The sequence below is a fragment of the Caballeronia sp. A2-2 genome (assembly GCF_057612605.2).
This window is the reverse complement of the sequence record NZ_CM172587.1, coordinates 2,105,358-2,162,150: the sequence shown is the minus strand read 5'-3', so window position 1 is coordinate 2,162,150 and position 56,793 is coordinate 2,105,358. Positions and strand designations below refer to the sequence as shown.

Annotated in this window: 54 protein-coding genes, 1 tRNA gene and 1 pseudogene (2 of these 56 running past the window's edge); 15 read left to right on the top strand and 41 right to left on the bottom strand. The window is 60.1% G+C overall.

The window, feature by feature from the left end:
* The 5 genes from ACZCWR_RS10255 to ACZCWR_RS10235 all read right to left on the bottom strand — a co-directional run.
* On the bottom strand, nt 1-121 hold the start of the coding sequence (locus ACZCWR_RS10255; RefSeq protein WP_487300659.1) for an enoyl-CoA hydratase/isomerase family protein. It extends 980 nt beyond the left edge of the window; the window shows 121 of its 1,101 coding nt (coding positions 1-121); its start codon is at nt 119-121; its stop codon lies beyond the left edge, outside the window.
* 244 nt (nt 122-365) lie between these two features.
* Nucleotides 366-548, bottom strand: a complete 183-nt coding sequence (locus ACZCWR_RS10250; RefSeq protein ID WP_487300658.1) for a hypothetical protein — start codon at nt 546-548, stop codon at nt 366-368.
* A 216-nt stretch (nt 549-764) separates the two neighbouring features.
* Nucleotides 765-1,049: a DUF1488 family protein gene (locus ACZCWR_RS10245; protein WP_487300657.1), complete on the bottom strand. Its 285-nt coding sequence runs from the start codon at nt 1,047-1,049 to the stop codon at nt 765-767.
* A gap of 80 nt (nt 1,050-1,129) precedes the next feature.
* Entirely contained in the window at nt 1,130-1,486 is a 357-nt protein-coding gene (locus tag ACZCWR_RS10240; protein ID WP_487300656.1) for a hypothetical protein, read from the bottom strand.
* A complete protein-coding gene (locus tag ACZCWR_RS10235) occupies nt 1,483-1,752 on the bottom strand; it encodes a hypothetical protein (RefSeq protein WP_487300655.1) in 270 nt (89 codons plus the stop codon). Before ACZCWR_RS10235 ends, ACZCWR_RS10240 begins: the two co-directional genes overlap by 4 nt.
* Nucleotides 1,753-1,958: 206 nt before the next feature.
* Here ACZCWR_RS10235 and ACZCWR_RS10230 point away from each other — a divergent pair, with 206 nt between their 5' ends.
* Nucleotides 1,959-2,309, top strand: a complete 351-nt coding sequence (locus ACZCWR_RS10230; protein WP_487300654.1) for a hypothetical protein — start codon at nt 1,959-1,961, stop codon at nt 2,307-2,309.
* A gap of 24 nt (nt 2,310-2,333) precedes the next feature.
* Here ACZCWR_RS10230 and ACZCWR_RS10225 read toward each other — a convergent pair whose 3' ends face one another.
* From ACZCWR_RS10225 to ACZCWR_RS10190, 8 genes are all read right to left on the bottom strand, one after another.
* The gene (locus tag ACZCWR_RS10225) at nt 2,334-2,672 is read right to left on the bottom strand and encodes a DMT family transporter (RefSeq protein WP_487300653.1); all 339 of its coding nucleotides are present in this window, start codon (nt 2,670-2,672) and stop codon (nt 2,334-2,336) included.
* An 8-nt stretch (nt 2,673-2,680) separates the two neighbouring features.
* Nucleotides 2,681-3,178, bottom strand: coding sequence for a heme-degrading domain-containing protein (locus ACZCWR_RS10220; RefSeq protein ID WP_487300652.1), 498 nt, complete (start codon nt 3,176-3,178; stop codon nt 2,681-2,683).
* Between the two features lie 380 nt (nt 3,179-3,558).
* Nucleotides 3,559-5,256, bottom strand: a complete 1,698-nt coding sequence (locus tag ACZCWR_RS10215) for a phospholipase effector Tle1 domain-containing protein (protein WP_487300651.1) — start codon at nt 5,254-5,256, stop codon at nt 3,559-3,561.
* A gap of 17 nt (nt 5,257-5,273) precedes the next feature.
* Nucleotides 5,274-5,714, bottom strand: a complete 441-nt coding sequence (locus tag ACZCWR_RS10210; protein ID WP_487300650.1) for a DUF3304 domain-containing protein — start codon at nt 5,712-5,714, stop codon at nt 5,274-5,276.
* Nucleotides 5,715-6,364: 650 nt separating this feature from the next.
* Nucleotides 6,365-7,276, bottom strand: coding sequence for a DUF4123 domain-containing protein (locus ACZCWR_RS10205; protein ID WP_487300649.1), 912 nt, complete (start codon nt 7,274-7,276; stop codon nt 6,365-6,367).
* On the bottom strand, nt 7,273-9,819 hold the full coding sequence (locus ACZCWR_RS10200) for a type VI secretion system Vgr family protein (protein WP_487300648.1): 2,547 nt from the start codon (nt 9,817-9,819) through the stop codon (nt 7,273-7,275). The genes ACZCWR_RS10205 and ACZCWR_RS10200 overlap by 4 nt, the downstream gene beginning before the upstream one ends.
* Before the next feature lie 82 nt (nt 9,820-9,901).
* Nucleotides 9,902-11,803 (bottom strand): type VI secretion system baseplate subunit TssF, encoded by a 1,902-nt coding sequence (gene tssF, locus ACZCWR_RS10195; RefSeq protein WP_487300647.1) that lies wholly within the window; start codon nt 11,801-11,803, stop codon nt 9,902-9,904.
* 1,013 nt (nt 11,804-12,816) lie between these two features.
* A tRNA-Met gene (locus tag ACZCWR_RS10190) sits at nt 12,817-12,893 on the bottom strand.
* Nucleotides 12,894-13,060: 167 nt separating this feature from the next.
* Between ACZCWR_RS10190 and ACZCWR_RS10185 the strand changes: the two genes are divergently transcribed.
* The 3 genes from ACZCWR_RS10185 to ACZCWR_RS10175 all read left to right on the top strand — a co-directional run bounded on the left by ACZCWR_RS10185 (nt 13,061) and on the right by ACZCWR_RS10175 (nt 14,308).
* Nucleotides 13,061-13,420: a DUF2946 family protein gene (locus ACZCWR_RS10185; RefSeq protein WP_487300646.1), complete on the top strand. Its 360-nt coding sequence runs from the start codon at nt 13,061-13,063 to the stop codon at nt 13,418-13,420.
* Nucleotides 13,421-13,489: 69 nt separating this feature from the next.
* Complete coding sequence (locus ACZCWR_RS10180) at nt 13,490-13,852, top strand: copper resistance CopC family protein (RefSeq protein ID WP_487300645.1); 363 nt, start codon at nt 13,490-13,492, stop codon at nt 13,850-13,852.
* A 6-nt stretch (nt 13,853-13,858) separates the two neighbouring features.
* Nucleotides 13,859-14,308 (top strand): copper chaperone PCu(A)C, encoded by a 450-nt coding sequence (locus ACZCWR_RS10175; protein WP_487300644.1) that lies wholly within the window; start codon nt 13,859-13,861, stop codon nt 14,306-14,308.
* A gap of 78 nt (nt 14,309-14,386) precedes the next feature.
* On the opposite strand, the gene ACZCWR_RS10170 is transcribed toward ACZCWR_RS10175, so the two are convergent.
* On the bottom strand, nt 14,387-16,921 hold the full coding sequence (locus ACZCWR_RS10170) for a penicillin-binding protein 1A (protein WP_487300643.1): 2,535 nt from the start codon (nt 16,919-16,921) through the stop codon (nt 14,387-14,389).
* 537 nt (nt 16,922-17,458) lie between these two features.
* Here ACZCWR_RS10170 and ACZCWR_RS10165 point away from each other — a divergent pair.
* The 3 genes and pseudogenes from ACZCWR_RS10165 to ACZCWR_RS10155 form a co-directional block, all read left to right on the top strand.
* A pseudogene (locus ACZCWR_RS10165) lies at nt 17,459-17,686 on the top strand (plasmid mobilization protein); the annotation flags it as partial.
* A gap of 370 nt (nt 17,687-18,056) precedes the next feature.
* Nucleotides 18,057-18,737 (top strand): PspA/IM30 family protein, encoded by a 681-nt coding sequence (locus ACZCWR_RS10160; RefSeq protein WP_487300642.1) that lies wholly within the window; start codon nt 18,057-18,059, stop codon nt 18,735-18,737.
* 94 nt (nt 18,738-18,831) lie between these two features.
* Nucleotides 18,832-20,034 carry a tetratricopeptide repeat protein gene (locus ACZCWR_RS10155; protein WP_487300641.1) on the top strand — a complete coding sequence of 401 codons (1,203 nt, stop codon included), beginning with the start codon at nt 18,832-18,834 and terminating at the stop codon, nt 20,032-20,034.
* A 52-nt stretch (nt 20,035-20,086) separates the two neighbouring features.
* Here the strand turns inward: ACZCWR_RS10155 and ACZCWR_RS10150 are convergent, their stop codons facing one another.
* Nucleotides 20,087-20,209, bottom strand: a complete 123-nt coding sequence (locus ACZCWR_RS10150) for a hypothetical protein (protein WP_487300640.1) — start codon at nt 20,207-20,209, stop codon at nt 20,087-20,089.
* A 141-nt stretch (nt 20,210-20,350) separates the two neighbouring features.
* Entirely contained in the window at nt 20,351-22,564 is a 2,214-nt protein-coding gene (glgX, locus tag ACZCWR_RS10145; protein WP_487300639.1) for a glycogen debranching protein GlgX, read from the bottom strand.
* 239 nt (nt 22,565-22,803) lie between these two features.
* Between glgX and ACZCWR_RS10140 the strand changes: the two genes are divergently transcribed.
* From ACZCWR_RS10140 to ACZCWR_RS10125, 4 genes are all read left to right on the top strand, one after another.
* Nucleotides 22,804-24,186, top strand: a complete 1,383-nt coding sequence (locus tag ACZCWR_RS10140) for a DUF2252 domain-containing protein (protein WP_487300638.1) — start codon at nt 22,804-22,806, stop codon at nt 24,184-24,186.
* Nucleotides 24,187-24,369: 183 nt separating this feature from the next.
* Nucleotides 24,370-24,813, top strand: a complete 444-nt coding sequence (gene mscL / locus ACZCWR_RS10135) for a large conductance mechanosensitive channel protein MscL (protein WP_487300637.1) — start codon at nt 24,370-24,372, stop codon at nt 24,811-24,813.
* A gap of 372 nt (nt 24,814-25,185) precedes the next feature.
* Nucleotides 25,186-25,677 carry a hypothetical protein gene (locus ACZCWR_RS10130; RefSeq protein WP_487300636.1) on the top strand — a complete coding sequence of 164 codons (492 nt, stop codon included), beginning with the start codon at nt 25,186-25,188 and terminating at the stop codon, nt 25,675-25,677.
* A gap of 209 nt (nt 25,678-25,886) precedes the next feature.
* Entirely contained in the window at nt 25,887-26,096 is a 210-nt protein-coding gene (locus ACZCWR_RS10125; RefSeq protein ID WP_487300635.1) for a dodecin, read from the top strand.
* Between the two features lie 68 nt (nt 26,097-26,164).
* Here the strand turns inward: ACZCWR_RS10125 and ACZCWR_RS10120 are convergent, their stop codons facing one another.
* The 4 genes from ACZCWR_RS10120 to ACZCWR_RS10105 form a co-directional block, all read right to left on the bottom strand.
* A complete protein-coding gene (locus ACZCWR_RS10120; RefSeq protein WP_487300634.1) occupies nt 26,165-27,259 on the bottom strand; it encodes a BMP family ABC transporter substrate-binding protein in 1,095 nt (364 codons plus the stop codon).
* A gap of 115 nt (nt 27,260-27,374) precedes the next feature.
* Complete coding sequence (locus ACZCWR_RS10115; RefSeq protein ID WP_487300633.1) at nt 27,375-28,304, bottom strand: ABC transporter permease; 930 nt, start codon at nt 28,302-28,304, stop codon at nt 27,375-27,377.
* An 18-nt stretch (nt 28,305-28,322) separates the two neighbouring features.
* Nucleotides 28,323-29,429 (bottom strand): ABC transporter permease, encoded by a 1,107-nt coding sequence (locus ACZCWR_RS10110; protein ID WP_487300632.1) that lies wholly within the window; start codon nt 29,427-29,429, stop codon nt 28,323-28,325.
* A gap of 14 nt (nt 29,430-29,443) precedes the next feature.
* Nucleotides 29,444-31,015, bottom strand: a complete 1,572-nt coding sequence (locus ACZCWR_RS10105) for an ABC transporter ATP-binding protein (RefSeq protein ID WP_487300631.1) — start codon at nt 31,013-31,015, stop codon at nt 29,444-29,446.
* Between the two features lie 272 nt (nt 31,016-31,287).
* Here ACZCWR_RS10105 and ACZCWR_RS10100 point away from each other — a divergent pair, with 272 nt between their 5' ends.
* The gene (locus ACZCWR_RS10100) at nt 31,288-32,220 is read left to right on the top strand and encodes a LysR substrate-binding domain-containing protein (RefSeq protein ID WP_487300630.1); all 933 of its coding nucleotides are present in this window, start codon (nt 31,288-31,290) and stop codon (nt 32,218-32,220) included.
* An 843-nt stretch (nt 32,221-33,063) separates the two neighbouring features.
* Here ACZCWR_RS10100 and ACZCWR_RS10095 read toward each other — a convergent pair.
* Entirely contained in the window at nt 33,064-34,419 is a 1,356-nt protein-coding gene (locus ACZCWR_RS10095) for an 8-oxoguanine deaminase (protein ID WP_487300629.1), read from the bottom strand.
* A 489-nt stretch (nt 34,420-34,908) separates the two neighbouring features.
* Between ACZCWR_RS10095 and uraH the strand changes: the two genes are divergently transcribed.
* Nucleotides 34,909-35,262, top strand: coding sequence for a hydroxyisourate hydrolase (uraH, locus tag ACZCWR_RS10090; protein ID WP_487300628.1), 354 nt, complete (start codon nt 34,909-34,911; stop codon nt 35,260-35,262).
* 76 nt (nt 35,263-35,338) lie between these two features.
* A complete protein-coding gene (locus ACZCWR_RS10085; protein ID WP_487300627.1) occupies nt 35,339-36,532 on the top strand; it encodes a urate hydroxylase PuuD in 1,194 nt (397 codons plus the stop codon).
* 150 nt (nt 36,533-36,682) lie between these two features.
* Here the strand turns inward: ACZCWR_RS10085 and ACZCWR_RS10080 are convergent, their stop codons facing one another.
* The gene (locus ACZCWR_RS10080) at nt 36,683-37,813 is read right to left on the bottom strand and encodes an IS481 family transposase (protein ID WP_487300626.1); all 1,131 of its coding nucleotides are present in this window, start codon (nt 37,811-37,813) and stop codon (nt 36,683-36,685) included.
* A 278-nt stretch (nt 37,814-38,091) separates the two neighbouring features.
* Here ACZCWR_RS10080 and ACZCWR_RS10075 point away from each other — a divergent pair, with 278 nt between their 5' ends.
* Complete coding sequence (locus tag ACZCWR_RS10075) at nt 38,092-39,054, top strand: IS5 family transposase (protein WP_487300625.1); 963 nt, start codon at nt 38,092-38,094, stop codon at nt 39,052-39,054.
* A 796-nt stretch (nt 39,055-39,850) separates the two neighbouring features.
* Here ACZCWR_RS10075 and ltaE read toward each other — a convergent pair.
* The 19 genes from ltaE to ACZCWR_RS09980 form a co-directional block, all read right to left on the bottom strand.
* Entirely contained in the window at nt 39,851-40,858 is a 1,008-nt protein-coding gene (ltaE, locus tag ACZCWR_RS10070) for a low-specificity L-threonine aldolase (protein ID WP_487303300.1), read from the bottom strand.
* Between the two features lie 117 nt (nt 40,859-40,975).
* Nucleotides 40,976-41,476, bottom strand: coding sequence for an ureidoglycolate lyase (locus tag ACZCWR_RS10065; RefSeq protein ID WP_487303299.1), 501 nt, complete (start codon nt 41,474-41,476; stop codon nt 40,976-40,978).
* Nucleotides 41,476-42,489, bottom strand: a complete 1,014-nt coding sequence (alc, locus tag ACZCWR_RS10060; RefSeq protein WP_487300624.1) for an allantoicase — start codon at nt 42,487-42,489, stop codon at nt 41,476-41,478. The genes ACZCWR_RS10065 and alc overlap by 1 nt, the downstream gene beginning before the upstream one ends.
* A 56-nt stretch (nt 42,490-42,545) precedes the next feature.
* Nucleotides 42,546-43,067: a 2-oxo-4-hydroxy-4-carboxy-5-ureidoimidazoline decarboxylase gene (gene uraD / locus ACZCWR_RS10055; protein ID WP_487300623.1), complete on the bottom strand. Its 522-nt coding sequence runs from the start codon at nt 43,065-43,067 to the stop codon at nt 42,546-42,548.
* Complete coding sequence (gene puuE, locus ACZCWR_RS10050; RefSeq protein ID WP_487300622.1) at nt 43,064-44,029, bottom strand: allantoinase PuuE; 966 nt, start codon at nt 44,027-44,029, stop codon at nt 43,064-43,066. The genes uraD and puuE overlap by 4 nt, the downstream gene beginning before the upstream one ends.
* Nucleotides 44,030-44,153: 124 nt before the next feature.
* Nucleotides 44,154-44,888, bottom strand: coding sequence for an aspartate/glutamate racemase family protein (locus tag ACZCWR_RS10045; RefSeq protein WP_487300621.1), 735 nt, complete (start codon nt 44,886-44,888; stop codon nt 44,154-44,156).
* Between the two features lie 94 nt (nt 44,889-44,982).
* Entirely contained in the window at nt 44,983-46,485 is a 1,503-nt protein-coding gene (locus ACZCWR_RS10040) for an NCS1 family nucleobase:cation symporter-1 (RefSeq protein ID WP_487300620.1), read from the bottom strand.
* 328 nt (nt 46,486-46,813) lie between these two features.
* Nucleotides 46,814-47,554: a GntR family transcriptional regulator gene (locus ACZCWR_RS10035; protein ID WP_487300619.1), complete on the bottom strand. Its 741-nt coding sequence runs from the start codon at nt 47,552-47,554 to the stop codon at nt 46,814-46,816.
* A gap of 298 nt (nt 47,555-47,852) precedes the next feature.
* A complete protein-coding gene (gene ldcA / locus ACZCWR_RS10030) occupies nt 47,853-48,773 on the bottom strand; it encodes a muramoyltetrapeptide carboxypeptidase (protein ID WP_487300618.1) in 921 nt (306 codons plus the stop codon).
* Nucleotides 48,770-49,318: a tRNA adenosine(34) deaminase TadA gene (tadA, locus tag ACZCWR_RS10025; protein WP_487300617.1), complete on the bottom strand. Its 549-nt coding sequence runs from the start codon at nt 49,316-49,318 to the stop codon at nt 48,770-48,772. Before tadA ends, ldcA begins: the two co-directional genes overlap by 4 nt.
* On the bottom strand, nt 49,315-49,713 hold the full coding sequence (locus ACZCWR_RS10020; RefSeq protein WP_487300616.1) for a DnaJ family domain-containing protein: 399 nt from the start codon (nt 49,711-49,713) through the stop codon (nt 49,315-49,317). The genes tadA and ACZCWR_RS10020 overlap by 4 nt, the downstream gene beginning before the upstream one ends.
* A 238-nt stretch (nt 49,714-49,951) precedes the next feature.
* Complete coding sequence (locus ACZCWR_RS10015; protein ID WP_487300615.1) at nt 49,952-50,683, bottom strand: ABC transporter ATP-binding protein; 732 nt, start codon at nt 50,681-50,683, stop codon at nt 49,952-49,954.
* Nucleotides 50,680-51,537 (bottom strand): ABC transporter ATP-binding protein, encoded by an 858-nt coding sequence (locus ACZCWR_RS10010; protein ID WP_487303298.1) that lies wholly within the window; start codon nt 51,535-51,537, stop codon nt 50,680-50,682. Before ACZCWR_RS10010 ends, ACZCWR_RS10015 begins: the two co-directional genes overlap by 4 nt.
* A 1-nt stretch (nt 51,538) precedes the next feature.
* Nucleotides 51,539-52,450, bottom strand: coding sequence for a nickel transporter permease (nikC, locus tag ACZCWR_RS10005; protein WP_487300614.1), 912 nt, complete (start codon nt 52,448-52,450; stop codon nt 51,539-51,541).
* Nucleotides 52,451-52,483: 33 nt separating this feature from the next.
* Nucleotides 52,484-53,524, bottom strand: coding sequence for an ABC transporter permease (locus ACZCWR_RS10000; protein ID WP_487303297.1), 1,041 nt, complete (start codon nt 53,522-53,524; stop codon nt 52,484-52,486).
* A gap of 23 nt (nt 53,525-53,547) precedes the next feature.
* The gene (locus tag ACZCWR_RS09995; protein ID WP_487303296.1) at nt 53,548-55,116 is read right to left on the bottom strand and encodes an ABC transporter substrate-binding protein; all 1,569 of its coding nucleotides are present in this window, start codon (nt 55,114-55,116) and stop codon (nt 53,548-53,550) included.
* Nucleotides 55,117-55,175: 59 nt separating this feature from the next.
* Nucleotides 55,176-55,739 carry a D-alanyl-D-alanine dipeptidase gene (gene ddpX, locus ACZCWR_RS09990; RefSeq protein ID WP_487300613.1) on the bottom strand — a complete coding sequence of 188 codons (564 nt, stop codon included), beginning with the start codon at nt 55,737-55,739 and terminating at the stop codon, nt 55,176-55,178.
* A 93-nt stretch (nt 55,740-55,832) separates the two neighbouring features.
* The gene (thpR, locus tag ACZCWR_RS09985) at nt 55,833-56,387 is read right to left on the bottom strand and encodes an RNA 2',3'-cyclic phosphodiesterase (protein ID WP_487300612.1); all 555 of its coding nucleotides are present in this window, start codon (nt 56,385-56,387) and stop codon (nt 55,833-55,835) included.
* Nucleotides 56,388-56,435: 48 nt separating this feature from the next.
* On the bottom strand, nt 56,436-56,793 hold the end of the coding sequence (locus ACZCWR_RS09980; RefSeq protein ID WP_487300611.1) for a DUF5655 domain-containing protein. The gene runs 632 nt beyond the window's last position; only the last 358 of its 990 coding nucleotides appear in the window; its start codon lies off the right edge, out of view; the stop codon is at nt 56,436-56,438.

Here is a 56,793-nt window from a genome sequence, read left to right as displayed (position 1 = left end):
GCAAGGCCTCGCTGATGGCGCGCAGCATCGGAGCCGTCAGCGCGTTGAGCGCCTTCGGACGATCCAGCGCGATGAAGCCGATGCCGTTGGCGGAGTCGATACGGATGTCTTCAGTGGTCATCGTGTTGGAGTTCGGGTCGGTTCGCTATTCGGTGACAGAGTTCGGCAATGCGCTCGTGAGCTTTTGGTTCCGGCGCGGTATGTGACGGACGCATGGCAAACGTTCCCCGGCAATCCGGGTTCGCGTGCATGCGCATTCATGCTCAACGATACGCGCGCGGGCTCGTTCGTGCACGCGTCCGGTGCGCGTTCACGTGCTTTTCACCGCACTCGCCGATACGCCTGTGCCGCCGTCGCCGCGCCGCTCAGACAATCATCTTGCTCTCGTCGTCCGGACGCTGCGGCGCAGCGTAAAACGGCTCGTCCGATTCGCGCATCATGACCGATGCGATCACCATGTAAAGCGCAAGCACCAGCACGCCAAGCGCGGCTGACATGAGCCACAACGCGTTCGATTCGACAAGTGCGTGCAAGAAGGAATGAAGCATGACGACCCCGCGCGACTTTTATAGTGGTTTGCTCGCAACTAGCCAGAGGCAAGCAGATGCAATCGAGCAAAACACGTGCCGAACGGAGCGCGCCGCTGCGTCGTTTCGGGCGATGCTACTCCGATGGGCGCGCAAGCGTAAGGATATGTAACCCGGCACAGCGGAGCACGCGCGAAGCTCTTACACGATTGCGTGTAAGAGCCGCTTTCGCCCGATTCAGGCGATCACACGGCCCGGCGGAAAATGGCCGCTCTTGAGGAGCACGGGCATGCCGTTGGTCACACGCAGGTGCTCACGCGCGACCGCTTCGATGCGCGTTCGCGCTGCGTCGAACGCGCCGATCCAGCCGTCGCTGTCGTAGCTTTTGACGCCGAAGTGATCTTCGAGCGCTTCGACCGAGATCGCGCACGGCACGCGCCGTCCATCCACGAGCGCGGCGAATTCGATGGTGAGATTGGCGTCGCGATAACCGGGCGCATCCGGCAGAAAATGAATGTCCATGGTGATCTCGGGAGCTTGAGCGCGGAGCGATTCGGCGAATATGGTACTCGCGTGTCCGGCACGCGGTCCAGCATGACGAATCACGCGGTCAGAACCGCATGGCCGACATCCACGACCAGTAGCGAACTGGCGAGCGGGTCGGCGTAGTTGAAATCGAGTTGACGGCTCATTTCGCGCACGCGCTCGCAGACACGCTGACGTTCTTCTTCCGGCAGATGCGGATAGTCGCGCAGCAACAGCGCGTCGAACCGGTAATGCACGCCCCACGCGATATTGCCCGGATGATTCGCCACCCCGCCGGTGCGCCAGCTCACGAACAACGCGGGCGCGGCTTCGACGCCGACTTCGGCGACATCCGCGCCGCTCGGAAACAAATCCATGAGGCAGTTCGCGACGTCATAAAGCACGGCGTTGCGAAGGTGGACGGGGCGCATCATGTCGCACGCAGCAGGCGGTCGATGTATTCGCGCGCCGCTTCCTCGACATATTTGAGCGCCTCGTCCTCGGTTTCGAAACGCTGCTCCGAGCCGAGATCGACGAGCGCCTCGAAGCGATGCACATCGTCCGGACCGCCTTGCGCCAAACTCACCGAACCGACATAGATGGGCGCCTCGCGCGCCTCTTCCGGATCGCCCGATTGCACGAGCCGCGCCGCTGCGCTGATGTAATAACCGCGATACGGTCCTGTCACGCGTTCCGCCATCTTGCTTCTCCCTTTTGATTTTTTCGCCGGCAATTAAAACCGAACGATCGTTGGTAAGGCGTGCTTCGCGGGAAAAAGTTCTTTTAAGCCTTCATTGATGTAGCTCCGCAAGCGCCGCGCCCGCCGTTAAAGGCCTACAGGCGCTTTATCGTCACGTAAGGCGGGTATGGGACAATGCGCATCTCAAAATCAAGGTGAAGCTGAAGATGAATCGATCCGATCGGCGCGCACGCCGACCTTTCCTGCCTGCATGGCGTCGCGTGGCCCTCGGTGCCGCCGCGCTGGTCGTCGCGAGTCTTGGCGCGTGTGCGTCGTCCAGCGATGCATCGCTTATCAATCTGCCCGATGGCCAGACGGGCTATGCCGTCAACTGCAGCGGCGCCGATGCCGGAACGAGTTGGGCAAGCTGCTATGTGCTCGCGGGCAAGGCCTGCGGCGCGACGGGTTACGACATCGTTTCCAAGGACAACGAGGAAGGCGGTCCGACGGGCGGCGGCGTCACCAACGTCATTTCGGCGAACGTCAAAAATCGCTCGATGATCGTCCGCTGCAAATAACCGCGTTCAGCCCGTCTCGCGTGGTCAGTGCGCGCTCATCTTAGAGAACGCATTGAGCACGACGACGCCCGCGACGATCAGGCCCATGCCAAGCATCGCGGGCAAATCGGGCGTCTGCTTGAACAGCAGCGTCGCGACCAGCGTGATGAGCACGATTCCCGCGCCCGACCACACCGCATAGACGATGCCGACCGGCAACGTGCGCAGCGTCAGCGACAACAAATAGAACGACACCCCGTATCCGATCACGACGATGCACGCAGGAATCGCGCGCGTGAAGCCATCGGATGCACGCAGCGCGGAAGTCGCGATCACTTCCGCGACAATGGCGATGGCGAGGAGCACATAGGCGGTGGAGCGCATCTTTTTTATCAGGCGCGTGACAGCGAGAGCGTGCTGAATTCAATCCCGAGCACCGCGCACAGCGCCTCGACTGCGAGTTCGTGATCGTCGCGCTGTGACAGGCCCGACACCGTCACCGCGCCGATCACACCCACGCCCGTCACGCGCAACGGAAAGCCGCCGCCGTGCGACGCGTATTCGGACAGGTTCAGGCCGTGCTTGTCGGTAAGCGTCGTGCCCGCCTGTTGCAGGCTCAGACCGATCGCATACGAACTACGATGAAAGTGCTCGACGGTCCTCGCCTTGCGCTCGGCCCAACGCGAGTTACTGGGCGACGTGTTATCCAGCGCGACGTGAAAGAGCGTGCGCCCGAGCACGCGTATATCGATGACGATGGCGGCATCGCGCGCGAGCGCCATCTCGCGCAGTTGCGTGCCGAGTTGCCACGCCTGTTCGGCATGGAACTGCGCGAACGCGAGCGTACGCTCCTGATGCGCGATGATTTGCAGATCGTGTGTGATGTCCATGGCGATGAGTCTCCGGATACGAGGCGTCGAGGAATTGTGTCATGCGCGTGTGGCGCGAGAACGTTTAGCGCGGCCATGAAGGCGAGGTAATGCGACATGACCGTAACGTGAGCAAACGCGAAAGCACAAAAGTATCCGCGGATCACTTGACTGATCCCAATCAGTTAAGAACCGTTAGAAGCGACGACGAGTGCGGGCTTCTTCCGAGAGGAAGATGCCCAGCGACTTCGCCGCGCTTCTTTGCAGGTCCGCGCAAACTCTGACAAGCGTTCAAGTTGTCCGATGAGGACGTTGCCTAGCAGTGAGGTGAGAGCCAGCGATCAAGGTATCGAATTAGCAGATCGCCATCAAACACTGGTTTCACGCTCACGCACAGGTGTTCAATCCGTAAACTTGTCGCTTTCGTCGATTGGACGAACTGTGAGATAGCCCCAATACGCCGGTCCCGTAGTTAATTTGCTCTCCATTTGGTCGAGGCGGTCGCCGGCCTCTTCGGCAAAAGCATCGTGGATGAATTGCTCAAAGACTGCAGAATTAGCTACATCCGCCGTCGAAAGCGGCTGACGATATTGGCCGTTAAAAGTCTCGAAGTCGCGCTGCCACGAGTTCAGCAAGCTCAGCTCGGCACTAAGTTCCTTCCGTAGCGACGCATTGACGACGTCCGCCGGATATAGGGAGGTTCTCGCAATAGGATCGTTGAAAGCGTTCTGAATTCCATGAATTTGCGTATCTAACCGGTCGAAGATTTTAGCGTACTTTTCCCGTTTCTCCGGCACACCGAATACACTTGCCAACCAGTGCAGGCGCTGTCGAGCGCCGGCTGCCAACCCTTCCTCGAGCGAGCCGGCATTTAGCGGCGGTTCAAATAACGACCGAATGCGCGCCGCGGTATCTGCTTGAACTCCGTTTTCGGTGAGTTTGTCGCTTAAAGCAAACGACAAAGCCAACGGCCGATCAGCGCTGCTTATTTGATCAAGTGAACGAAGGGGCACGCCCGCATGCAGAGCCTCTGAATACATGCGACGCAACGGAATTCGCGAGAGTTGATTACTCCGTTTCTGCTCGCCGGGAAGGTGTCCTCCGACGACGTCTTTCTGCTCGCCGGCAAACAACTCCTCTTTGACAGTCGGTGCCGAGCACTTACGAACGCTATCAATACGCTTATAGAGCCTATTCTCATGCGCAGCAACGGCATGATAAACACGTCGAAACTGTTGTCGGATTCCCATTGGTCCATCCAAGCCTTGCGAATAAAATCCAAGGCTTGCCTTGTCCAACGCCATAGAATTAACCAAACTCTTGCTTCGTGCAGATACGCAATCGAAAAGTCCCATCAGGACAAATTCAATTTCGGCATTTTTATAAAATATTTTGTCTCCTTTGATGGTCATGCTTCCGTTGATCAACTTGTTCGCGAATAGCCGAGCGATTGCAGCCCCAAAATCGGCACCAAATATTGCTATTCGAATCCGGACTATTTCCTCTGTATGCGCGTCTACAGCATTTTTGAAACTCTGAATGGCGTTATTGACTCGTGTAATTACGCCAGACCCGGTAAAGCTGCTGAAAAGCCGATTATCGCGTACGGATCCAATTGTTTCCGCCCCTGTGGAAATCACAATTTTTGCAAATACATTAGCCCAAGTTTTGGGGTTAAGGAGTGATTTCATTGAACCAAGCTCAATTTTATGCGATTTCGCCGTATCCTTAAGCGCATCCTTGCCTGCATCTTTTACTTTATCTTCGAACTCTTTGCTCAGCTTTTGGTTGCCTATTTCTTCCTGAGTGCCCGTCTTTGCAATATCTGGAGTATTTAGAGATTTTTGTAGCCCATTGTAATAAATTCGATAAACGCCACGCGCAGGATCAGTTTCAATATGCGCAGAAAATAACTTCCCCACATTCGTCATCTTATCTGGGTGACCGAGATCTTCGACAACGTCGCAACGAGGTGCGTCGAAAAAAAAGGACAGCCACAGCATCTTTTCGCAAACATAACAGGGACTTTGTGAGGCACTGTCTGCCTTATTAAACGCGCGATTCGCTTTGTCTGCAACATTCATACTTGTTTTTGCCATGCTGTTTTAATATCGTTTTAATTGTCAAATTTTGAAGCGTCGGTTCCCGCAGGCCATCGTGCACTGCCGGGGAATGAGACGAGACGTAGTTCGACGCGGCTCTTTGAATAAAAGTGCACCTCGAGATATTGGGGTTTTTTAGGGCCTTCTGGTTTGGGCACGACTACCGTCAAGTCGTGATCTTCATATCGAAGCCCCGCATCATATTGCTTACCAGTCGCACTAAACGTCCAGGTTATATGGGCAGGCTGGCCAACCGTGACTTCAGCACAGCAGGCCCATCCACTTCCGCCATTCCGTTGATTGGCGAACATATTTCCGCCGCCCGCACCATCAACTGCGTATCCTGCGATGGGCCTGTCTGTGTAATTGAATCCTGCCAGGGTAACAGTATATTTTTCTGATCGTGTGCACGACGCCAGAAAAATCGAACATATAAGTACCAAGAGTTTTTTCATCTTTTCTTCCAACATCACTATTTATTTGCGGTTTTTAAATTACGCTTGGTCCGTGAATGAGTGCCGACTTGCGCTCTTCCGTTACTAAGCCCGAACATAGGACAAAGTCTCATGCGTCGCATCCACTGCATTCCTCAGCTGTTTCATGTCGATCACGAACGGCTTCGATGCAGGCCATTCGGATAGCGGGTTCAACAGATACTCCCGCCTTTGTTCGCTGTGTTGATTTTTAAATCTTGATGTATCAGCCTCAGTTGACCAACTCAAAATACCAAGGAGCAAGCCAAGCCACACTCAATATGCGTCGGGGTATAGAAGTGCAGTTCAAGATACCTTTGTCGGCTTGGAGTCATCTGATTTGGCACGACCACCATTAACTCGCGACCGTTATCTCACATCTCTGCATTATATTGCGCACCTGTCGCGCTGGCCGTCCAAGTTATTTGAACCGGCTAGCCAAGCGTGACTTCAGCACAGCAGGTCCATTCGTTCCCGCCTTTCCCTTTATTAAGCAAACATTTTTCCGCCGCCTGCGCCATCGCCTGCGCACCCAGCGATTTGATTTGCGGTGTTTCACTTACGCTTTCGCGCAGGGCGCTGGCTTTTGGCTTGATTCGCCTCGTTTGCCATCGGCACAAGCGTGGAACCGGCTATACCCTCTCCCAATATTCAAGCGGGATAGAGCGCAAAGTGTCAGCAAGCTTTATCCTCGTATCTCTACCCTGTTTTAGCGCCTGTTGAATGTGTGGTGCTTTGTCGAAGTTTGTTCCAAACGCTTCCGCCAAGCTTGAAAACATGACGAAGTCTCGTCCGTCGCTTCCGCCCCAATCCTTGGCTCTTGCATGTTCGTCACGAATAGCTTCCAGACGCGTCATCCGCGTACCGAAGTTTGGAAGTTCTTCTGACGTCGGATGCAATGCGAAATAAATTTGTATCGGCCACATTGCGTCGATGAGTTTCGCGACGTGCTGCTCCTTCAAAACCATCGGTGTAGCGGGTTTATCGCTTGACCGTCGTGCCGGGGCGGATGAATACCATTGACCATCCATATCGGCCATCCACCAGACGTCAAGCGATGAGCACAACATCTGACCAACGCAACCCTCAAGGTCATTGGTCAGTGCGGACCACGTGTGTGGATCAGCAAGTCGCAAAAGCCCCGATCTTTTCGGCTGATGCTGGATCAGAATGAACTGCCGCAAATGCGCTGCAAGCGTTGGGGTGTCCGACTGACTCCAGAGCCATATGCCCGCAGGTTGAATCTTCGGATCAGCCCAATACTCGAGAACCTCTTCAGCCTGTCCCGCATCGATGGCCACCAGGTAAAAGCCCACGTCACGCGAGTCACCCTCGGGTAAATGCTCTAGGAGATTGACAATCGAGGCACTGGTTCGACGGACGTACTGCTCGACGGCGTCTAGCCCGGCTGGATGGTTTGCCGCGTCAAAGAGCAAATTCAAGCGGGATCTTTCATTCAACTGAGGGGTCGCGGCAATAGACTTCTTTATGCCGTCGGCGCTCGTTGGCTGGGCGGGTAGAAAACCTTTAACGGGCAGATTCATTGGCGCTCCACAATTGAAGCACGCGCACGGGCGGCTGACTTCATGCAATCTGGCGTGATTTGCTCCGGAAAACTTCGTAATTGGGCGACGCGCTCCTGAGGCGCAGCAAACTGATGGCCCGCTGCATGCATGGTAAAGCGACCATTGGAAAATCCCGAAATACCGGCCTCGCTGATCTCGATTTCTGTTCCGCCGCCGTTCAAGCGGATTCCCCGCTTAGCTTTCAGGCTAATCCAGTCCGTCGTGCTCATCAGTTCGATTGCTTTTTTGGCGACTATTTCGATCTGATCGCTTTGCGCTTCAAGCCGGACTTTGCCGGAGGCTGCAACAAGCGTTATGCCGACCCTATGAACGAACATCGATAGCCCGTTCGCGACGCTGGCGAAAAACGAACGGCCAGCTGCAATCCCCACGTCACCTCCCGTGGTGAGTCCCAGATGTTGTGCGCTCGCAATGTGCGTGCTTCGTGCTGTCGTGGTCTGTATTCCAGAAGGGCTTGCCAACGTCAGCTGAGGCGTTTCCAATTCAGGGAAATCGCGACCATCTCCCGATGCGTGGCCACGAATGCCTTCGTTTTGTTCGTCGATCGAGCGAACAAGCTCGCCCTGATCCGCACCTGTTGATTGAGCCTTGTGTTTTTGTGCAAGCTTCGCCAACGTTTCATGGAGATCGTGCGCAGTCGTGAGCCGCTGCACCGTCTCGCTCATGTCCTTGGCAGGGTTGCCGGCACCGCTGCGTGTCTCGGTCGTGATGAGCATGCCTTGATTGGCACGCAGCACGCCCCAGGCATCAGTGGCCAATTCCCAGCCAAGCCCGCGCGCCTGTTCCCGGCCCGCCTTATATTTAATTCGTGTGTTATACCCCAGCACCAGCCGCGAATTCGCCTGATCGCTCGCCACCTGCACTTGCTGTTGACCCGGCGTGTCATCGGTGACGACGTAGTTATGCCCCCTACCTTGAAGCGCATGACTCACCAGTCCCGTGAGCGCCATGTTCCTGGGCAATTCAAAAGGAGGCTGATTGAACTGATTCACCTTGCTAGCCATGATGAACGGTTTATCCGGATCGTCCTCGTGATATCCGATGGTCAGTTCATCGCCGACGCGCGGCACCGAGATAAAGCTATGCGGTCCGCCATGCCACGGAAGTGACATACGAATCCAGCAGCTCGAGTTCTCATCATTCTGACCGACCCTATTCCATTTGAACTGACAGCGCACTCGCGCGTATCCGTCCACCCAGATGGGCTGATTCTCCGGTCCCGTCACCACTGCTGTCTCGGGATGCGCTCGCGGCTTCGCCTGCGGCGGCCTCTTGAAGAATGTATTGGCCGGTTGCAGCACGAAATTCGTCACACAGTGATACTGTGCGTCGGTCCCGGGAGTAACGGTCAGCTCATCGGCATTGCGTACATCGAGCGAGGTCGAGACCACCAGATACCGCTGGTTCACGTCCTGTACCGGATGTCCCTTGAGGGTGAAGAGCTTGCCCGTCGTAAGCCCACGCAAATTACCCGTGCCGTGAAGACGCAAGCGCTCGCAGCGCAGTGCTTCCACGCGCACGCGAGCGAGATAGTCGCCCTCATTGTCGTAATCGTTGGGCGTCCCCGAGAGGCCCATCGCGCCTGCCAGCGGCTGCGTGTAATCGCCCCAGTGATACTGCTCAATGTTGTCGAACGACGCCTTGCTATGGCGCGACTGATTCACATCGAACTTGCCGTTCGAGCGCGTGTAGTCATAGTCGTTAAGCGTGACATCGCCTGCAGTGATGCGACGTGATACCTGCAGCCGATGAATATGCTCCTCGTCGATGCGCTTTCTCTCCGACGGGTGATACAGCACAGTGTCATAGACGTTATGATGCCTCTTATGTGAGCCGGGCGAATCGCAAAGCACGAGCGTCATTCCATCGAAAAGATAGTAGATGCCCCATTCGCTCCAGAGTTGGCTCAGAAATTCAAAGTCACTCTGCCAAAACTGCCGGATGAAGTCGCGCTTCGGGAAGACGTTGTTGTTCAGCGCAACCGCCGCCAGACGCGCCGTCCATGGGAAGATATATTTTCCGCTTTTGAATACCTCGTCCGTTACTTCCAAAACGCTCATGTTCTGGAACACTCTGCTGTCACGATTTTGACTCGCAAGCCAGAGCCACGGTCGAACCGTGAACTGATAGTAGGCGCGCCGGTCGTCGCTGCCGGTATGCTGCACCTCGGTGATGAGGCCGTCGATCGTGCGCACACCCGCGCCAATGTTGCCCGCGCCTGAATTGCCTGGCATTCCAGGAATGAAAGTGCCCTTGCCCTCAAATTCGATGGAAACAGCAATTGGCTTGCCGATCAGCTCGTCGGGCTTAATCAGTTCGCGCGCTCTATACACCGGCAAGGTCGGAAGGTCCGATGTTGCCAACTCCACGCGATATTCGAAGAGCTCGCCAAGCGCCTCGACGCCACTCACGCGTTGCACAAAGAGCACGTCGACCCCGGCCCAAGTGGGCAGGGAATCGCACGCAACTTTCAACGTGCGCGTTTGTAGGGGGTTGAACATGAATACTCTCTGATTATTTTGGTAAAGGTCACGGCGATACCGTGTGGTAAATCGCGGCAGCGATCAATTGTCTGGCTCTGTGTCAGCCCGCGGTTCGTGTTCCCGCGCGTGGTGGCCATTGCGCAAGGTGCCCGCGCTGCTTCGAACGCAACGCCGTTGTAGTAAAGGAGCCGCTAGATGCGTGACGGGCAAGGTAGTGCTCAAGAACCGTCCCGAACGCATAAGGGCTCACGCCGTCGAAGCCGTTTTCATCGAGGCTCACCGTGCACTCAAGTGCACGGACCATTGGTGGAACTTTGCCTGGCATGACGCAATACAACGGCCTGAGCGTCGCCGAGATGATGCTCTCGACCTGAAGTTGCTGAGCTTGCATGTAGTCGGACAGATACAAACGCAGCAGGCGACGCAGACCCTCACCTTGATGCGTTTCGTCGAAGCCGTCATCGAACGCCGATAAACCAATGCTCAATTGCGCGACGAGTTTCCATGCATTCTTGCCTGTGGCCAGCGACGGTCTCGACCGGCTGGGTGCGCGCACGAAGCCAATGCTCGCGATTGCTGCCGAAGCGCGCATGTTCAGATCGCGCACGCCGTTACAGCGCAGCAGTCCCGGCAGATCGCGATTGGTCAGCCATGCATCGACCGACAGATAATTGATGGGGTCATCGTCGCTGCGGTCGTAAGTTTCGCCATTGCGCCCGACGAGCGACAGGAACGTTTCGGTGCTGATGTAGGGCGTACGCGTACCATAGGCGCGGCGTTTGGCTTTCGACACATGCTTCTCGCGCAACACCGTGAAGTACGCTCCTCGGTCTTGCTCGTCGTGCAGCACTGCCTGATGCAAAGGACGAAACAGCAATTCGTCCGAGTCCTCGCTGACCTGACCGATCGCGCGTTCCACCGAATGAACCTCATAGTCAAGCGGGCTTTGCTCGAAAGGCACAAGATGAACGCGTCGCCCGCCATCGTGAATCGATGCGGTCGCGGTCCGCGCGCGAAACAGGTTCACGACCGGGGAACAAAAGAGCGCGAACATGGTTGCGTCCACTCGACCAGCCAAATCGCTCGTCGAATGGTCCAGCAGCACGATAACCTCAGCTTCACAACCCTGAATGCATGCGAAGCCCGCGCGGAGTCCTGTCAATGTGAAAAAGAAAAACCGCGCGGGGCAGGCAAAATACTCTTGCAACAGGTTGTGTCCATGAAACTGCGGCGAAACAAGTGGCAACACGGCTTCGTTGATGGCGAGCCCGTTTTGAATAACAGCGTTCGAGCGCACCACATGCGGCGAGTAGCCCGGTTCACCAAAGCGTCCCGGCTCACCCACGATCGAAACCAGCGCGGCGGTATGGATCAGCTCGTGCAAGTGCGAGGCGGTCTTCTCATCGCCCGCCAGATATACCGGAAGCAGATCCAAGTTCTGCAAGGAAGCGAACGGGGCGTGATCCATGGTGCGCAGGCGCAGACGCAGGGCGCCGCGGACGCGCCGCTCAGGCGGGACATAACGGTCCAGCCTCTGGAGATCGGGAGGAACGTCGGTGAGTCGCACATCTTCCACAGCGAGCGGGTAAAGCGTCACATCCTGCGTCGTGCGGAACACGCAAGGCGTTGTTTCCGCATCGGGAAGATGAGATGTGAGATCAGTGCCTTTTTTGACTGTGTGCCCCGCCAAGAACCCTGCTGACTCGCCACCCGGATAGAAGCGTGCGACCGCAATCGACGGCGTTGGAGCAAGATAGTTCGGATAGACGCTCGAAAGTAACGCCTGAGTCAGCAGCGGAAACTCGTCGGCGAAGCCCTGCTGCAAACGTGCGTTTACGAAAGCGGATGTTTCAAGCAGGCGACGCGCATAAGGATCACCGGCCTCCTCTCCCACCATACCAAGTCGACGGGCGATTTTCGGGTGCTCTGCTGCAAACTCGCCGCTCATTGCCTGCATGTAGCGAAGCTCGTCGAGGTACAGGTCCAATAAACGCGGATCCATGCTTGACAGTTTCAACTCTCTCGAGGGAGCGGCTGCACGCCGACAGTTGCCGCAACACACAAGCACAGCTGATTGGGAAGAGGACTACTTAATTTAAATGTGCATGAAGCCGCGAAACCTCGCATTGGAATTCCCTTGAACTGTTTATCTCTCGATTTTAGGCTCCAACCCTAAATTTCGATGCGGGAATCGTCCTAAAGTTAATTGCTATCAGCATCGCGGCGTTTTCGGGTTATTCCCGCCTCACACTTGGATCGACAACCGGCCGCTTGAATCCTTAGGTCGCGTTATACATGAACGACCTTGAATGACATCGGATCATCTTTGCCTCGCCCAATGGCATGGGCCGAATAGCGAACGTGCGAATGGAGCGAACGTCGAAGCGGATTGCGTTCGTTGAATAGGCCTGTAAAAGCTGCGTGCAAGAAGCCTAATTCCGCCCTGAATCAGTTCACGCTGTACGCGCAATGAATGACTTGGCTTCTGCGATCAAGTACACACAAAAGCTAGTCGTAACATCACCGGTTGCCGAGGCAAGGCAACCACACATTCATCGCTTAGGCCATCAACTGAGCGACAAGCATCGGCATTCGGCCTCTGATGTCGCGTGATTCGCGCTGTAGGCGTTGCCTGTCGAATAAGCGTCAAGGCGAGTCCGAACCAATGTATCGATGACATCGACGCCCCGCATTGCAGGCCACTTGCAGGCCACTCGCAGAGACTAGTCCGGAAGCTCAACGGATTGTTTGCGCGAATCAAGACGCGAAGTCATCACAATTATGCAATCGAGTAGATTGGCAGCAACGACAGTGCAGCGATAGCCATCGCGCGCGTGCGAGAATCGCAGAACCATGTTTGCGGCTGCTGGAAATGTAGTTGGGGCTAAACGCGATCGCCGCACTCTCTCGAGCGACAGCCATTAAAGAACTTGAACTGGCTTTACTTACTAGCCAACTTTGACGACGTTTCCGAACGACTTGCTGCGACAGCAATCAGAAACGTGTTTATGAGAATGGTTGCGGGGGTAGGATTTGAACCTACGACCTTCGGGTTATGAGCCCGACGAGCTGCCAGACTGCTCCACCCCGCGTCCGTCGAAGAAAAGAATTATAAGGGACCATCATCGATGATGCAACACCTCACGCACTTTTTCCTTTGCATGAAGGCCTGCGACATACTCGTCATCACGATCAGAACGCCATGACCTGCATGGCATAATCTTCGATCAACGAAACGAGTCGAGTTACGAAGTCAGTCATGCATCAATTGCGTCGAGGCATGGTCAGGATGATCGGCGGGTTCGCGGCTTTGTGCGCGATCCTGCTGCTGTCGTTCGCGCCGCTCGTCTCTCAGGCAATCGAGCACGCGCGCGACGATTTGACGTTCGCGAGCCTCTGCGCTTCGAAGCCTCGGGCAGATCACGCACCGCTGCATCACATGCAGGCTTGCGGTTATTGCGATCTGGTCACGCATGCGTCTGCGCCGCCTGCGTTCACGCGTGGCGATCACGGCATCGCGTCATGGAGCGAGACCTTCGAGCAAACGCATGACATCAACACGACGCGCAGTGCCCAACGCACGCACATACAGCCTCGCGCGCCACCCGCCCTCGCCTGATCTCTTCCGCCTTCAAGAAAGACTGCTTGCCGCAACTTCATGCGAGGCAAGCGCCAAGGACACACGAACATGACGACATCATCGACACGGCGTATCGCGCTCGGCGTTGCGCTGCTCGCATCCGCGCAGCTTGCGTTCGCGCACGCCATCCCCAAGATTCAGCAACCCGGTCCGGGCGCGACGGTCAATGCGCCGCGGGAAGTCTCCATCGAGTTCGGTGAAGACCTGGAACCGGCCTTCAGTTCGCTGCTCGTCACGACGGTGAGCGGCACGCAGGTGAACCACGAAAAATCCATCGTCGATGCCAACGACAGGAAGCACATGCACGTCGCGCTCGGCACGCTCGAACCCGGCGTCTACACGGTGCTATGGAAAGCGTTCGCGGCTGATGGGCATCGCACGCAAGGTCACTACAACTTCACGGTCAAGTAGAACATCATGAAAAAAATCGCTTTTCTATCCAGCGCGATCGCGCTTGTATCGCTCGCAAGTTTCTCGTCGTTCTCACAAGCGGCCACGCTCGAAGCGAGCGATTGCTGGGTCCGCGCGATGCCATCGACCCTGCCCTCGTCCGGCTACTTCAACGTGACGAACAACGGCGATCAGAACGCCACGCTCACCGGCGCGGACATGCCCGCCTTCGGCATGACGATGATGCATAAGTCCGAAACCACGAGCGGCACGGCGACGATGGCACCCGTCGATCATGCCGAGGTGCCCGCGCACGGCACGCTCAAGTTCGCGCCGAAGGGCTATCACCTGATGCTCGAACAACCCGCCAAACCGCTGCAGGTCGGCTCGACCATTCCCCTCACCCTCACTTTCGCGGACAAGAGCACGCTCAAGGTGGATTGCGCGGTGAAGTCGGCGTCGACGGTCGGCAAGTAAAGCGTCGCGCACAAAAGCAAAGCGCGCCGGGTTCGATGAGAACCCGGCGCGCTTTTTTTCATGGCAATGACCCGAAGATCAGTGCTTGCTGAACAAGTCCATGATCTGCTGACGTTCGTCCGTCGTGACTTGCGGCGGTGGCGGCGCCTGCATGCCGGCAGGACCGACGCCGCCCATCGTCGTGGCATCGCCCGCCATCGGGTTGGTGTTGTCCAGCCCGATGCTCGCGACGAAGCCCGCGCCCGGCGTGCGGTCGGCGAAGAACAGTTCGCCATCGACCGTGGTCACGCCATCGGGCTTTTGCATCTGCTCCTGCGGAACGCCGCGCAGCGCGCGGCCCATGTACTCGACCCAGATCGGCAACGCAAGCTGCGCGCCGAACTCGCGGCTGCCGAGCGTCTTCGGTTGGTCATAACCCATCCACGCCACCGCGACGAGCTGTTTCTGATAGCCCGCGAACCAGCCGTCCTTCGCATCGTTGGTCGTGCCGGTCTTGCCCTGCAAATCGTTGCGCTTGAGGATGTTCGTGCCCGAGCCGGTGCCTTGCGTGGCGACCGTGTGCAGCAGACTGTTCATCACATACGCATTGCGCGGTTCGAGCGTCTGCGGCGCATTCTTGCCCGCAGTCAGCGGATCGGCCTGCGACACAACGGCACCGCGCGCGTCCTGAATCTGCGCGATCAGATACGGGTTGATGCGATACCCGCCGTTCGCGAACACCGAATACGCGCCGCTCAGTTGCAGCGGCGTGACGAGCCCCGCACCGAGCGCGAGCGGCAGATACGGCGGCGTCTTGTCCTTGTCGAAGCCGAAGTTCTTCGTGACGAAGTCCTGCGCGTACTGCGTGCCGATAAACGACAGGATGCGGATCGACACCAGGTTCTTCGACTTCTGCAGGCCGGTGCGCATGGACATCGGGCCGTCGGGCTGATCGTCGTCCTTCGGTTCCCACGCATCGCCGCCATTCGCGGACGGGAAGGACAGCGGCGCATCGTTGATGATGGTCGCCGGTCCCAGACCCTTGTCGAGCGCCGCCGAGTAGATGAACGGCTTGAAGCTCGAACCCGGCTGACGCCAGGCCTGCGTGATGTGGTTGAACTTGTTCTTGTTGAAATCGAAGCCGCCGATGAGCGCGCGGATCGCGCCGTCCTGCGGCACCATCGACACGAGCGCGCCTTCGACCTGCGGCAACTGTGTGATTTGCCAAGTGCCCTTGTCGTCCCGCATCAGGCGGATGATCGAGCCGGGCCTGATGGCCAACGCCTTCGATGCATTGCCGCGCAGCGCCGCCGCGACGAAGCGCAGGCCTTCGGCGGAAACAGTCGCCGTATCCCCGCCGACGAACTGCGCCGTCACCTGTTTCGCGCTGGCAGCCGTCACCACGCCCGCGACCAGATCGCCGTTGTCCGGATGATCGACGAGCGCATCTTCGATGGCTTCCGCGCGATCGTCAGCGCTTGCCGGCAGCGTGATGTTGCCTTCCGGCCCGCGATAGCCGTGGCGACGCTCATAATCCATCACGCCCTTGCGCACGGCCTTGTAGGCGGCGTCCTGATCGGCGGAATCGATCGTCGTGGTCACGGTGAGACCGCGCGTGTAGGTCTCTTCCTTGTATTGCGCGTACATCATCTGCCGCACCATTTCCGCGACGTATTCCGCATGCACGCCGTACTCGGTGCCCGCGGACTTCGTGCGGAGTTCTTCCGCGACCGCCTGATCGTACTGTTCGCGCGTGATGTAGTTCAGATCCAGCATGCGCTTCAGGATGTACTGCTGACGCACCTTCGCGCGCTTCGGGTTCACCACCGGGTTATACGCGGACGGCGCTTTCGGCAAGCCCGCGAGCATCGCGGCTTCACCGAGCGTGATGTCCTTCAGATCCTTGCCGAAGTACACGCGCGCAGCGGCCGAAAAGCCGTACGCGCGCTCACCCAGATAAATCTGGTTCATGTACAGCTCGAGAATCTGATCCTTGGTCAACGCGCGCTCGATCTTGTACGCGAGCAGCATTTCGTAGACCTTGCGGGTATAGGTTTTCTCGCTCGACAGGAAGAAGTTGCGCGCCACCTGCATGGTGATCGTGCTCGCGCCCTGCGATGCCCCGCCGCGCGTCAGATCGGTCACGCCCGCACGCAGAATTCCGACGAAATCCACGCCGCCGTGATCGTAGAAGCGGTAATCCTCGATGGCGAGCACCGCTTTCTTCATCTGATCGGGAATATCCTGAAAGCGCACGAGACTGCGGCGCTCCTCGCCGAATTCGCCGATCAACACGTGATCCGCCGTATAGACGCGCAGCGGCACCTTCGGCCGGTAATCGATCAGCGCATTGAGCGAAGGCAGATTCGGCTCCATCACGACGAGCGCATACCCGACGATCAGCGCGCCCACCACCACGCCGAGTCCGGCCAGTCCCGCCAGCCACAGCATGATGCGCACGGCAAGCGGACGGCGGCGATTCCTCCCGCCCCGGTTCTTGCCGTTATCGCGGTTGTTACCGCCGTCGCGGCCGCCTCCGTTGCCGCCGCCGGAGCCGTTGCGTGAGTCGTTCCAGCGGGGTTCGCGATCGTGGCGCGACGAATTCGAGGGATCGGGTCGTTTGATGATGGGCATGACTTCTAGGGTTCGCCGCGCCTGCTCGCGGAAATCGTGGCTCGCGCAAAACGGCGCGGCCAAGGCGAGACAACTGCGCGGAATCTGCAACCGAGGACGATCGGGTAAACACGAACGCCATCGACCGCAAGGTAACTGCGCATTTTAAAGAATTCGAACGAGCCTCCACAAAACCCGCTCCGTTTTTTTGTAAGAGAGTGCCACCGTGCCTCGAAAAGCTCGCGCTTCCACTCGTTTGTGCCGTTCTCAGGGTTACCCACAGAAATTGTTGAGAGCCTTGTGGACAACCGTATGAGAAAATACGCAAGTCATTGATCGTGCGCCCGATTGTTGCGGCGCTCATGCCGTGACATGCGGACCGTCCCGCATGCATCCCGGCGTGAAACCGATATGATGGATGCATCGATTGCAGGTTCCCGGCCATATATCTAAAACGTGCCTGGAGCTTGCCGCCGGACTGTCGTGCCGTTTGAGGAACCCGTATCGAGATTGTCGACCTTCCAAGTTTGCAATCGCCTTACTGTTTGCGAGCCGCTCATGACAACCAAACCCAGCGAACGCATCGTCGTTTTCGTGACTCCCGCGCAGAAGCTCGCCATCAGCAAGACGGCGGACGATCTCGGCATCAGCGTGAGTGAGCTCATGCGGCGCGCCGTGCTCAACTTCAACGCGACGAGCGAGCAGATCAAGGCCGTGGGCATCGTTGACCGGCTGCGTGCGCCCAAGGCGCCCGATGCGCTCAACGCCGCGCTCAAGAGCGTCGCCGACAAGGCGGCTGCGCGCGAGGCGCGGGAAGCGGCTGCGAACATCGCTCGCAATGCGAACAAGAGCGCATCGCGCGCGCCTTCTTCATCGCATGAAAACCGTGACGATGACGACACCGAAGGCAGCGGCGAAGACGCATCCCTCAGCGGCGGCGGACGCTCCTGAATTTTGCTTCCCGTCATTCATCTGTAGGGCTTGCATCGTTACACTCCTTAACGTTCGTTAAGCCCCGATTAAGCGGCGCCATGCTCTAATAAGCGGGTATACCCGGCGTCGTTCTCATGGTCACTTGACGCTTGCAATCCTGCTTGCCGCGCCTCACATTCGACGAGCGCGCATGCTTGCCGCGGTTCATCCAAAGGAGAGTTACATGTCGCTTTTCGATTCCATCACGCGCACGGTCAAAGGTCTGCTGAACGACGCAGCCGACACCATGCAAGACCCCTCGCGCGATTCGCGCCAGATCGTGCGGGAGCTCGACGAGAGCATTGCAAAGGCGGAAAACGCGCTCATCGAGATCGAGGCGCAGGTCGCCACGCAGCAAAGCAAGCGCGACGCTTCGGCCGACAAGGCGAAGAAGTACGAAGACGGCGCGAAACGTGCTCTGCAAGGTGGCGATGAAGGCCTGGCGCGCGAAGCCATCGCCGCGCAGGCGAACGCCGAAACGGAACGCGATGCCTTGGCGGCGGAACTGCAAACGCTCGTGCCTTCGGTCGATCATCTCAAGCAGCAGATCGCCGACATGCGCCAGCGCCGCAACGATCTGAACGCGCGCTCGAACATCCTTCAGGCGAAGCAGCAGATCGCGCAGGCGAAGGACACGGCAGCGACGGCGCTGGGCGGCATCGGCGGGAAAAATCTGTCGGAAGACTTTCAGAAGCTCGAAGACAAGGTGGCGCTTTCCAACGCGCGTTCGGATGCCCGGCTGAATTCGGCGGATCAGAAGTCCGGCAAGGCGCTCGACGACAAGCTCGCCGCGCTCAATCGCGGACCGTCGGTGGAAGATCGGCTCGAAGCGCTGAAGAAGCAGATCAACACGCCGGCGCAGTAAGGCGTTGACCGGCGCGCGCCACAGGCCGCGCCAATATGCACTACCCTAAGTTGGAATCGACAGGAGACGGGCGTTTGCGCGCCCGGCCCGCATCATGAAAAAGACACTGACGGCTCTTGCGCTCACGTTGTCGCTGGCTTCGCCGCTCGCGTTCGCCGTTCCCACCGCGAGTCAGGTGGAACAGTCGATGACGCAGAACAACTGGCAGCAGGCCGACGCCCAGTTGCGGGAAGTGCTGCAAGCGCATCCCGACAATGCGCACGCTCACTATCTCTACGCGCAGGTCCTCGACCGCGAAGGCCGCGCGAACGATGCGCTCGCTCAGTTGCAGCAGGCGAAATCGGCGGACCCGTCGCTCAGTTTCACGGACCCGTCACGGTTCGCGCAGACGCAGGCGCGCATTCAGTCGCATGCGCAGGGCGGGTTCCGTTCGGGTAACGAAAACGGTGCGCGCTCGTCGAACTCATCGGGCACGACGAATCCGTTCGGGCAGGAGTTGTCTGCGCCGCAAAAACATGGTCCGGGGATGGGCATGTGGATCGGGCTCGCGGTGTTGATCGGCGCGATTGCACTGGTGTTGCGCTGGGGTCTGCGCCGGGCGCGCGCGCGTGATGACGGTCAGGCCGACGACAATCGCCGCGCACAAGTCAAGCGCGCCACCGAACTGCTCAACGAAGTTCGCACGCTCAAGCTCGATGTACGGCTATCGACCGCGCCCGGACATGAAGCGCTGTTGAAAGACGTCGAAGGCGCGGAAACGCAGTTGCGCGAAATGGTGGAAGCGTTGTCGAGTGCGAAGAATCCGGCGCCGCCGTATGCCATCGAAGATTTGGAGAATCGCGTCGCGAGTCTGAAGGCGCGTGCGGATGGGCGGCCTGATCCGAACGCCGCGCCCGCTGGCTCGCCGAACGATTCGGCGTATGCACAGGAAGCCGAACGGTTCGGACGCGGTCAGCCGCAGCCTTATCCGCAGCAAGGACCGTATCCGCCGCAACAAGGGCAGCAAGGTCCGGTCATCATTCAGCAAGGCGGTGGTGGGTTCGGTGGCGGCATGGGCGGCTTGCTCACCGGCGTGTTGCTCGGCGAAGCCATGTCGGGCGGGCGCGACCGCGTGATCGAACGCGAAGTGCCGGTCGAACGTCGCGACGACAACAACGGCGGCATCGACTTCGGCAACAACAATAACAACGGCGGCGGTCTGGACTTCGGCAACGGCTCGAACGACTGGAGCGACGGCGGCGGTGGCGGCGGTCTCGACCTCGGCAGCAACGACGACGATTCCTGGCGCGATTCCTAAGCAGACACAAATAGCCCCGCTCTTACGCGGGGCTTTTTTTTATAAGGACGTCTCACCCCGCCCCGCCCAAGAACTTCAGCAGCGCCCAAAGGAACTTGAAGAACCCGACGATGAATTCCCAGACACGTTCGAGCTGATCCCAACTGGCCACATGCATGATGGTGCGCAGGATCATGCGGGCATTCGAGCGCGAAGGCTCATCGAAACAGAAGGCATGAAATAGAAAGGCCGGCGGCTTGCACCGTCCGGCCGTCATCGCAAAAAACGCATGATACCCGCTCACGGCGCGCGAACGCCGTTGAGCGGAGTGCGCCGCTTACTTATCCTCTTTCTTCTCGTCGTCGCTTTCCGGCGGCACATCATCCGTCAATGCTTCTTCGAGCTGCCTGAAGATGCGTCGCGTCGCACCGCGCGGCTGCAAGGCGAACAGCAGCAGCGAGCGGCCCGTCACCTGATACTTATCGCCCGAATCGAACACTTCCAGTTCTTCGCGAATCGGCGCGTTCGTATCGATCAGGCACTTCCACTCGTCCGGTCCGGGAATATCCGGCAGCGTGAAATCCACGACATCGTGATAGGCGTTCACGATCAACAAAAGCGTCGCGTCCGATGCCGGTTTGCGAATGCCCGTCGCCTGCGCGCGCCCGTCGATGACGAGACCGAAGCACAGCATGTTCGGATCGTCCCACTGTTCCTGCGTGAGCACTTCAGCGCCGGGACTGAGCCACTTCACATCCGCGACTTCGAGATCCTCGCGATACTCGCCCGTGAGGAAACGCTGACGCCTGAGCACCGGCAGCGTGTGCCGCAACGTCGTCAGCTTGCGGACGAACTCGGTCAACGCGCGGCCTTCGTCGTTGATGTCCCAGTTGACCCAGCTAATGTCGTCGTCCTGACAATACGCGTTGTTGTTGCCTTCCTGCGTGCGGCCGAATTCGTCGCCAGCGAGAAGCATCGGCGTGCCTTGCGAGAACAAGAGCGTCGCGAGCATGTTGCGCTTCTGGCGCTCGCGCAGTGTGCGGATTTCGGCGTCGTCGGTCGGACCTTCCGCGCCGCAGTTCCACGACTTGTTGTCGGAGTGGCCGTCCTTGTTGTCCTCGCCGTTCGCGTCGTTGTGCTTGTCGTTGTAGGAGACGAGATCGTTCAACGTGAAGCCATCGTGTGCGGTGATGAAGTTCACGCTCGACCATGGTCTGCGCCCGCGCTTGTTGAATTTGTCGCCCGATGCCGTCATGCGCGTGGCCAGTTCCGGCGATGTGCCTTCCTCGCCCTTCCAGAACGCGCGCACCGTATCGCGATAGCGATCGTTCCACTCCGCCCAGCCCGGCGGGAAGCCGCCGACCTGATAGCCGCCCGGACCGCAATCCCACGGCTCGGCAATCAGCTTCACGCTGGAGAGAATCGGGTCCTGACGGCAACTGTCGAGGAAGCCGCCGCCTTCGTCGAAGCCGTACGTTTCGCGTCCGAGAATCGTGGCGAGATCGAAGCGGAAGCCATCGACGTTCATCTCCGTCACCCAGTAACGCAGGCTGTCGGTGACCATCTGCAACACGCGCGGATGCGAAAGATTGAGCGTGTTGCCCGTGCCGGTATCGTTGATGTAGTAACGCGCCTCATCCGGCATCAGCCGGTAGTACGAAGCATTGTCGATTCCCCGGAAGGACAGCGTCGGCCCGCGCTCGTTGCCTTCCGCCGTGTGGTTGTAGACCACATCGAGAATGACTTCGAGCCCGGCTTCGTGCAGCCGGTCGACCATCTCCTTGAACTCGGCGATCGCGCCCGGCCCGCGCGCAAAGAAACGCGGATCGGCGGCGAAGAAGCCGATCGTGTTATAGCCCCAGTAGTTCGTGAGGCCCTTGTCAAGCAGATAACTGTCGTTGACGAACGCCTGAATCGGCATCAGTTCGACGGAGGTCACGCCGAGGCTTTTGATGTAGTCGACCACTTCCTGCTGGCCTAGCCCTTCGAACGTGCCGCGCATGTGTTCGGGAATGGCGGGATGGCGCTTGGTATAGCCGCGCACATGCGTTTCGTAGAAGATCGTGTGTTCCCAGGGCACGCGCACGCGCGTTGCATGCGTCCACGAAAAGCTCTGATCGACGACCTGACACTTCTGCATGAACGGCGCGCTGTCGCGTTCGTCGAAGGTGAGATCGTCGCCTTCCGCGTTGAGCGTGTAGCCGAACACAGCCGGGTCCCACTTCAGTTCGCCGACGTGCGCCTTCGCATACGGGTCGAGCAGCAGCTTGTTCGGATTGAAGCGATGGCCGTTTTCCGGTTCATACGGCCCGTGTACCCGGTAGCCATAGACCGCGCCCGGCTGAAGGCCGTGCAGATAGACGTGCCAGACTTCGTCGGTATATTCGGGCAGCTCGATGCGCTGCGTTTCCTTCTCGCCCTTCTCATCGAAAAGGCAGAGTTCGACCTTGGTCGCGTTCGCGGAAAACAGCGCGAAGTTGACGCCATTTCCGTCCCAGGTTGCGCCGAGCGGAAAGGGAGAACCTTCGGCAATGCGGAGTTCGTTCGGCATGAGATGATGTTTTCGAATGATGGATGCCCGTTCGTCGCTGTTGCTTGACTGTGGGGTCTGGTGGCCTGAAGCGGGTTTCTAATGAGCAGAATGCGTGCCCACGTTCATGCGCCGGAGCCGCCCGCACGCTCTACCAACCCGCGCAGAACGCACGCATTGCGTGTAAAACATGCTGGTGTGGCGCGTGCTTCATGCGACGCTTAAAACCATCACGACTTACGCGCCAGGGAGAATCCGCTTTGTCCACGCGTCCGATATCCGCCCCCATTGCATCCGCCGATGAAAGCCGCACCGCTGGCCGCGCCCTGCGCGATGCCGTTCCCTTCGAAGCGCACGGCGCCTGGCAACCCGCATCCGACCGTCCCGATCCCGTAGAGCGCGTGCTCGCCAACAATGCCGGACGACAGGAACGCCTCATACCGCTGCGCATGGCGCGCATGGCCGAATCGCCGTTCGCGTTTCTGCGCGGTGCGGCCACGGTGATGGCGTGGGATCTGGCGAAGTCGCCGTCGATCGGCCACAACGTCATCATCGATGGCGATGCGCACGTCAACAATTTCGGCCTCTTTCGCACGCCGCGTCAGGACGTGGTGTTCGATCTGAACGACTTCGATGAAACGCTGGTCGGTCCGTGGGAGTGGGATTTGAAACGGCTGACTGCGAGCATCAACGTGGCGGCCCGCGAGAACGGCGTGGACGTTGCCGGCCGCGATCGCGCGGTGCGCTCGGCGTGCGCTGCGTATCGCACGACGATGTCGGAGCTTTGGCAGGTCAGTCCTTACGATCTCTGGCAGATGCGTTCGTACGGCACCGCCGGCCGCATCGACGCGCCGGTGAAGCTGGACGCGGAAGAAAAGGCCACCATCGAGAAAACGATCGAACGCGCGATGAAGCGCTCGCACGCGACCATGCTCGCCAAGGTCGCGGAGCCGTCCGGCAAAAGCTGGCGCTTCAAGGAAGACCCGCCCATTCTCACCACGCTCGACGCGGCGGAAAAGAATCACGTCATCGACGGATTAAAGGCGTATCTGCAAACCATCGCGGGCGAATGGCGCATGATGCTGGAGCGCTACGACATCGCGGATGTGTGTCATCGCGTGGTTGGCGTGGGCAGCGTCGGCACGCGCGCGTATCTCGTGCTGATGATCGGCCGCGCGCTCGGCGACCCGTTGTTCATGCAGGTGAAGGAAGGCATCGTCCCGGCGGCCGCACCCTTCGTTCCGCCGCTGGACGAACCGTACCGGCATCAGGGACGGCGCGTAGTTCACGGTCAGCGTCTGATGCAAACCTCGTCCGATGCCCTGCTCGGCTGGACCACGATTTCCGGGCGCGAATTTTATGTGCGTCAGATGAAGCAAATACGCGGCTCGATTCCCATGGACTGGCTGCACGGCGCAACCTTCGATTTCTACGCGTGGAGCTTAGGCCTCCTGCTCGCGCGCGCCCATGCCCGCACCGGCGACGCCGCCCTGCTCGCAGGCTATTGCGGCAACTCCGACAAGCTCGACGCCGCCTACGCCATGTGGGCCGAACGCTACGGCGCGCAGACCGTGGCGGATCACGCAGCCTTCGCCGCCGCGATCAGTCATGGCCGCGTGAGCGCAAGTTCGCTGACCAGTTGAACTCGCCGCCGGACGCCGCGCGAACAATTGACTATCATTGACGCGTCGGCGCGAAACAATCGCCTTCAAAACGCGTCCGGCACGCTCAAAATGCATACGAATGGCATGGCCCTTGCTGCCAGCCGTGCTGCTGCTTTGACTCGACAATCATTTTTTTCGGACTTTAACTGGAGGAAGCCGCGCATGAGCATGATTCAGGAATTCAAGGCCTTCGCACTCAAGGGCAACGTCATGGACCTCGCGGTCGGGGTCATCATCGGCGGGGCGTTTTCGACGATCGTGAACTCCATCGTGAAGGATCTCATCATGCCGGTGGTGGGATTGGCGACCGGCGGGCTAGACTTTTCGAGTCTGTTCATCCGGCTCGGGCCGATCCCGCCCACGTTCAAAGGCAATCCCGAGTCGTACAAGGATTTGACGAACGCGGGCGTGGCCGTGCTGGGCTACGGGTCGTTCATCACCGTGGTCATCAACTTCATCATTCTCGCTTTCATCATCTTTCTGATGGTCAAGTTCATCAACAACCTGCGCAAGCCGTCGGATGCCGCACCGCCGCCCGCCACGCCGGAAGATGTCCTGCTGTTGCGCGAGATCCGCGACGAACTGAAAAACGCCCCGCGCGTCTGATCGAACTCGTCGTGTTTTCCCCGTTGTTTTTCCCGCCGTCTGGCAAGCAATTGCATCAAAAACGGCAAAAGCCCGCGCAATCCGCGCGGGCTGCTGCTCTTCCCCATTCTTTTACGTGCGCCCGCCCGCTTTTTTTCTTCAGGAAAGGCTATTCGTGCAGGGTTGTGCGGGACTATTATTGAGACAGAAGTTTGAGGGATGCTAAGAGGGGATGCCAAGCGGGCCGCCAAACGGCCACGGCATGATTCGTGCGCCGAAGGCGTGCACCGGCAAGGAGCCGGTCGTGCGTCAGAGGTCTCGAATCACCGTGACCTAATCACATCGATGCGCTATAAAAGATCGACGTGCGGCACGCAAGACGGGAGTGGCCGCATGAGGACGCTGCGTTTCTTGCAAATCTTTTTCAGGCGAGTTTTTATGTCCTTCCCGAAAAAGCGTAAACGCGTGAAGGCTGATGGCGACGAGTCTTTTCTCGCCGTATTACGGCATTTCAAGCCGTTCGGTCAGCTCGATACCAAGATTGCACGCGCGCGCGCGCAGGATGAACCCGTGCTCTACGCACACGTGCTGCCAGGGCTCGATGTCCTGCTATGCAGCGTGCGTGGCGCGCAGCCGCCGTATCCGGCCATCGACGAATTGCATCGCCGGTGCGTCGAGTCCATTACCAACGCGCTCGAACAGCCGCTCGACGGACTGGAAAACGGCGGTTACTGGTATGAAGCCAACGGCTTCGGCTTCCTCGTGTTCGCGAGCCGCGCCCGCACGCAGATTCTGAGCGAGTTCGGTGCGACCACTTCGGCGCGTCATCGTCGTGGCGCGCGCCGTCAGGATGCGGGCGATGCCGCCTCGCGTCCGCTGCGCTGATCCTTCCTTTTTGTCTTTGATGATGGGCAAGCCCTTCCTTGCGCGATGCGCGAGGATCGGCTGAATCATCGCGCCGCATGGCAACGTGCGTCACGCGCTTTGCACTTCTCCCCGGCGTCGCCGCATTCGCTTGGCGCACGCCTTGCTGCATCGGCTGGAAGCGCATCCATTCGGCGATGCACGCTTGCCATCACTACAAGGAGAACACCATGACTGAACACGTCTACAAGCAGATCGAACTCACCGGCTCGTCGGCCACGTCGAGCGATGACGCCGTGCGCGTCGCGATATCGAAGGCATCGAAGACGCTGCGCAATATCCACTGGTTTCAGGTGACCGAAACGCGCGGTCATGTCGAGGACGGCAAGATCGCGCACTGGCAGGTGACGCTCAAGGTGGGACTGCGCATCGAGGACTGATGCGTTTGCATCGGGCATGAAAAAACGCGCTTCGTGGTGACACGAAGCGCGTTTTTCTTCGAGCAAACTTACTTCGGCAACGAACCGTCCACGCCTTCCACATACCAGTTGATGCGCTGAAGCTCCGGGTCCGTCAGCGTCTTGCCAGCCGGTACTTTCTCCGCGCCCGTCTGATCCTTGATCGGGCCGCTAAACACATCCCACTTGCCCGAATGCAGTTCGTCACGCTTGGTCGCGACGGCCTTCATCGCATCGGCGGGAATCGCGCTGCTGTTCAGGTCTTCCAGATCCACGGCTTTCTGCGGCATGCCGAGCCACACCGGATCGTTCTTCCACTTGCCATCGAGCACTTGCTGGATGACCGCGTTGTAATACACGCCCCAATGCGCGACCACCGAACCCAGATGCGCGTCCGGGCCGAACTTCTTCATGTTCGAATCCCAGCCGAAAGCGTGCACGTGCTTTTCGTTGGCGGTATTGAGCGTCGCGTTCGAGTCGGTGTTTTGCAGCAGCACGTCCGCACCCTGCCCGATCAGCGTTTCGGCGGCCTGCTTTTCCTTGCCCGGATCGAACCAGCTATTGATCCAGATGACCTTGGTGTGGATCTTCGGATTCACCGAGCGCGCGCCCATGGTGAACGCGTTGATGTTGCGCACCACTTCCGGTATCGGCACCGATGCCACGAAGCCGAGCGTGTTGGTCTTCGACACATAGCCCGCCGCGATGCCCGCGAGATACGCGCCCTGATACATGCGCACGTCATAGGTGCCGAAGTTTTTGGCTTTCTTGTAGCCCGTCGCCGTCAAAAAGATGGTGTCGGGAAAATCCTTCGCCACCTTCAACTGAAAGTCCTGATAGCCGAAGCTCGTGCCGAAGATGACCTTGTTGCCCTTGTTGGCGAGATCGCGGAACACGCGTTCCGAGTCCGCCGATTCCGGCACGTTTTCCACGCGCGTGATCTTGATCTTGTCGCCGTACTTGGCTTCGGCTTCCTTGCTGCCGGCGTCGTGCGCGAAGGTCCAGCCTGCATCACCCGGATTGCCGAGATAGACGAAGGCGACGCCCGGCGCATCGGCCGCGCGCGCGCTTCCCGTCGAAAGCGCGGCGACGCTGGCGGACAACGCGACAGTCGCCGTGATCGCCTTCAGCCATGTTCTATTCATTGTGATTCTCTCCTGGTCGATGTTGTGAAAAGCCGAAAACGGGTGATGCGGCGCACCAGTTTCGTTCATCAAAATTACGAACGAAACCGGATGCTGCCTTGGAACAACACTGAAATTAACTCGCCGCGAAGAACGGCTTGCCGAGCGATGCCGGTGCGTTCAACTTGATCGTGTTCGGATTGCGCGAGATCAGCACGAGCACGACGATGGTCGCGATATACGGCAGCATCGCGAGGAACTGCGTGGGCACCGGCACGCCGATCGCCTGCGCATAGAACTGCAAGGCCATGACCGCGCCGAACAGCAATGCGCCGATGAGCAAGCGGCCCGGCCGCCACGTCGCGAACACGACCAGCGCCAGCGCGATCCAGCCGCGTCCCGAGGTGAGTTGTTCCTGCCAGACGTGCAGATACACGATCGAGTAATAACCGCCCGCGATGCCCGCCATGCCGCCGCCGAACAACACCGCGCCGTAACGCACGCCGACCACCGGAAAGCCGACCGAATGCGCCACGCCCGGCGATTCGCCGACCGAACGCAGCACCAGTCCCGCGCGCGTCTTGTAAAGGAACCAGCCGATCACCGCGAACATGATGAACGCGAGATAGCCGAGCGGCGTGAGCGTGAAGACGGCGGGACCGAGCACGGGAATCGACGAGAGGCCGGGAATCGGCATCACCTCGATGGTCGCGCGCACCGCCGCCGACGTGTAGGGCTTGCCGACATACGCCGAAAAGCCGATGCCGAAGATCGTCAGCGACAAGCCGGTGGCGACCTGATTCGCCAGCATGGTGATGGTGAGAAAGCCGAACAGCAGCGCCATCGCGAGTCCCGCGAAGATCGACGCGACGATGCCGAGCCACGGACTGCCCGTGGTCGTGGTGACGGCATAGCCGGTGACGGCGCCCATCAGCATCATCCCTTCGACGCCGAGATTGAGCACGCCGGATTTTTCCGCGACGAGTTCGCCCGCGCCCGCGTACATCAACGGAATGGCCGCGACCACGGCGCTCGATGCGAGATTGCCCGCTTGATTGATATCCATCTGTTTCGAGCCTCGAAGTTAAGCCGCGTGATGCGCGATGGTCCTGCGCCTGATCCGGTAATTCACGAACAAGTCGCAGCCGAGCAGACAGAACAGCAGCAAGCCCTGAAACACGCCCGCGAGCGCCTGCGGCAGTTGCAGCGAGGTCTGCACCGCTTCGCCGCCGAGATAGAGCAGCGCCATCAACAGACTCGCCAACACGATGCCCACCGGATGCAACCGCCCCACGAACACCACGATGATCGCGGTGAAGCCATAGCCCGGCGACCAGCCCGCCTGAAGCTGCCCGATGGGTCCGGCCACCTCACCCATGCCCGCGAGTCCCGCGAGGCCGCCTGAGAGCAGGAGCGAGGTCCAGATCGTCTTCTTATCCGAGAAGCCCGCGTAACGCGCGGCAAGCGGCGCGAGACCGCCCACGTTCATCCGAAAACCCGCGAAGCTCTTGCGCATGAAGATCCACACGAGCGGAATCGCGATCACCGTCAGAAACACCGACGCGTTGATGCGCGTGCCCTTCAGAAAGCTCCAGTGCCAGTCGCCGTAGAGGCGGGGGAACAGCGCGTCGTCGGCGAACATCGCGGAGATGGGGAAGTTCATGCCTTCGGGGTCGCGCCACGGACCGCTCACGAGATAGATCAGCAGTTGCGTGGCGACGTAGGTGAGCATCAGGCTCGTGAGGATTTCGTTCGTGTTGAAGCGGCTCTTGAGCAGCGCCGGAATGCCCGCCCAGATCATGCCGCCGACGATGCCGCCGAGCATCATGAGCGGCAGCGTCAACCAGCCGGACGCATCGCCCACATGAATGGCGATGCCGCCCGCCACGATGCCGCCGAGCAGCATCTGTCCTTCGGCGCCGATGTTCCACACGTTCGCGCGATACCCGACCGCGAGGCCCAGCCCGATCAGGCACAGCGGCGATGCCTTCAGGATCAGTTCCGACCAGCCGTTCACGCTCGCCAGCGGTTCGATGAAGAACGCGTGCATGGCGCGCAGCGGGTCCTGTCCCACGACGCTGAAAATCAGGAAACCGATGACGAGCGTCGCCACAGCCGCCACCACGGGCACGGCAAGCTGCATGGCGCGCGAGGGCGTCGGGCGCGCTTCGAGTCGATAGGGAAAGATCATCGTTTTTACTTGAATCACTTGGAGAGAGAGTCGAGTTCGGCCGCCTGCGCGCGCTTGCCTTCGAAAAGCCCGGCCATGAAAAGGCCGACTTCTTCCGCGTTGGTCTCGTTCGTCATGCGCACCGGCGAGAGCTTGCCGCGCGCGATCACGGCGAGCCGGTCGCAGATATCGAACAGTTCTTCCAGTTCCTCGGAGATCACGAGGATCGCCACGCCGCGCGCCGAGAGATCGAGCAATTGCTGGCGGATGAAACCGGCCGCGCCGACATCGACGCCCCAGGTCGGCTGCGCGACCACGAGCACCTTCGGCTCTTGCAGAATCTCCCGCCCGACGATGAACTTCTGCAAGTTGCCGCCCGAGAGGCTTTGCGCGAGCGCGTGGCTGCCGCCGCAGCGGACATCGAACGCCTTGATGCAGCGGTCCGCGAACGCCTTGACCGTGTTCGCGCGAATCCAGCCGCCCCGCACCATGTTTTCTCGATGCGCGGTGAGCAAGCCGTTATCCGCGAGCGACATGGCCGGCACCGCGCCGCGTCCGAGCCGTTCTTCCGGCACGAAGGCAAAGCCCAACCGGCGACGGCCGCCCGCCGACAAACGCGCGGCAGGCGTGCCGCAGATCGACACGGCATCCGCGCTCACGTGCTTATCGCGAATCTCGCCCGACAGCGCCGCGAGCAATTCCGCCTGACCGTTGCCCGACACACCCGCGATGCCGAAGATCTCGCCCGCATGCACGGAGAACGAGACGTTGTCCAGCGACGTGCCGAACGGATCGGGGCTCCCCACCGAAAGGTTCTTGATCGTGAGACGCGCATCGCCGGGATTGTGGGCGCGGCGGGTGTAGTCGGGCAGCGAATGGCCGACCATCAGTTGTGCGAGCGATGCATCCGTTTCGCCGCGCGGATCGACCTGACCCGTGACGCGGCCGCCGCGCATCACGGTGGCGTTCTCGCAAAGCGCGCGGATTTCATCGAGCTTATGGCTGATGTAGAGAATGCTGCACCCTTCCGCCGCGAGTCTGCGCAGCACGGTAAAGAGCTTTTGCACCGCTTGCGGCGTGAGCACCGACGTCGGTTCGTCCATGATGAGCAGACGCGGGTCTTGCAACAGGCATCGCACGATCTCCACGCGCTGCCGTTCGCCGACCGTGAGGCTGTGGACGTGGCGTTGCGGATCGACATCCAGCCCGTAATCCTTCGATACCTCGGTGATGCGCCGTGACAGCGCTTTGATGTCGAATTTCTCATCGAGCGCCAGCGCGATGTTCTCGCCGACCGTGAGCGTCTCGAACAGCGAGAAGTGCTGAAACACCATGCCGATGCCGAGCTTGCGCGCGGCGGCCGGACTGCCGATCTCGACGACTTCGCCCTGCCAGCGAATTTCGCCCTCGTCCGGCCGCACCGCGCCGTAGATGATCTTCATCAGCGTGGACTTGCCCGCGCCGTTCTCGCCCAGCACGGCGTGAATCTCGCCGGGCATGACGACGAGGTTCACGCCATCGTTCGCCTTGACGGACGGGTACTGCTTGCTGATGCCGGACAACGCCAGGCGCGGTGGCGTCGTCGACCGTTTGAGAGCGTCGTCCATGGAGATCACGTGATGCGCCCGGCCACCGAGCAGGCCGGACTGGGAAAAGTTACCGCGCACGGGCACGTGACATCGTGATGTCGCGCGCGATCATATCGCGGGCAGAATTTACAGAATTCGAAGCGACTCGTCGATCTCTCAAAATAGTGTGGCACCGGGCGCTCATCCAATGCTTGCGGGTAAGCCACACCTTGACGTCATCGCGCTGTCATATTAAAAATGATATGTGGTGCCCCTGCATCGATCAGCCAGAACATATAGTGGAGATAACAATGAGTCAGCAACGCGAGGCGATCGATACGTATTTATTGCGCGTCTTGCATACCTTGTTGATGGAGCGCAGCGTCACGCGCGCGGCCGTCAAGCTAAATCAGTCGCAACCTGCCATTAGTGCTGCCTTGCGGCGCTTGCGGGATATCACCGGCGATCCGCTGCTCGTGCGCGGGAAGTCCGGCATGGTGCCGACCGAGTATGGTCTGCGGCTGCTCGAACCCACGCAGAATGCGTTGCGGGAGATCGAGCGAATCAAGGTGCAGCAGCATAATTTCGACCCTTCTACTTCGGTGCGGTGTTATCGCATCGGGTGTCCGGATTATTTGAACGTGCTTTTTGTGCCTACCGTGGTTGAGCGGTTTCGTCAGGCCGCGCCCGATGCGACGCTGGAGTTTCATTCGCTCGGGCCTGCGTTCGATTACGAGCTGGCGCTCGAGGATGGGAAGCTGGATATCGTGGTTGGGAATTGGCCGGAGCCGCCGGAGCAGCTTCATTTGTCCAATCTCTTTGTCGATAAGATCGTTTGTCTGGTGAGCAATCAGCATCCGTTTGCCAAGCGCGGCGGGCTTACGCTCGATCAGTATCTCAATGCGCCGCATCTTGCGCCTACGCCCTATTCTGTCGGGCAGCGTGGGGCGATTGATGTGCATCTTGCGCGGGAGCGGTTGAAGCGGCATGTGGTCGTGACTTTGCCTTACTTCAATCTCGCGCCTTACGTGCTTATCAAGTCCGATCTGGTGTTCACCACTACGCGGTTGTTCGCCGACCATTACGCCAAGTTCCTGCCGCTTGCGGTCGTGCCCGCGCCGCTCGATTTTCCGCCTATGCAGTATTACCAGTTGTGGCATGAGCGGTGTCATTATTCGGATGAGGTTCGGTGGCTTAGGGGTCTTGTTGGAGAGGCTACGCGGTCGTTGATTGATCAGCCTTGATGCTTTGAAAGGGCCTCTGTTGGTTGTGCTGCTTATTCAGTAACCGCCTCCCCGGCGGGGGGGTAACTTTCTTTGCTGCTGCAAAGAAAGTCACCAAAGAAAGCAGCTTTTTACCCCATGCTCGATGGCTGGAAAGTGTTGGTCCGGATTAATCGATGCAGTGGCCGCATTAGGATGTCCTTCGGTTAGTTAAACGCGTGGGCAACCTCGCGATCACGCGCTCGAACACACTTAGCTAAGTGGACCGCATTCATTCCTTCGGCCATGCGCTACGCGCGCCGAGAACTTGAGAACGGAACCCCGCAGCGTATAAGCGCCCAGACACCTCACACGTCCCCGCTGTATTGCTATTCGGCCGTACCTTGGTTCGCGCTTTAGCAAAACTCCGAATCGTCGTCACGCTACCTTTTCCATGCGACCTCACCGAGCTTGGGGCGAATCGAACCTTCGAAAACCGTGGCACGTACCCTTTCCGCGAAGCCTCAACCAAGGTTGGGCCGAATGGGATGGGTGCGATGCCGCTTGATGTAGCTGGGCACTCATACGCTGCGGGATTCCGTTCTTAGGTTCTCGGCGCGCGCAGCGCATGGCCGAAAGAATGACTGCGGTCCACTTTGCGTTGCTTGTTCGCGCCTGTAATCGTTAGGTTGCCTATGCGAGTTGTTCTGCGAGGGAAGCCCTATTGCGGCCACGGCATCGTTAATCCAGACCAACCCTTTCCAGCCAGCGAGCATGGGGTAAAAAGCTGCTTTCTTTGGTGACTTTCTTTGCAGCAGCAAAGAAAGTTACCCCCCCGCCGGGGAGGCGGCTACTGAATATAAAGCACAAATAACAGAAGCCCCTTCACTGACACAACGCCGAGGCAAACGCGTTATGCCTGCGAACCACAGCCTCAAGATCCACAGTAACAAGCCGCCCGTCCCGAACCACAACCTTCCCATCCACCACGCTAGTGGAAACCGCAGAAGGAGCACAAAACACCAAAGCAGCCACCGGATCAACCAACGCCCCTGCAAACGCCACCTGCGATAGATCGAACGCCACAAAATCCGCCGCCATCCCAGGCGCCAACGCCCCGATATCATCCCGATTGAGCACCTTCGCCCCCCCGAGCGTCGCGATCTCAAGCGCTTCCCGCGCCGTCATGGCATCTGGCCCGAAGCCAACTCGTTGCAGCAAGAGCGCCTGCCGCACCTCACCGACCATCTGCGCGCCATCGTTGGAAGCCGAACCATCCACACCAAGCCCAACAGAAACCCCCGCATCCCGCATAGCCCGAACAGGCGCAATCCCAGAAGCCAAACGCATGTTGGAACAAGGACAATGCGCCACCCCCGTCCCCGTCCGGGCAAACAACTCGATCCCTGCACGGTCGAGCTGAACACAATGCGCATGCCAAACGTCATGCCCGACCCAACCGAGATCTTCGGCATACTCAGCCGGCGTCATGCCGAACTTCTCGCGGCTATAAGAAACATCGTTCACGTTCTCAGCCAGATGCGTATGCATCGACACGCCATACTCCCGCGCCAGCAACGCCGAATCCCGCATCAGTTCACGACTGACGGAGAACGGCGAACACGGCGCCACCACCATGCGCAGCATCGAATAACGCCCCGCATCGTGATACGTCTCGATCAGACGCTGCGAATCCGCGAGAATCGCATCCTCGCGCTCGACCACTGAATCCGGCGGCAACCCGCCATCCTTCTGCCCGACGCTCATGCTCCCGCGCGCCGCATGAAACCGCATGCCGATCTCGCGCGCCGCCGCGATGCTGTCATCCAACCGGCTACCATTCGGATAGATGTACAAATGATCGCTCGACGTCGTGCAACCGGACAGCAGCAGTTCGGCCATCGCGGTCGTCGTGGAGACGTGAATCATCTCCGGCGTGAGATTCGCCCAAATCTTGTACAAATTCGTGAGCCAGCCGAACAACTCGGCGTTCTGCGCGGCGGGAATCGCACGCGTGAGGCTCTGATACATATGGTGATGCGTATTGACGAGCCCCGGAATCACCAGATGCCCGCGCATGTCCAGCACTTCGTCGGCGGTGGAAGGCAGTTCGCTCGTCGGTCCGACCGACACGATTCGATTGCCTTCGATGAACATGCCGCCATCGGCAATCTCCCGGCGCTGGTCATCCATCGTGACCAGCATGTGGGCGTTTTTAACCAGCAAGGTGCGTGCTTTCATCGACTCGGGTCTCCAAGTAGCGTTGACGATGGGTTGAGGGTTGAAGCCCAGGGTTGAAGCCCCGGTTACCCAGCGTCTTTCGCCGTCTTCGGGACGCGGTCAGTTTCGCGCGTATCGATACTTTCCGCAGCCAAAAATTCCTCCGCAATCACGCCCACGTGATGCCCGCCTTCAGGCCCGCAATATATTCGGGAATTTTGGCGCGGGTAGCATCGCGCGAATGACCGGTCGGAAGCCGCCGCAGACCGCCTCCGATGCCGCCCCGCGCGGCTTACGGCTCGCTGTCATGCGGCAGGCATTATCTTTCCTATCGGGAGCGCACAACGCATCCCGAATTTCTACAATGCTGTACACGGCGCGCATCCGAAACGCCGACGGGTATGTAGCCACTGACGTGGAGCCTCGATCCGCCGAGAACCGCACGGTCTGACCGCGCGATGTCGGATCGATGCGCAAAGCCGGATCTCGCACAACTCAAGGAACCTGCGAATGGGCAAGCTCACCACCCACGTCCTCGACACCGCGCACGGCCGCCCGGGCGCGAACCTCAAAGTCGAACTGTTCGCGCTGACCGGCGACACACGCCGCGCGATCAAGACCATCCACACCAACGACGACGGCCGCGCCGACGCCCCGCTGCTCGAAGGCGCCGACTTCGCGACCGGCGAGTACGAACTCGTCTTTCACGCAGGCGATTACTTCGCTGCGTTCGGCGTGAAAGTGCCGGAGCCGCGCTTCGTCGATCGCGTGGTTCTGCGCTTCGGCATTGCCGATGCAGCGTCGCATTATCACGTGCCGCTGCTGGTGTCGCCGTGGGCGTACAGCACGTATCGCGGCAGCTAAAAAGATAACCGACACATCGCGCCCGTCCCCATCACATCGACGATGTGCGCATAACGAATTGGTAGTGGAGGAGTTCATGGAAGGCTTTGTCACCGACTGGCTCAATCTCGCATTGCGCTGTCTTCACGTTATCGTCGCGATCGCCTGGATCGGCGAATCGTTTTATTTCGTTGCGCTGGATAACAGCCTGAAACCGCCCACGGACCCGAATGCGCGCCGACGTGGCGTGTTCGGCGATTTTTGGCACGTGCATGGCGGCGGGTTCTATCACATGCAGAAGTATTCCGTCGCGCCGCAGGACATGCCGGAAAGTCTGCACTGGTCGTTCTGGCCTTCGTACACGACGTGGATGTCCGGCTTCGGTCTTTTCTTCGTGTTGTATCTGCTGTCGCCGAGTACGTATCTGATCGATAAGAACGTGCTCGACATGGGGCCGGTGGTCGCGGTGTCGGCGGCGCTCGGGTTTCTGATGGCGGGTTGGATCGTGTATGACTCGCTGTGCCGTCTGCTCGGAACCAACGACAAGCTGCTTGGTATTTGCGTGGGCATTTATGTGCTGGTGGCGGCGTTCATCGCGTGTCATGTGTTTTCGGGGCGCGCGGCTTATTTGATTACTGGCGCGATGATTGCCACGATCATGTCGGCCAATGTGTTCTTCGTCATTATTCCGGGGCAACGGAAGATGGTTGCGGCGATGCTCAAGGGCGAGACGCCGAATGCCATCTATGGCAAGCGTGGTAAGCAGCGCTCGGTGCACAACACGTATTTCACGCTGCCGGTCGTGTTCGCGATGTTGTCGAATCACTACGCGATGACTTATACGCACGCGTACAACTGGCTGATTCTGGTGCTCATCATGCTGGCGGGCGCGCTGATTCGTCAGTTCTTCGTGATGCGGCATCGCGGGCAGGTGCTTTGGTATATGCCGGTGGCGGGCTTGGTGCTCGTGCTCGGCGCGTTTGCGTGGACGATGCCGAAGCCTTCGGTTGCTGTTGCTCAGGCTGCGGGTGCGCCGGCTATCAAGGTGGCGGATATTCAGCCGATCATTCAGCAGCGGTGTGCGGTTTGTCATTCGGCCCATCCTACGATGATGGGAAGTGCGCCGGCGGGTGTGCTTTTGGATACTGCCGCTGAGATCAAGCAGAACGCGCAGCGGGTGCATCAGCAGGCGGTTACTTTGAAGGCCATGCCGCTTGGGAATGTTACGCAGATGACGGATGCTGAGAGGCAGAAGGTGGCGGCTTGGTTTGATGCGGGGGCGGTGGAGTAAGGGTTGGGTTTTATGTGGAAGGGGCTGCTGCTGGTTGGGCTTTTATTGCAGTAGCCGCCTCCCCGGCGGGGGGGTAACTTTCTTTGCTGCTGTGTATAGACCGGAGACATGGTTGACAGATGTACGAGGACATCGTTGACAGTTTTATGGTCAGGCTTTTTCGCTCCTCAGGTCAAGTGTCATGATCCGATGATGGGCAAACCAGACGTCAAATACCCCGTCTTCACCCGGCTTTGCACGAGCCGCAACCGGCAGCCCATAAAGCGCGTTGGATAGCTTGATGCGTCGTCCTTCGAAGTCCACGCGCCCACCCGATCTGACCTTCATCACCACGTCGTCCGGGCTGTACTCGATCTCCGGCAGGACGGAGGGATACGCGCGCGAGCTTGCCCGATAACGGCTCTCGGGGGTGGCCATGCCGATTGCTTCGTGCGGCCGCTCGCAGTTATAGACGATGCGCCAGCGCTCAAACACCGTCTGCACGCGCTCCAGGTTCTCATAGCATCGCCCGTTCAGGACTTCGGCCTTCAGGGTGCGGTGAAACCGTTCCTCCTTGCCATTGGTCTGCGGGTGATAGGGCCGGCTGTAGCTGATGCCGATGTCCAGCCGGATCAGCCACACCGCCAGTTCGGTGAGTTGCCCCGGACTGCTGGGCGAGCCCCACGGCGCACCATTGTCGGTGTTGATGCGCGCAGGCAAGCCATACCGTGCGAACGCCTCGCACAGCCCCGCCTGCACGGCTGCGGTGTCGGTCGGGCCACAGGCACGCAGCAGGATATTGAAGCGCGAATGGTCATCGAGCACGGTCAGCGGACTGCAGCGCTGCTTGTCCAGCGTCTCGAAGTGTCCCTTGAAATCCATCTGCCAGAGCGCGTTGGGCTGCGCGTGCTCAAAGCGCTTCCAGGGCTCGCTCCGCGCCGACTCGGCCGGCAGGATGAGTTGGTGCCGATGCAGGATCGAAGTCACGGTGCTGGGGTGCGGCACCCCTTCAAAGCCCAGATCCTGAAGGCGTCGGCTGATTTTGCGTCCGCCCCAGCACGGATGGGCCAGACGCAGTCGAACCACTTCCTGCTCGATAGCCTCAGAACTCTTCGAAGGACTGCTGGCGGGACGGCGCGAGCGATCGGCCAGCGCCTGTTCGCCCCGCTTGAGCCATTTGTAGCCGGTCTGCCGGCTGATGTTGAAGCGCTCGCACAACTCCGTCATCGTGAGGGTGTGTTGAGTGGCCAAATGAACGAATTCTTGTCGCAGGCTCATCGTGTCTTTTATGTTCCAAGTCATGGTCGGCACCGGGGTTTCAGTACCCGAAAGTGTCAACCATGTCCTCGTACGTTTGTCAGCGATGTCTCCCGTCTATACACTGCTGCAAAGAAAGTCACCAAAGAAAGCAGCTTTTACCCCTCCGCCCGCTGGCTGGAAAGAGTGGCCTGAATTAACGATACAGTGGCCGCAATAGGATTTCCCTCGCATAACGAATCGCTTAGGGCAAAGCTGATCAAGTCCACCACATGGCTACTCCGGGCGTTATAGATTGGAGTGAATAAGGAAGGCGGAACAGGATGAAGCAGCAGACGCTGGCGATGGCAAGTGATGAAGGTGCGGGCTTCGAGACGCACCGCAAACGGACGCGGCGCGATGAATTTCTCGATACGATGAATGCAATTACGCCGTGGGCAGAGTTGTGTGCGGTGGTCGAGCCGTATTACCCGAAGCGCGGCAATGGCCGCCCGCCGATTGGCCTGGAGCGCATGCTGCGCATCCATTTCCTCCAGCACTGGTTCAACCTGGCCGATTTCGCGTGTGAAGAGGCGCTTTACGATAGCGCCAGCCTGCGTCGGTTTGCAGGAATTGATCTGGGCTGCGAGGCGGTACCGGACGCCACCACGCTGCTCAAATTTCGCCGTCTTCTTGAGACCCACAAACTGGGCGAGAAGCTGTTTGCCGAAGTCGGCCGGGTGCTTCAGGCAAGCGGCATGAAACTCAAGAGCGGCACGATTGTGGATGCCACGATCATCGGTGCACCGAGTTCGACGAAGAACGGGCAGAAGTCGCGCGACCCTGAAATGCACCAGACGCGCAAAGGCAAGCAATGGTACTTCGGCGCGAAGCTGCACATCGGCGTGGACAGCCGGAGCGGCCTGGCGCACAGCGCAGTGCTCACGCCGGCCAACGTGCACGACAAGCATCCGCTGCCGCAATTGCTGCACGGCCAGGAGCGGCGGGTCTACGGCGACAGCGCATACGCCAGCCAGAAGGCGCTGATCCACAGCAAAGCGCCGAAGGCACGCGACTTCACAAATCAGCGCACCCGCCGCGCGGGTGAAGTCGATGAGGTTCAACGCAGCAAGAACCGCAACAAGTCGAGGATACGCGCACGCGTGGAGCATGTCTTCGCGGTGGTCAAACGACTGTGGGGGTTCACGAAGGTGCGCTATCGCGGGTTGGCGAAGAATGCGAACCGGGCCTTCGTCGCATTGGCGCTTGCCAACGTGTACCTGTCGCGCAGGCGATTGATGGCATAGGTGCGCCCGTAATGGGCGAATGGCGGGCAAAGCGCCCGTGTGCAATGCCTGCAAGGGCCAAAAATCAAGGGGCGACCGTCGGCTTCATGACCTGAACACCGACACATCGCCGACACGGCGAAAATTCGGCGACTTGTTCAGCTTAGCCTTAGGCAACCTCGCGATTACGCGCGCGAAGTCTCAACGCTTAGTGGACCGCATTCATTCCTTCGGCCATGCGCTTCGCGCGCCGAGAACGTAAGAACGGAATCCCGCAGCGTATCAGCGCCCAGCCACATCGTGCTTCCCCGCTATATTGCTATTCGGCCCTACGTTAGTTAGTGCTCCGACCAAAATGCAAATACCATTTTGACACTACTTGTCGATGCGCGAAATTAGCCTTTGGTCAGCGTGGCCAACGCACCTTCCGCGAAAACGCAAACCAAGGTAGGGCCGAATAACAATCTTGCGGAGACGCGTGGGATGGCTGGGCGCTTATAGGCTGCGGGATTCCGTTCTTATATTCTCGGCGCGCGCAGCGCATGGCCGAAAGAATGAGCGCGGTCCACTGAGCGTTGACACTTCGAGCGCGCAATCGCTAGGTTGCCTAAGCGGCTCGTGATGCGTGGAAAGTCCTATCGCGGCCACTGCATCCGTTAATCCAGACCAACCCTCTCCAGCCAGCGTGCATGGGGTAAAAAGCTGCTTTCTTTGGTGACTTTCTTTGCAGCAGCAAAGAAAGTTACCCCCCCGCCGGGGAGGCGGCTACTGAATAAGCCAAACAAACAGCAGCAGCCCCTTGCACAACAAAAAAACCTCACCGCGAAGCAAAATAAGCCTTAACCGCAGCCACAGCGGTATCGATTCCCGCAGAATCCACATCCCGATGCGTAACAAACCGCGAAGCGTACAGCATTTGCGTAAGCACCCCTCGCTCCTTCAAAAACGCCTCAAGCGGCCCACAATGCACCTGCGGCACAGAAACAAAAACCATATTAGTAGCCACAGACTGCACCTTAAGCGCATCGATCTGAGCAAGCCCGGCAGCAAGCCGCTCGGCATTCTCATGATCCTGCGCCAGCCCTTCAACATGATGATCGAGCGCATAAAGACAAGCCGCTGCAAGCACGCCCGCCTGCCGCATGCCACCGCCTAAAACCTTGCGCCACCGATGCGCGACATCGAGCAACGCCTTGGAGCCGACCAACACCGACCCCACCGGCGCCCCAAGCCCTTTCGAGCAGCAAATAGAAACAGAATCAAAAGCCGCACACAACTCCGCCACAGGCACCTTCGACGCCACCGCAGCATTAAAAATCCGCGCCCCATCGAGGTGAGTAGAAAGCCCCCGCTCACGCGCAAGCTGCGTCGCCTTCGCGACATAATCCGCAGGCAGAACCTTCCCGCCGATGGTGTTCTCCAGCGCCAACAACCGCGACCGCGCGAAATGGTCATCGATCGGCTTGATGACAGCAGCGATCTTTTCCAGCGGCAGCGAACCATCAAGCGCGTTTTCAACCGGCTGCGGCTGAATACTCCCCAACACCGCCGCCCCACCCCCTTCGTACTTATACGTATGCGCCGCCTGCCCCACGATGTATTCATCGCCGCGCGCGCAATGCGCCATCAAAGCGGCCAGATTGCTCTGCGTCCCGCTAGGAAAGAACAGCCCGGCTTCCTTGCCAGTCCGCTCGGCAAGCGTCGCCTGAAGCTTGAGAACCGTGGGGTCGTCGCCCCAGACGTCGTCGCCGGTTTCGGCGGCCGACATGGCGGCGAGCATCGGCTGGCTCGGGCGGGTAACGGTGTCGCTGCGAAGATCGATCATGCGGTCGGGCATCGTGATATGACTCGTCAGGAAATGAGCCAACTATCTTAACCCCACAAAAGCAAAAGGACCGGGCATGGTCCGCACCGGTCCTTTCAACAAACAAGCAAGCACGCTTCAGCGCAACGCGTCCTCAGTCAGCCAGAGCGATTCCCGAAGATCCTGTTCGTTGAGGTTCTTCCCCTCTCCGCCCCGATCCACGACGATGAAATCGCTCACCTTCCCCAACGCCAGCAGCGGATGATGCCACACGCCTTTAGCGTAATTCACGCCCTGCCAGCCCTTCGTGACGAACGCGCGAATCTTCGATTCATCCAGATCGCCAGCAGGCGCGACAACGACCAGATAAGGCCGGTCATCGAGCGGCAAAAACGCCTGACTGCCCAGCGGATGCCGCTCCATCATCTTGCATTCATACGGCAACACGCGCGGCTGTCCGCGAAACAGATTGACGAGCGTGTGCCCGCCTTGCTCCGTCACGTCCACGCGGCACAGATCATGAAAGCGCATGGTGGTGCCGAGGTTGATCGGAATCTGCTTCGCGCCATCGAGTTCGATGACATCGCCATAAGGCTCGAATGCAGCGCGCGTCAGCGGTTCGATGGCGAGCTTTTTCATCATGCAAGGGTTCCGAAAAGACGCAGGCGCGACACGCCGCCGTCAGGGAAAATATTGAAGCGAACATGCGTCACGGGCCCAAGCGCGGCGAGTTCGGACTCGAAGAAATGCTGCTTGTCCATCTGCAGCTTCTGCTCGCCGAGCAGCACCGGCCAGAACATGGCCTGCGTGACGAGCGAACTGTCCGTGCCGCCCTTCACGCTCGCCGCCTGCAACGAACAGCGGTCCGGGAAGTTGCCCTTGAAGTGCGCCGTGTCCACTTCCACTTTCTTGATGATACCCGGCTGCGCCAGCGCGACGATACACCAGTCGTTGCCCGGCTCGCGGCGGCGGCGCGTTTCCCAGCCATCGCCCATGTTCACGCCGCGTCCCGGCATCAGGATGGTCGCAGCCAGCCCGAAATGCTGGTTGTTCGTGCCGACCATGTACGCGCCGTTTTCCATCGCGCCGAGATCGACCAGCGTGTTCTTGTCGGCGTTGCGCCAGTCGAGTTGCGGCTGACCATACACACGCAAACGCGCGATGCCGCCATCCGGATAGATATTCACACGCAGATGCGTGAACGGCTGCTCGGCGCTGACATCGAAGTAATGATGGTTGTTGCCCTGCAGCGTCGCGGACGGCACGATCTCCGTCCACTTGGTCGCCTGCCCCGGCTGTTCGCCGTTCGCCACATGCGCGCCTTCGATGGACGCCGCCGGCGGAAAATTGCCCGTGAAGTGGCTCGTATCTACGTCGATGCCCTTGATCACGCCCGGCCGCGCCAGCTTGACGATGCACCAGTCATAGCCCGTCGTGCGCTTGCGGCGCGTTTCCCAGCCGTCCATCCACTTGCCGTGGTCGTCGTACTTGCCGGGGATGAACACGGCCGGTTCCGGGTTCAGCATGCGTTCCATCGGCGCGAAGAAGTCGTCGCTCGTCTCGAGAGCCTGCGCGCCCAGTCGCGGGTCCGCGAGGTTCACGTAACGGCGCGTGAATTCGGGCGCGTTGGGATCGAGTGTCGGAATTGCCATGGTCTTCGTCCTTAGGTTCGTTGCGGTGAAAGCGGATCGGCGCGTTCGGTGGCGAATCAGCCCTGAATGAGATCGTTCAGTCTGAAGCGCGCGATCCGGTAAATCTGATCGAGACTCGTGCGAAGTTCCTCGGCGCGGTCGTGACTCACCCGCTCCTCGAAATTCGCGATGATGCCGTGCCGGTCATAGCCGCGCACAGCGAGAATGAAGGGAAAGCCGAACTTGTCGCGATACGCCGTGTTCAGCGTCTGCAATCTGTCGAATTCTTCCGGTGTGCAGAGGTTCAAACCCGCGCCGCTTTGTTCGCGCGTGGATTCTTCCGTCAGTTCGCCGCGCACCGCCAGCTTGCCCGCGAGTTCCGGGTGAGCGTTGATGAGCGCGAGCTGTTTCTCATCGCCCGACGTTTCGACGATCTTCGACATCGCCGCATGCAGCGTGTCGATATCCTTGAACGGACGTTGTTGCGCGGCGGCCTCGGGCACCCACGGCGAATGTTCGAAGATGCCTGCGAGCACCGCCACGAATCCGTCGACGGGCATGGCGTTGAGTTGGTCGAGTGTGGTTTGCATCGCCTTCATGCCGCCGTCCCGTTGGTGTTGTTCGCGTTGTTTTCGTTCGAATACGGATGATGCTCGCGCCAGTGCCGCGCGATATCCACGCGCCGCGTCACCCACACGCGGTCGTGCTTCTCGATGTGATCGAGGAATTTCTGCAAGCCCCGGAAGCGTCCCGGACGCCCGAGCAGACGGCAATGCATGCCGATGGAAAGCATCTTCGGCGCTTCGTCGCCTTCCTCGTAGAGCACGTCGAACGCGTCCTTGAGGTACTGGTAAAAGTGCTCGCCCGTGTTGAAACCCTGCGGCGTGGCGAAGCGCATGTCGTTGGTATCGAGCGTGTACGGCACGATCAAATGAGGCCGCTTCTCGCCGCCCGTCACTTCGACCTGCGTCCAGAACGGCAGGTCGTCGCCATAGTAATCCGAGTCGTACAGAAAGCCGCCGTATTCCGCCACCAGCCGATGCGTGTTCGGACTATCGCGCCCGGTGTACCAGCCGAGCGGCCGCACGCCCGTCACGCGCTCGATGGCTTCCATGCCCAGGCGCATGTGTTCGGCTTCGCGTTCCGGCGACCAGTCCTGATAATGAATCCAGCGATAACCGTGGCACGCGATTTCATGCCCCAGTTCGACGAACGCCTTCGCCAGTTCGGGATGCCGCTCGATCGCCATGCCGACGCCGAAGATGGTCAGCGGCATGCCGCGCCGCTCGAACTCGCGCAGGATGCGCCACACGCCCGCGCGCGAGCCATATTCGTATATCGACTCCATGCTCATGTGCCGCGACGGATAGGCCGCCGCGCCCACGATCTCCGACAGAAACTGCTCCGAGCCCGGATCGCCGTGCAGGACGCAGTTTTCACCGCCTTCTTCGTAATTGAGCACGAATTGCACGGCGATGCGGGCGCGCCCCGGCCAGTTGGCCTGCACCGGATGGCGGCCGTAGCCGATCAGATCGCGTGGATAGTTCGAATCGAGTGACATGGCTTGACGTTCAAAAAGACGGGATTGTCAACAATTCAGTGTAGCGAAAACGGCCCGCCGCGCACATACAGCGCGGCGGATAATCCGGGTCACGTCGAGCGTATGTGCCCGGATTTTTGCGCTATCAGCGCGGGCTGAAATCGGAGAGCACGCCGTCGTATCGTTTCGCCAGCGGCCTTGCGTAGTCGCCGCGTTTCGCCGTGTGCAGCTTGAGCGCGACCAGCGCTTCCGCCCATTTCACCGCCGCCGTCACGCCTTCGACCACCGGCGCGCCGATCGCCTGCTCCACCTCACGGCAGAATTCCGCCATGCCCGCGCAGCCGAGCACGATGGCATCCGACCCGTCCTCATCCAGCGCCCGCTTGCATTCCTCGATGATGATGCTGCGCGCCGCCGACCCTGGCTCATCCAGTTCGAGCACGGCGACATCCGTCGCACGGACGTTCTTGCAGAAGCGCGTCATGCCGTAACGCTCCGCCAGATGCCACGCCATGCCAACGGTGCGCTGCAACGTGGTCACCACCGAAAAGCCCGGCGCGATCACGCTCGCCGCATGCATCGCCGCTTCCGCGATGCCGATCACCGGCCCGCGCGCCAACTCACGCGCCGCATACAGCGCCGGGTCGCCGAAACAGGCGATCACGTAGGCATCCGCGCCTTCGCGTTCGCCCTTCTCCACTTCGGCCAGCATCCCGAGCGACGCCACCGCTTCATCGTAATAGCCTTCGATGGACGCCGGCCCCATCGTCGGGCTGACCGCGATGATTTCCGTGCCCGGCGCGGCAATTTCGCGTGCGCAGCGGGCCATCGAATCGGTCATGCGTTGCGTCGTGTTCGGGTTGATCAGTTTGATGCGCATTGCTGTTCTCCAGTTTCCATTTTCGCCGCCGTCCATATTGCGCCTCTTTGAGCGATTGGACGATCACGCGGCGCTCTCAGGTTCGTGCTGACGTTCAAACGTGCTTGCGATCCGCGAGGAAGTAATAGAACACCGCGCCGAGTCCCGCGCCGATGAACCACGAGAAGTTCGCGGCGCCCTCCAGCGAAGGCAGCATCACACAGAGAATCGCAATCACGGCGGCCGGCAGAAGCGCCATCACCGCGCGGCGATTTACGCCCTTCGTGTACCAATAGCGGCCGGTTTCCGAGACCGTGTAGAGATCGTCCACCGCCAGCTTGCCGCGCTTGACCATGTAGAAGTCGAGAATCAGGACACCGTACAACGGTCCGATGAAGCTGCCGAGAATATCCAGCGTGTAGTGAATCACTGCCGGGTTGTTGAACAGGTTCCACGGCGTGATGAAGATCGAGGCCGTCGCCGCCATCATGCCGCCCATGCGCCAGCTGATGAGCTTCGGCGCGACGTTGGAGAAGTCGAACGCCGGCGACACGAAGTTGGCCACGATATTGATGCCGATGGTCGCAATCGTGAAGGTCAGCGCACCGAGAATCACCGCAGTCGGATGATCGATACGACCCACCGTTTCCACCGGATCGGTAATCAGTTGACCGAACACCGGCAAGGTCGCCGCCGTCGTGATGACCGTCACCAGCGAGAACGCCAGGAAGTTGACCGGCAGCCCCCAGAAGTTGCCGCGCTTCACGCTGCGAAAGCTCTTGCCGTAGCGCGAGAAGTCGCCGAAGTTGAGCATCGGGCCGGAGAAGTAGGACACGACGAGCGAGATGGCCGTGATCATCACCGGGATCACTTCCGCACCGTGATACTTCACGCCGCCCAGATTCAGGCCGATATTCTGGATGCCCGCGCGCCACACCATGTAACCGGCGAGCATGAACATCACCACATAGACAGCAGGACCGGCGAAGTCGATGAACTTCTTGATCATCTCCATGCCGCGCCAGAACACCACAGCCTGCAACACCCACAGCAGCATGAAGCCCGCCCAGCCGAGCGCCGAGAGACCGACGAAGCCGTAATGATGCACATCGGCATAAGGCATCAGCGAGGGCACGAATTTCAGCACCACGATGACGAGCGCGCTCGATGCGAGGTACGTCTGAATGCCATACCACGCGACCGCGATCAGCCCGCGAATCACGGCGGGAATGTTCGCGCCCAGCACGCCAAACGTGGCGCGGCACGCGACCGGATACGGCACGCCCGCCACCTGACTCGGCTTGGCGATGAGATTGCACAGCAGATTCACGAAGCCGATGCCGATCAGCAGCGACACCAGCACTTGCCAGCTCGTAAGCCCAAGCGCGAACAGACTGCCCGCGAACACGTAGCCGCCGACGCTGTGCACGTCCGACATCCAGAACGCGAAGATGTTGTACGCGCCCCAGGTCTGGTTCTTCAGCGGCGCGAGATCTTCGTTATACAGACGATCGCTGTAACCAGCGGGCAGACTCGAATCGTGCTCGGGCGCGTGCGCGCCGTACTCGTCTTCCAATGGCGGCAGCGCTGAACTGCCGGATGAACTGAACTGGGGCATGACGTCTCCTTCGATAGGCGGTTTGCGTGATGAAAAAACCTGCAATCGTCTGGCGGATTTCACATTCGCCGAACGTCGATCGGACACCTTCGCCCGCTTGGCTTCACAAGGGGCGCGGCATTCTTCGTTTTTGCGTTTCGCCTGCGGCAGATGCATGGAGCAGGCAGCCACATGGCTCGCCCGCCCGCCGCGCGGCGGTTTTCATTGCACGCTCGAATGAGCGAATCTTTCCGTTCAGTCATGCGCATGCGTTCGTGCGCATGTCGCTTTACTTGTCGCACGCCCGGCTCGATGCGCGGGGTGCCGTCTCCGTCTCTTTTGTCCTGCTTTATTCGTGCGCGGACGTTGGGGTACGCGGCTGGCTTACTGCAAAGACTTCTTTCAGATCGACCGCGCCACGCGCTGGCCGCTCCAGCATTTTCAGTTCGACATCGCGCAGGTGTTGCGCCATCAACGTAGCCGCGGTGGCGGCGTCGCCTGCATCGAGCGCCGCGAGGATCGCTTCGTGGTCCTCGAACGAACACGAACTTCTTCCGAGCGATTCGTACAACGCCGAAATCAGCGTCGAACGCGCCACCAAACCGGCCAGACATTCGCACAGCGTGGTGTTGCCCGTGAGCGCCGCCAGTTCCGTATGGAACTCGCCCGAGAGACGAATCCACGAGGAAAAGTCGTGACTCTCGAACGCGCGGCGTTCCCGTCCGATGGTCGCGCTGATCGACTTGAGCCGGCGCATGCCGTGACCCTTCGCGATCCGCTCCACCACCGCCAGTTCGATGATGCGGCGCATCTCGAACACTTCATGCACTTCCTGCAGCGACGGACTCGCCACGAACGCGCCGCGATTCGGCTCGAGATCGACGAGCCGCTCATTCGCGAGTTGCGCGAGCGCCTGACGCACGGTGCCGCGCTTCACGTCGAACACTTCGCATAACTGCGCTTCGGTCAGCTTGGCGCCCGGCGCAAGACGATGTTCGAGGATCGCGGCGCGGATGTTCTCGGCGATCGACTCGGCGTTCGTCCCGCTGGCGGGGTTCGTCGAAGCAGCACTTGGTTTGGGTTCGGACATGATGTGCTCGCTGGCATGTTGACCATCTTAGAATCGACATAAAGATTGTCAACAATTCAATTTAAAAATAGCCGTGGAAGGTGATGGTGACGAGGGTGTGACAAGCCTTGCTGCCAATGCTGGCTTGACTTCCCGGCGATTCCGCTAGTTTTTGTCAGCATTGCCGCCACTTTTTTGTCAACAATCCCATGCGGCTTTGTGGTGCTCGTCTCGAAGCAAGTATGGTGCAAAGAAAGACGGTTAGTTGCCTTAATGACTCAAAAATATGGCGCTCTTGAAAGAGCGCCCTTTCTACAACTCAAGCCAGATGCGGGAAGTCCGTCATTCGCAGCGTGAAGCCGCGTTCGGTCGCATTCAAATGCGCGTTGGCGCCGAAGGGCAGCGTCACCAGATCATCGACGTGTCCGAACTGCAAACCCGTGACGATCGGAATGCCCGTCACCCGTCGCATCTGCTCGATCATGGTTTCGAGCGTGTAGCCGTTGTCGTAGTCGGCCAGCTTTCCGCCGGAGAACTCGCCCATCACGATCGCTTGCTGCCGGCCGAGCACGCCCGCCTGATGCAGTTGATACAGCATCCGCTCGATGCGAAACGGATGCTCGTTCACATCCTCGATAAAGAGAATGCCGCCCTCCACCGGCGGCAAATACGGCGTGCCGACGAGCGACGCCAGAATCGCGAGATTGCCGCCCCACAGCATGCCGCTCGCGTCCACCGTCTGACGCTGCGGAACGTGGCTCGTGAGTGTGAGCGTCGGATGGGAAATGGCTTGCCAGAAGTGCTGCATGGTGAAACTGCTGACTTCCTCCGCGCCGAAATTCCCGGCGAACATAGGACCACCGAAGGTTTTAACGCCTGACTGAGCGAACAGCGCGCATTGAATCGCCGTGAAATCGCTATGTCCGACGATCGCGATCGGCTGATCGCGCAAACGCCGCAATCCTTCGTAGTCCAGCCCATGCAGCAGCCGCGAAGCACCGTAACCCCCGCGCACCGCCAGCACGATATCCGGCAAACGACGCGCGGGATCGGCAAGCCGGTTGAGGTCGTCGGCGCGTTCGGCATCCGTGCCGCCGAAGCGCTGAAACCGTCGATGCGTCGCCTCCACATTTTCCAGCCGATGCCCTTCCTTGCGCAGACGCCGCAAGCCGCGCTCGATCGCCGCCGGGTCTTGCGGATAGCCGGAAGGCGCCACGAGTTCGATGGTGCGTGTTTTCATTCTTGATTCGTTTTGGATGAAGATTCGGCTTCGCAAGCGCGGCGTGCATCGCGTTCCTCGCGAGCGAGCCGCCGGCGTTCCGCGAAAAAATTCTTGAGCGCGTGGCCGCATTCGTCGGCGAGCACGCCGCCGGTGACTAACGTATGATGATTCAAGCGCTCGTTCGCGAAGACATCGACGACGCTGCCGCACGCGCCCGTTTTCGGGTCCGCCGCGCCGTAGATCACACGCGCGATGCGCGCATGCATGATCGCGCCCGCGCACATCAGGCAAGGCTCCAGCGTGACATAAAGCTCGCAACCTGGCAGCCGGTAGTTCCGCAACGTTTGCGCTGCGGCGCGCAGCGCGGCCATTTCGGCATGCGCGGACGGATCGTGTCCGCGAATCGGATGATTGAAACCGGTCGCGATGACTTCATCGCCACACACGATCACTGCGCCCACGGGCACTTCGCCTTCACGGCGCGCGTCTTCGGCGGCCTCGCGCGCGAGCGCCATGAAACGGCGGTCGCGCTCATCGGCAAGAGATGATTCGTGCTGCGTCAAGATGGGTCCGGCTCCGGCTCGGTACGCGATTGCGCCCGCTTGCAAAGCCGCTCCGCGATGCGCCTTCGATACTCATGCGGCACGCAGCAACTCCCTCGCAGCGACTCCAGCGCCATGTCGAGCGCGAGCATGCGCGCCTGAATCTGGCAACGCACCGCGCTGTCCGTCACGCGGTCGAGCTCGTCCTGCAGATCGCGCAAGGCGCGAAGCTGCTCGACGGCCGGCGGGACGAAACCCGCGTTTTTGAGGATGCGATTGGCGACGCGCACTTCCTCGGGCACGAGGAGGTCATCGTCGAATTCGAGCGGTTTGCCCGCTCCCGGCAGATTCCTGAACTCGCCACGCGAGGCGGCTTCGTGGATCCGCTGTTCGACTAAAGCATCTAGCAATTTCATCGGGGATAACGGCGGCTTGGCCCGTAGGCGGCAGCGGCCTGACACGATTTCCGTTGGTTAGCATGACGTCGAATGCTGCCGGAACGACGCTTGAACGACGCGGTTCGGCAATGATCGACACGCAACTCGTATTTTACCAGTGGCTCACGCGGGCTTTCGTCCGTCTTCATGGAGCACTTGCTGGATCACATGGTATACCGGTTATACGCTTGCTTTCCACAAAAAATACCGCACTGCATCACGCTGCGCGCGTATAGCCTTCGGTCGCGTGCAAAAGGCGGCGCGTGTATTCGTGCTCAACGTCATGCGCCCTCACCGCCTCGATCCCCGCCTGTTCGACGATTTCACCATTGCGCATGACGGCGACGCGCTGACAGAGAAACCCGACCACCGCCAGATTGTGGCTGACGAGGATCATCGTGAGCCCGCGTTCGTCGTGCAGGCGGTGCAGCAGGTTGAGGATTTCCGCCTGCACGGAAACATCGAGCGCGGAAGTCGGTTCGTCGAGCAGCAACACGCGCGGCTCGACGATCAACGCGCGCGCGATCGACACGCGCTGCCGCTGCCCGCCCGACAGTTGATGCGGATACCGAAAGCGGAACGCCGCGCCCAGTCCGACTTCATCGAGCGCGGCGAGAATGCGCTGGTCTTCATCGCCGATGCCATTGATCGCGAGCGGTTCGCGTAACGTTTTATCGACCGTGAAGCGCGGATGCAGCGAGCCATACGGGTCTTGAAACACCATCTGCACGTCGCGGCGGCGCGCTTCGCCCGAGCCGATGCGCATGGTCCCTTCCGCGAGCGGCGTGAGACCGGCGAGCGCGCGCAGCAAGGTCGATTTCCCGCTGCCCGATTCGCCGACCAGACCGAATACTTCGCCTTCCTCTACATGCAGCGAGACATCGCGCACGGCATCGACGAAACCGGTTTTCGTGCGAAAGCGGATGCTCGCGTGTTCGATGTCGATCATTCGTAGGCACCGGTAAGCCACGCGGGATCGCGTTTTAAAGTCGGCAACGCGCCGGGTGGATTCACGAGCGGCGGATTCGCGGCGAGCAGCCCGCGCGTGTACGGATGCCGCGCGTTCGGCAGATTGCGCGCGGCGCAGGTTTCGACGACGCGCCCGCCGTACATCACCGCGACGCGATCGCAGAACGACATCACCAGCGGCAAATCGTGGCTGATAAAAACAAGCCCGGTGCGATGCCGCGCGATCATTTCATCCAGCACGGCGAGCACTTGCATCGACACGAGCACGTCGAGCGCGCTGGTGGGTTCGTCGGCGATGAGCAGGCGGGGACCTGCGAACACCATCATCGCGATCATCACGCGCTGGCCCATGCCGCCGGATAGCTCGTGCGGATAGGCATCCGCGACGCGTTCAGGTTCGCGGATATGCACCGCCGCGAGCGCCTCGACGATACGCGCGCGCATGGCCTTTCGACTCAACCGCTCGCCTTGGCGCGCGAAGGTTTCGCGCATCTGCTGCGCGACGGTCATCACGGGATTCAGCGAAAATTTCGGGTCTTGCAGGATCATGCTCATCTGCGTGCCGCACAGACGGCGACGCGCGCCCGGACGCATGGCGAGCAAATCCTGCCCGTCGAAACGCAGCGCATTGGCCGACCACTTCGCTTCGGGCGGCAAGAGACCGAGCAGCGCGCGCCCCGTCAGCGACTTCCCCGAACCCGATTCCCCGACGATCCCAAGCCGCTCGCCCGGCGCGAGCCTGAGCGACACGCCGCGCACGGCCGAAGTGAGCGTGCCATCGTGATTCGGAAACGAGATTTCCAGTCCGTCGATTTCCGCGAGCACGCCGGACATATCAGCCTCCATGACGCGGATCGAAGACATCGCGCAGACCGTCGCCGAGCAGATTGAACGCGAGGCTGACGGCGAGAATCGCAAGACCCGGAATGGTCGCGACCCACCATGCATCGAGCAGCACGTTACGACCCGACGCGACCATATAGCCCCATTCCGGACTTGGCGGCTGCGCGCCCAGCCCCAGAAAACCCAACCCCGCCACCGCGAGGATGATGCCCGCCATGTCGAGCGTCGCGCGCACGATCACCGACGACGAACACAGCGGCACGATATAGCGCAACAAAATCCGTCCATGCGATGCCCCCGCGAGCCGCGCCGCGTGGATGAAATCCGCCTGCGCCAGCCGCAGCGATTCCGCCCGCGCCAATCGCGCGTAAGGCGGCCAGGCCGTGATCGACAGCGCGATGACCGCGTTGAGCACGCCCGGCCCGAGCGCCGCCGCGAACGCCAGCGCGAGCACGATCTTCGGAAACGCCAGCGCGACATCCGTGATGCGCATGAGCGCCGTATCGACGAAACCGCCGCAATAGCCCGCGACGGTGCCCACCAGCAAGCCGACCGGCACGACCAGCACGACCACCAGCACGGCAATGGACAAAGTGAGCCGCGAACCGTGCACGAGCCGCGAAAGAATGTCGCGCCCGAGTTGGTCCGTGCCGAACCAGTGCGCAGCGCCCGGCGGCGTCAGACGCTCGGAAAGCACTTGCCGCAGCGGGTCCTGCGTCACGAGAAGCGGCCCGATCAACGCCGCGACAATCAGCACGAGCAGAATGGCCAGCCCAAGCATGCTGAGCGGATTCGATGCAAAGCGCCGCCATCGCCGATACGCGCGTCCGAGCGCGGCCTGTCGCGGCGAATCGGGCGTGTCGGTCAGGAGCCACGCGCGCCAGGATGACCGCGCGGGTTTCATCGACAGTAACTCCACGAGCAGACTTTCTCCATGTCAACGCACGCGCGGATCGAACACGCGGTACAGCGCGTCGGTCAGCAGATTAAGGGCGATGAACGTCGCGCCGATCACGAGCGTGCTGCCGAGCACGGCGTTCATGTCGGCATTGAGCAGCGCGCCCGTCAGATACGAACCGATGCCCGGCCACGCGAACACGATTTCGGTCAGCACCGAACCTTCCAGCAGATAGCTGTACGCCAGCGCGATCACCGTGAGCAAAGGCACCGCGATATTGCCGAACGCGTGCCGCCAGATCACGCGGTGCTCGGGTAGTCCCTTGGCGCGCGCCGTCGTCACGTACTCTTGATTCAGTTGTTCGAGCATGAACGAGCGCGTCATGCGCGACAGATACGCGATCGAATAGAACGCGAGCACGCCTGCGGGGAGCGCGATATGCGAGAACGCGTTTTTGAAGACATCCCACTCGCCGGCGATCATAGAATCGATCAGCAGACTGCCGGTGCGTGTATCGACCATGCCGTCATAGAGTGGATCGAGGCGCCCCGGCCCCGACACCCAATGCAGCCGCGCGTAGAACAACAGCAGGCCCATCAGCGCGAGCCAGAACACCGGCACCGAACTACCCGCCAAACCGATGACCCGCGCGACGTGATCCACCGCGCGGTTATGCTTCACCGCCGCGATGACACCGAGCGGCACGCCCACCATCACGCCGACGAAAGTCGATAACGTAGCGAGTTCGAGTGTCGCCGGAAACACGCGCCTGATATCGTCGATGACGGGATTCGCCGTCAGCAGCGACACGCCGAGATGCCCATGCAGCACATCGCGCGCGTACAGAAAAAACTGTTCGATGAGCGGCTTGTCCAGCCCCAGTTGCACGCGCGCCGCCGCATACGCCGCCGCGGATGCGCGGTCGCCGAGAATGGCGAGCACCGGATCGATCGGAATTTTGCGGCCGATGAAGAACGTGATCGCAAGCAGGCCCGTGAACGTCACGACGAGCATCGCAATCCAGCGCGCGAACGCCAGCACCACGCGCACGCCGCCGCGCTGCGCGCTCGCCGAGCGCATTCGATCGAAAAGCGTGAGTGCGCTCACTGCTTCTGGATAGTGCGGTACGAAACGAGATCGTTGATCGGCCCGACTTCCAGCCCGCTCACGCCCGGCCGCGCCGCCACCTGCGACACCTTCTGGAACATGATGACGAACGGCGAACGCGTCAGCACTTCCTTCTGCATCGACTGATAGAGTTGCGCGCGTTTTTGCGTGTTGCTTTCCGCGAGCGCGGCGTTGGTTTCCTTCGTCAGTTCGGGGATTTCCCACGCATTGCGCCACGCCAGCATCTTGAAGCTCGACAGGTCAGAATTGTCGGGATTCCAGACGAAACCCTGCGCGTTGCTGTGCGGATCGATATAGTCCGCCGACCATTCGCCGATATAGATGTCATGCTGCCGCGCACGATATCGCCCGAGCGTCTGCTTGTTGTCGCTCGGCATGAGCTGCACCTTGATATTCGCGAGCGCGAGATTCGCCTGCACGGCCTGCGCGATTTCGCTGTACGGATAGTCGTTGCGCACGTCCATTTTCACGGTGAAGCCATCCGCGAGACCTGCCTTCGCGAGCAGAGCCTTGGCCTTCGCGACGTCCTGATGATACGGATTGTCATTGACCGCGCCGAGGAAACCTTCGGGCAGGAAGGCTTCATGCACCTTGTAAGTGGTGCGGATGATGTTCTTCTGGATGCCCTGATAGTCGATCAGCCACTTCATGGCTTCCCACACTTCGGGCTTGGCGAGATTCGGATTCTTGTTGTTCAGACCCAAGTACATGAGCGTGGCCTGCGGCACCGCCGTGACCTTGATCTTGCCCGCTTTCGAGAGCGTGTCGAGATCGTCGGGACTCAGATCGCGTGCCACGTCGATGTCACCGTTCTCGATCATCAACCGCTGGCTCGCCGCTTCCGTGACGTGCCGCAGCACGATGCGCTTCATCGCGAGCGGCACGCGATAACCGTCGAAGCGCTGCAACACGATGCTGTCGTTGGCCGTCCACTTCACGAGCTTGTACGCGCCCGAACCGGCTTCGTTGGTCTTGAGCCAGTCGTTGCCGTAGTCGTTGCCCTTCGCATGCGATTCCGCCAGCTTGCGGTCCACCACCGACGCGGGCCACGAACCGAGCACGTTGAGCACGAAAGTCGGCGCGTAACGCTGATCCGTGGTGACGGAAACGGTCGTATCGTCGATCTTCTTCACGTTCTGCAACGCGTTCGCCTTCGACAGCCCGATGCCCGCGAGCACCGCCGCCGCGCCCTTGTCGAGCAGCACGGTGCGCTGGATGGACCACGCGACGTCATCGGCGGTGAGCGGGTTGCCCGAATGGAACTTGAGGCCGGGGCGCAGTTTGAACGTATATGTGAGACCGTCGGGGCTCACGGTCCATGATTGCGCGACGTCGCCGTTGAATTTCGACGGGTCTTTCAGATCGACGCGAATCAGCCGGTCGTATGTGTTCGCGGCGTATTCCTCCGGTACCAGTTCGTAGATTTCGCCGGGATCGAGCGAGGTGAATTCGTCCAATAACGTTGCCATGACGAACATGTCCTTGGGCGTTTCCGCGAGCGCCGCGTTCGTTGCGAACCCCGCCGTCAGCGCCGATGCCAGCATGACCGCCGCCGCCAATGCTTTTTTCATGGAGTCTCGTCCTGTGGAGGTGGATGCCGCGTTCACATCAGCCGCAGCGGGCCGCTTTCTTCGTTGTCGATCAGCGCGAGTTCGCGCGAGCCCGGCAGTTCGTAATGCCACCATTCGCTCTTGATGTGTTTGAAGCCCGCGCCGAGCATTACGCCGAGCAGCAGCGTGCGGTTGTGCTGAACGTGCTCCGGCAAGCCGGGGTGGAAGTGTTCGGACTCGGGGACCATTGCATCGAAACCGGTGCCCATGTCGAGTTCGTGTCCTTCCTTATCGACCAGCGTGAGGTCGATGGCCGTGCCACGGCTGTGATTCGAGCCGCGATCCAGCGGCGCGATGAACGTGGCGTCCGGCAGGAAGTCCCAGAGCACCTTTTGCGCTTGCGGCGGGCGGTAGGCATCGAACAATTTGAGCTTCATGCCGAAGCTTTGCGCGATCTCGACGGCCTTGCGCAACGCGGCCTCGGCGGGTTCGAGCAAAAGGCAATGCGCCGCCTTGTAGATCGGCTTGCCAGTGAGATTGCGATCCGTGGCGTAGACCAGATCGATCTGGACGTGATGCGTTTCGGGAGTGATGGGCAACAGCGAAGAACGGGTCATGTAAGCGGTTCGTATCGTTTCATTCCGATAGACGAACCTTACCCCGTTAGAAAAATTGGCGAAAGCCTTTAGTTCGGGTGGGTTTGGGGGGGTTTAGGGAGTTAGAGGCCAGCGTGAGAGGGTTTCGTGCTTTGAATGACCGAGATGGCTGCGTACTAGCACGAATTCGTGGGCGGTGAAGTGGATGGGGGTGACGAAGTGGCGCTCTATGCGACGGTCGTCGTACAGCAGGGTAATGTGCGGAACGAAGCGTGGGTGGCGATGGCGCGTGCCGAACTTTTCGCTGAGCGCGTTTTCGAGTGTGGCGATGGATTCAGTCGCGTCGCCTGCGAGCACGAGCGGGTGTTTGGATCGACGGCCTGAAAAGGTTTCGATGCGGTTGAGGGTGACTTCGGTGCGTGGCAGCGTGATTGTCGATGCGGCGTCGCAGGCCTGCTGCATGAGGTCGGCGGGAAGGCCATCGAACGCGCCGAGATAGTGAAGCGTGATGTGCAGCCGTGAAGAGGGAATCGTGCGTGTGGTTAGCTTGTGAGAAGCGCGAAGCCGCTCGGCGATCTGCGCGCGTGCGGCTTCGTCGGGGAGGATGGCAAAAAAGAGGGAATCGGTGAGACGCGGCGACCGCGATCTTTCAGACGTTAGCTCTTCCATATTCGTCTCCTGCTTTTAGAGGAATCGCTTTGAGCTTCTCAAACAAGATTACTTTGAGAGTGCACGTCCTTCATAAGCCTCCAGAATCAACGGTTTGGCACTTTCGAACTCAGAGAAACCGTTGATCGACACCTCCAAATCTCCCGTCCCCCAATGGCCGAAATTTCGGGCATCCCGAGCATTGCTTGGAAAAGGGTCTAGCTTCTCTGGATCAAGGTGAAGGAACAGCAGAAAGCGAGACTTCTGCGGTACGATTGACGCGAAGTTTTTAAGCCGCTTGAACGCAACATAGAGCTTGAGTTCCTTGCGCTGAACGTCATCTCCCAGCGAGCTGATGAAGTCTTCCAGTGACGTCAGAAGCTCCAGCATCGCGGGAGGATACTGTTCGATCCATTCGGTGTAACTC

Excerpts from the sequence above, each read along its gene's own strand:
- ACZCWR_RS10250 (WP_487300658.1), bottom strand. The coding sequence starts at position 548 with ATGCTTCATTCCTTCTTGCACGCACTTGTCGAATCGAACGCGTTGTGG.
- ACZCWR_RS10245 (WP_487300657.1), bottom strand. The coding sequence starts at position 1,049 with ATGGACATTCATTTTCTGCCGGATGCGCCCGGTTATCGCGACGCCAAT.
- ACZCWR_RS10240 (WP_487300656.1), bottom strand. The coding sequence starts at position 1,486 with ATGATGCGCCCCGTCCACCTTCGCAACGCCGTGCTTTATGACGTCGCG.
- ACZCWR_RS10235 (WP_487300655.1), bottom strand. The coding sequence starts at position 1,752 with ATGGCGGAACGCGTGACAGGACCGTATCGCGGTTATTACATCAGCGCA.
- ACZCWR_RS10230 (WP_487300654.1), top strand. The coding sequence starts at position 1,959 with ATGAATCGATCCGATCGGCGCGCACGCCGACCTTTCCTGCCTGCATGG.
- ACZCWR_RS10225 (WP_487300653.1), bottom strand. The coding sequence starts at position 2,672 with ATGCGCTCCACCGCCTATGTGCTCCTCGCCATCGCCATTGTCGCGGAA.
- ACZCWR_RS10220 (WP_487300652.1), bottom strand. The coding sequence starts at position 3,178 with ATGGACATCACACACGATCTGCAAATCATCGCGCATCAGGAGCGTACG.
- ACZCWR_RS10215 (WP_487300651.1), bottom strand. The coding sequence starts at position 5,256 with ATGGCAAAAACAAGTATGAATGTTGCAGACAAAGCGAATCGCGCGTTT.
- ACZCWR_RS10210 (WP_487300650.1), bottom strand. The coding sequence starts at position 5,714 with ATGAAAAAACTCTTGGTACTTATATGTTCGATTTTTCTGGCGTCGTGC.
- ACZCWR_RS10205 (WP_487300649.1), bottom strand. The coding sequence starts at position 7,276 with ATGAATCTGCCCGTTAAAGGTTTTCTACCCGCCCAGCCAACGAGCGCC.
- ACZCWR_RS10200 (WP_487300648.1), bottom strand. The coding sequence starts at position 9,819 with ATGTTCAACCCCCTACAAACGCGCACGTTGAAAGTTGCGTGCGATTCC.
- tssF (WP_487300647.1), bottom strand. The coding sequence starts at position 11,803 with ATGGATCCGCGTTTATTGGACCTGTACCTCGACGAGCTTCGCTACATG.
- ACZCWR_RS10185 (WP_487300646.1), top strand. The coding sequence starts at position 13,061 with ATGCATCAATTGCGTCGAGGCATGGTCAGGATGATCGGCGGGTTCGCG.
- ACZCWR_RS10180 (WP_487300645.1), top strand. The coding sequence starts at position 13,490 with ATGACGACATCATCGACACGGCGTATCGCGCTCGGCGTTGCGCTGCTC.
- ACZCWR_RS10175 (WP_487300644.1), top strand. The coding sequence starts at position 13,859 with ATGAAAAAAATCGCTTTTCTATCCAGCGCGATCGCGCTTGTATCGCTC.
- ACZCWR_RS10170 (WP_487300643.1), bottom strand. The coding sequence starts at position 16,921 with ATGCCCATCATCAAACGACCCGATCCCTCGAATTCGTCGCGCCACGAT.
- ACZCWR_RS10160 (WP_487300642.1), top strand. The coding sequence starts at position 18,057 with ATGTCGCTTTTCGATTCCATCACGCGCACGGTCAAAGGTCTGCTGAAC.
- ACZCWR_RS10155 (WP_487300641.1), top strand. The coding sequence starts at position 18,832 with ATGAAAAAGACACTGACGGCTCTTGCGCTCACGTTGTCGCTGGCTTCG.
- ACZCWR_RS10150 (WP_487300640.1), bottom strand. The coding sequence starts at position 20,209 with ATGATCCTGCGCACCATCATGCATGTGGCCAGTTGGGATCAGCTCGAA.
- glgX (WP_487300639.1), bottom strand. The coding sequence starts at position 22,564 with ATGCCGAACGAACTCCGCATTGCCGAAGGTTCTCCCTTTCCGCTCGGC.
- mscL (WP_487300637.1), top strand. The coding sequence starts at position 24,370 with ATGAGCATGATTCAGGAATTCAAGGCCTTCGCACTCAAGGGCAACGTC.
- ACZCWR_RS10130 (WP_487300636.1), top strand. The coding sequence starts at position 25,186 with ATGAGGACGCTGCGTTTCTTGCAAATCTTTTTCAGGCGAGTTTTTATG.
- ACZCWR_RS10125 (WP_487300635.1), top strand. The coding sequence starts at position 25,887 with ATGACTGAACACGTCTACAAGCAGATCGAACTCACCGGCTCGTCGGCC.
- ACZCWR_RS10120 (WP_487300634.1), bottom strand. The coding sequence starts at position 27,259 with ATGAATAGAACATGGCTGAAGGCGATCACGGCGACTGTCGCGTTGTCC.
- ACZCWR_RS10115 (WP_487300633.1), bottom strand. The coding sequence starts at position 28,304 with ATGGATATCAATCAAGCGGGCAATCTCGCATCGAGCGCCGTGGTCGCG.
- ACZCWR_RS10110 (WP_487300632.1), bottom strand. The coding sequence starts at position 29,429 with ATGATCTTTCCCTATCGACTCGAAGCGCGCCCGACGCCCTCGCGCGCC.
- ACZCWR_RS10105 (WP_487300631.1), bottom strand. The coding sequence starts at position 31,015 with ATGGACGACGCTCTCAAACGGTCGACGACGCCACCGCGCCTGGCGTTG.
- ACZCWR_RS10100 (WP_487300630.1), top strand. The coding sequence starts at position 31,288 with ATGAGTCAGCAACGCGAGGCGATCGATACGTATTTATTGCGCGTCTTG.
- ACZCWR_RS10095 (WP_487300629.1), bottom strand. The coding sequence starts at position 34,419 with ATGAAAGCACGCACCTTGCTGGTTAAAAACGCCCACATGCTGGTCACG.
- uraH (WP_487300628.1), top strand. The coding sequence starts at position 34,909 with ATGGGCAAGCTCACCACCCACGTCCTCGACACCGCGCACGGCCGCCCG.
- ACZCWR_RS10085 (WP_487300627.1), top strand. The coding sequence starts at position 35,339 with ATGGAAGGCTTTGTCACCGACTGGCTCAATCTCGCATTGCGCTGTCTT.
- ACZCWR_RS10080 (WP_487300626.1), bottom strand. The coding sequence starts at position 37,813 with ATGACTTGGAACATAAAAGACACGATGAGCCTGCGACAAGAATTCGTT.
- ACZCWR_RS10075 (WP_487300625.1), top strand. The coding sequence starts at position 38,092 with ATGAAGCAGCAGACGCTGGCGATGGCAAGTGATGAAGGTGCGGGCTTC.
- ltaE (WP_487303300.1), bottom strand. The coding sequence starts at position 40,858 with ATGATCGATCTTCGCAGCGACACCGTTACCCGCCCGAGCCAGCCGATG.
- ACZCWR_RS10065 (WP_487303299.1), bottom strand. The coding sequence starts at position 41,476 with ATGAAAAAGCTCGCCATCGAACCGCTGACGCGCGCTGCATTCGAGCCT.
- alc (WP_487300624.1), bottom strand. The coding sequence starts at position 42,489 with ATGGCAATTCCGACACTCGATCCCAACGCGCCCGAATTCACGCGCCGT.
- uraD (WP_487300623.1), bottom strand. The coding sequence starts at position 43,067 with ATGAAGGCGATGCAAACCACACTCGACCAACTCAACGCCATGCCCGTC.
- puuE (WP_487300622.1), bottom strand. The coding sequence starts at position 44,029 with ATGTCACTCGATTCGAACTATCCACGCGATCTGATCGGCTACGGCCGC.
- ACZCWR_RS10045 (WP_487300621.1), bottom strand. The coding sequence starts at position 44,888 with ATGCGCATCAAACTGATCAACCCGAACACGACGCAACGCATGACCGAT.
- ACZCWR_RS10040 (WP_487300620.1), bottom strand. The coding sequence starts at position 46,485 with ATGCCCCAGTTCAGTTCATCCGGCAGTTCAGCGCTGCCGCCATTGGAA.
- ACZCWR_RS10035 (WP_487300619.1), bottom strand. The coding sequence starts at position 47,554 with ATGTCCGAACCCAAACCAAGTGCTGCTTCGACGAACCCCGCCAGCGGG.
- ldcA (WP_487300618.1), bottom strand. The coding sequence starts at position 48,773 with ATGAAAACACGCACCATCGAACTCGTGGCGCCTTCCGGCTATCCGCAA.
- ACZCWR_RS10020 (WP_487300616.1), bottom strand. The coding sequence starts at position 49,713 with ATGAAATTGCTAGATGCTTTAGTCGAACAGCGGATCCACGAAGCCGCC.
- ACZCWR_RS10015 (WP_487300615.1), bottom strand. The coding sequence starts at position 50,683 with ATGATCGACATCGAACACGCGAGCATCCGCTTTCGCACGAAAACCGGT.
- ACZCWR_RS10010 (WP_487303298.1), bottom strand. The coding sequence starts at position 51,537 with ATGTCCGGCGTGCTCGCGGAAATCGACGGACTGGAAATCTCGTTTCCG.
- nikC (WP_487300614.1), bottom strand. The coding sequence starts at position 52,450 with ATGAAACCCGCGCGGTCATCCTGGCGCGCGTGGCTCCTGACCGACACG.
- ACZCWR_RS10000 (WP_487303297.1), bottom strand. The coding sequence starts at position 53,524 with ATGCGCTCGGCGAGCGCGCAGCGCGGCGGCGTGCGCGTGGTGCTGGCG.
- ACZCWR_RS09995 (WP_487303296.1), bottom strand. The coding sequence starts at position 55,116 with ATGCTGGCATCGGCGCTGACGGCGGGGTTCGCAACGAACGCGGCGCTC.
- ddpX (WP_487300613.1), bottom strand. The coding sequence starts at position 55,739 with ATGACCCGTTCTTCGCTGTTGCCCATCACTCCCGAAACGCATCACGTC.
- thpR (WP_487300612.1), bottom strand. The coding sequence starts at position 56,387 with ATGGAAGAGCTAACGTCTGAAAGATCGCGGTCGCCGCGTCTCACCGAT.